This window comes from Ohtaekwangia kribbensis (assembly GCF_042676245.1).
Lineage (GTDB): Bacteria > Bacteroidota > Bacteroidia > Cytophagales > Cyclobacteriaceae > Ohtaekwangia > Ohtaekwangia kribbensis.
In genome coordinates this window covers 634,386-692,056 of sequence record NZ_JBHTKA010000001.1, presented here as the reverse complement: position 1 = coordinate 692,056, position 57,671 = coordinate 634,386, and the positions used below count along the sequence as shown (strand labels likewise).

Genomic DNA, 57,671 nt, shown 5'->3' with positions numbered 1-57,671 from the left:
ACCGATTGCGTTTCGGGTTGTAGGTGTTATGAAGGACTTTAATTTCTTCTCGTTGCATCAGCAGGTAAAGCCGCTCGTGTTTATGAATACACGCAATAATTTATTCCCGGCTTTCCGTTATTTCTCGTTCCGGTTGCAGCCCGGAAATATAGCGCAGTCTGTAGAAGACGTGGAGCAACGCTGGAAGGAAGTCTTTCCCAACGACCCGTTTGAGTATGCCTTCATGGATCAGAACCTGGAGAAGCTATATAAGACCGAAATACAAATGAAGAAAGCAGCAGGCTTCGCCACGGTACTCATGTTGCTTATTGTGTTGCTCGGTGTGCTGGGACTTGCCTCACAAAGTGTAACGAGACGAACCCGGGAGATTGGCATTCGCAAAGTACTCGGGGCTAGTGTCTCCAATGTACTGGTGTTGATAGCACGCGAATTTATATGGCTCATCACGGTCGCCCTGCTGGTAGCCATACCGTTGACATACTATTTTGTAGAGCAGTGGCTTAGCGCTTTTGCGTATCGTATCGATCTTCAATGGTGGATGTTTGTCTTACCCGGTATATTGGTATTCACCATCGTATTGCTGGTAGTGAGTGGACAATCGCTGAAAGCTGCATTGTCCAATCCGGTTGAATCCTTGCGAATAGAGTAAGCCGTTCATTATGCAGAAGCCTGATCCTCGTACATCGTCACCACCGTCCTTCGCCAGGAAATTCCTGGAGTGGTTTTGCCCGCCTTTCTTATACGAAGGTATTGAAGGCGATTTGATGGAAGAGTTTGATACTGACGTTGAGGAGCTCGGAGAGAAGCGTGCGCGCAGAAGGTATATATTCAATGTTGTACGATTCTTCCGGCCGGAGATCATTCTTCGGAATAAATTGTCACTGCAAATAATGAACACCATTATGATTGGAAATTATATTAAAGTTGCTTCACGTAACATCGCCAGGCGTAAACTCTACTCGTTTATCAATGCCTTCGGATTGAGTGTGGCCATTGCATTCTGCACGCTTATATATTTGTTCGTTCAGGATGAACGGAGCTTCGACCAGTTTCATGTCAATAAAGACTATATATACCGTATTCACGACACCGACTTTAATCCTGACAAGTATAAAAAAGGCGAAGCAGATCCGTATGATCGTTTTGCTTATTTACCGGCACCGCTGGGAACAACTGCGCTGGCTGAACTCGCGGAGGTGCAATACATGACACGCTTTAGCCAGGGCGAAGGTGTGATGCGATACCGCGACAAGATATTTAAACAAAGATATGCCAACGCAGATAGTGGCTTCTTCAAGATGTTTTCGTTCCCGGTGTTAGCGGGCGACCATGCGCATCTGTTTCGAAACTTGTCTGACGCGGTGTTGACTCGTGAGACTGCAAAAAAGTATTTTGGTGATGAAGATCCGATCGGTAAGATTTTTACCATTGATGTGAATGGCGAGAAGACCATGCGGGTGGCAGCTGTTATCGAAGCTCCTCCGGCTAATTCAAGTATACAATTTGAAATGATTCTGCCGATTGAAATGAATCCGTGGTTTATAGGTAATCGTGAACGTTGGTCCAATTATTCGTATCCGACTTTTATACAGGTATATCCTGACACCAAAACAGAATCTCTCCAGGATAACCTGAACAGGCTATATCAGAAATATGTGCCGGAAGAAACCCGGGAATGGCGTGAACGAAATTTAGTGCCCGGCTTTAAACCGTATGAGTATGGAGTTACCGCTTTGTCGGATATACATTTACGAAAGGATGTGGACTGGCAGAAAGTAAGTGATCCGCAATATTCGTGGATACTGGGTGGTATAGCCGTGCTCATTTTGGTGATTGCCTGCATTAACTATATATCGCTGGCGCTGACTACATCAGCTTCGCGAAGAATTGAAGTAGGTATACGCAAAGTAGTGGGAGCATACCGAAAGCAGCTGGTGCAACAATTCGGTTTTGAGTCCATTGTGTTGGCGCTGATCTCAATGATGATCGGTCTTGGACTCGTTGCAATTTTTCTTCCCTACTTTAATGATTTTACCGGTAAAGAAATAGTCTTTACTGCCGCGAGTATATTTCAGGTAGCAGGAGTCGCTTTGGCGCTTTCGATAGTGGTAGGTGTGCTGGCAGGTATATATCCTTCGCTGTATCTCTCTGGATTTCTTCCTGCATCCGTTCTCAAAGGTACATTTACATCGCGGTTGCAGGCAGGCTTTACTAAACCATTGGTTGTATTTCAGTTCTTTCTCTCGGCATCCATGATTATTTGTTCAGTTATTATGTACCGGCAGATGAAGTATGTCACCACCAAGGATCTTGGCTTTGATAAAGAGCATGTCGTGGCGGTGGGCACACAAACGGGTTGGAACGTGCAGGCCGATCGCGCAGTAGAACAATTCAGGAATGCTGTTAAAAACGATCCCGTTATACTTCATGTTGCAGGTGCTAACTTTTCTTTTGATGGCGGATGGTCACGCAATGGCTTTAAGATAAACGGCGAAGACAAGAATGCGTATGTATACCGTGTTGATCCGGAATATATACCGTTGCTCGGTATTGAACTGAAAGAAGGACGTAATTTTGATTCGCAGCTGGCATCGGACAGCAATGCGCTTATCGTGAATGAAGCGTTTGTTGCGCACATGAATTGGACCGATCCGTTGCAGGAGCATCTGAACTGGAAGGAGGATTCGACAGGGCAAGGTGCAAAGATCATTGGTGTTGTAAAAGACTATCATTTTCTTTCGCTGGAACGGAAGATCGAGCCGATGTTTATGTCGATCAATCAAAAAGATGTCGGGTATACAACAACGATTCTCATACGACTGGCCGCAGGCGATATATCTGAAAATATAGCACACGTTCAGGACACCTGGACGCGTTTATTCCCCGACAGACCTTTTGATTATTCCTTTGTAGATGAGGAGGTGGCACGACAGTACGAATCGTATACCCGCTGGCTTAACATCATGGCGCTGTCTACTGCGTTTGCTATTGTTATTGCCTGTTTAGGACTCTTTGGTCTGGCTGGTATAAATGCGCTGAACCGTACACGCGAGATCGGCATTCGCAAAGTAATGGGCGCTGAACTAACCAGTATATTTGTACTGCTGAACCGTGAATATATAGCGCTCGCCCTGATAGCTTTTGTGTTTGCAACACCAGTTTCCTGGTATATCATGACGCGCTGGTGGCTGGCCGATTTTCAATTCCAGACAGAAGTAGGATGGGAGTTGTTTGCTATGTGCATGCTGGGAGGTTTAGCGCTGGCACTGCTTACCGTAAGCTACCATGCGATAAAGGCCGCACTGATAAATCCGGCTACTACATTAAAGCACGAGTGACCCGATGATACACGGATTTTCCACTTGGTTGAAAGTGCCTATAGTATTTTTTTCCAAAAACGGTTATTATTTAATGTGAACAGTCGGTTACTGCCTTTTTTATTTTGCGGTACAATGGCTATATTTATAGATGTACCTACAAAAAAAGCAAAGCGTATGAAAAAACTTTTATCATGGGGACTTCTGGTATTGGCGGGTCTTCCTTTTTTATCCTCGTGTGGAGGTGATGATGATGAGACTCCGAAAGCAGGGATTTCGTTCGAAGTTACGGAAGACGAAGTAACAGAGTCAGATGGAACAGAAAGCTCAATTCACCCCGATTTGACCTCGCTGGGAGAGGGGCGGGATATTGAGGTTAAAATAGTTTTTGACAGAGAAACAGCCGATGTTGCTGTAATTAAATATGACGTCAGTGGATCAGCTGTTCTTACCAACCCATCCGGTAGCGCTGTAAACGACTACACATTGGTTGCAGGAGATGGTATATCGGATCTTGATGATGATCAATTTACCGTTGAGAAGGGTGTAACGGAGGCTACAATCATTGTGAGACTCTACGAAGATTTCTCATTTGAGTACGATGATACAGACGGACTGAATGAGACTGTTGAATTGGAACTTCAATCGGTGGTTTCTGGTCCGGTGCAATTGGCTGAGCAAAAAACCAGCTATACATTAACAGTGGTAGAAGATGATCCGGTTATTCTGTTGCAATGGGCAGTAAACGGCAGTATGGAAACAGCTGATGTAAATGCGGTGGACATGGATTTATTTGTTTGGCTGGACGGTGATGAAGTTAATTCATCAACATACGACAATACAGCCGGTACACAAGAATTGCCCTATGAAGGATTATATATACCGGCCGGTTTTCCGGATGGAACGTATGGACTGAGTTACACATACTTTAGTGGGGAATCTGATGATGTAGATTTTGTATCCATCATGTTCGGTACACTGAATGGAGAGACTTACTCCTACGATGAAGAAGATGATTACCTTACATTTCAGGGCACTTATACTACGGCAAACATCAATAAATATACCGAGACTGAAATCGCTCCGAAAATTGTTCAGACCATGGTGAAAGATGGTATTAACTTCAAGGATATATCTTCGATCGAAGAACCGGCAGAGGGAAGCCGCGTAGGCAAACAGGAGAAAGTGAAAATACCGGCTGCTGTTTTCAAATCACTGCGTAGATTCGAATTGCCAGCGAAGACGGGTCAAAGAAGATAACGTTCAATCCCACGCAAAATAAAATGGTCTGCATTCCATGTGAGAATGCAGACCATTTTATTTTATTCGTCTGCTGTAATTCTTTAATTCGCATTCACAAACACAAAGCTCCAGCCGGTACAAGGGTTGTTGAATTCATACCGGTCTGTAAACAACTCAAATACATAGGTGTTATCACCTTCCGTGAGTTTATCGAGGTATATATTTATATTGTCCATCTCAACTTCAGTTACCGGGTTGCCGAGCGTAAAAATGCCCGGCTCAAAATTGAAGACTATATTGTTGTCGTTGAGGACAGGATTGAATTTACGATATACAAATGTTTGCGTGTTGTCGCTGTTGATGATGGTAAAGCCTATACCGTATAGTCGTGTTCCATCGTTCAGTTGTGCGTTATAGAATAAATCCATTTCAACAGCACCCGGCAGGTCTTGTTGAATGGCGCTGGAAGCAGAGGAACCGTTGTCGATAATAAAGCTCAGCGGGCTATAGTAGAAATTGGAATTTGTAGCGAAGAGTTTACCGGTTGCATTCTGAAGCGTTGTTTCCAATACTACCGGCAGGTTTGAGTTGGTAACACCGGTATAGGTATGTGTCTCAATCGGGTTCGTGCAGATGTTTATAGAAGCATCTCCGAAGGAGGTAAGTAAAATACTTTTTAGAGATATACTTACACCCGCGAAAGTTCCGGCTAAACGCGTGTCAAAAACAAGCGAGTCACCTTTAATGGTATAGCCTGTGGTAAAGTCGATCGCCTGTACTGCTGCCGTGTTAGACTTCTTTACGGCTGATCCAATATCAACGGTTCGTTTTGCTTCATCAAGCGCCAGGAATAAAATCAGGTCGCGGGTATCAAATGTAAGTCTAAAGGAAGAGCTGAAGATGTCGAGGTCATCGCTCATGTCGTTCAGGTTACTCGATAACTCAGTGCCCAGTAAATTTACATCCGATGCCTGGGCAGCCTCGAATAAAATAGTAGTTGGCGTAGAGAGATCCGATTTACTGCTGAACACCAGTGCTCCATCGGGAGTCTTGTTTACATAATTGAATTCAAACTCGGCACCAAACGTAGCCTGATCCTGCTCAAACAGAAAACTGAAGAATGAATAATTCTGAATGATCAACTCCAGTCCTAATGAATTATCGATGCGGTAGGTAATGGTTTGATTGTAGAACTCACCGTCATTGGACCCAAGGTCGGTTCTGATATTTACTTTATTGTCATCGGTAAATTTCATGAGTACATAAAATGAACCTGACCCCGCTTCCGGTCTGTATTTTACGCGCCATCCGTTGGCAGGCGCGGTAAGATCAGCTTTCAGTGCAGCGATGGCTTCAGCAGCACGTTCATCGGCAGATTTATCAAATACATTAATATCATCATCCTTACAAGACGACAATACGAGGATCAGCGCAGTTATATAGTATAAAACTTTTTTCATCGTCAGAATTTCGCTTGAATGATATCCCGTACACTTAACAAATTAACACCTGTATACTGTTCGTAGTGAGCGATGATGGCGTTGTATTTTCTGCGGATCAATGCTCTCCCGGCATTACGCGCCAGGCAATCCGATGTAGTGCAGTTCGTTTCATAATTGTAATACCGCTCGTAGAATTCCGGATAGTATAACAAGTGCGCTACTGTTTCGGCAAAGTCTTCATTGAACGAGCTGGTGGCATACGGAGAGACAAAGCCACGTTGCAAAGCTTCTTCGTCTGTTAGATTATACCATGAACCCGCAGATGTATAGCCCTGTGGTGATATTTCCTTGAAGTTCGGAGGCAAGTTGTATCGCTGGTGTACAATGTGGGCAAACTCGTGATATATAGTTCCCAACTGGCGGAATACCCAGTTTATATTATCAATGTCAATGTCATTTACTTCCGTGAGTGTAATGCGTGCACCGGCATCTGCAGTACCCAATGTTACCGTACCATCCGAGTTATAGATGGTAGAGCCGATAAAAATTACTTCAGCCGGCACGTGCTTGGTAAAGAACACTTCACCGTTTTCTACTTGTTTAAACGGTTCAATCCAGTATTCCGTCAGGAAGTCAAGCATTGGTTCAACCAATTCGCGTTTGGGAGGTGTTACGCGTTTATCCGGATCTACATAGCGATCTACATAGGTATACCGAACCGCTACACCGTACTTGTCGGTAAAATTAGCCTGGATATACTCATCCAGTTCGTCATCGGATGGTTCATGTGTTTTAAGGGGTGCATCTACGCTTTCATCTTTGTAACACGAAGTTACCAGCGTACTGACGGTGATGAAGAGAAGTGCTATCAGTTTTGTTTTCATTTCTTCACGATCTATAGTCTCTGTTCAATTCCTGTATTAGCGTGGGTTCGGTTCCAGTCCACCGATATCTATAGCGGCCTGTGGTATTTGTAGTAGCTGGCGATCGTCATCGGCATCCAGTTCAATGGTGCTGCCATCCGCGAGTACGTGCGTTACCGGTATCTGGAAACGCTTGATGTCGAACCAGCGCAATCCTTCGTGCATAAATTCTTTTCTGCGTTCGTCCAGTATAAAGTAAAATGCGTTGAGGCGATCGTTGGTTGTGCCGTAGTAATTCCGGAGTGTGGTGGTATTTATGATACGAGTTCCATCGTAACGCTTGTTCACCATTACCTGCAGGTCTGCAAGAGCCTGGCTTAACTTGTTGTCGAATATATAGGCCTCGGCACGATTCAGTAAAACCTCTTCGCCACGGAAGGCCGGCATAATGGTATAGTATAACCCAACGTTGGAGGTTAAGCTAGAGCGCTCGAACAGGAACTCATATTTAGCAAGAGCAAGTCCATTGTTACCACGAACAAATATAGGGTAACGCACACTGATACGAACATCGTTGGCGTTCCACGGGTTAGGATCGATTATGCCAAACAACAATTGCTGGTCAGGCCAGAAGCCTACATTTACCGGGTAATTGGTTACGTTCCGGATCATGAGTAAATTGCTCTGATCAGTAGGAGAGGCATAGGAACGAATGAAGTCCTCCGAGTCTGCACTCTGCGCCAGCAGTGTCGCTATATCTTTAATGAATACATCCGGATCCGCTCCGAGCATCTCCGAGCTATATTCAATACATTTCTTATAGTCGCCTTTGAAAAGATAGAAGCGCGAAGCAAAAGCAAGGGCACCGTTTCGTGTAAAGTGATATTTACCGGAGTTGGCGTAGAAACTTTCATCCACGAGCTCAAGTCCATCCAGCAAGTCATCTTCAATTTTATCATATACATCTTCCACCGAAGCGCGGGTATATTTCTTGATGAACTCAGTTTCCGGTTCTTCTACATACGGTATACCCAGGTCATCATCGGCAGTGTCCTCATTGAAATGTTTGGCAAATAGGTTTACCAGCATGAAGTGACCGTAAGCGCGGGTAAGCAGCGCTTCACCTTTCACAGCTTTCTTGCGGGCTTCATCACCGGGCAGGTTATCGATCACAGCCAGAACTTCATTGGCATGTGCAATAGCATCGTAGGTAGAGGTCCAGAAGTTGCTCGGTGTATCCTGGTTTATACTGGTAACTTCTTCCCATTCATAGAGCTGAACGTGCTCCGTTAGTTTGGTAGTGCCCGTGGTAAAGGTAACATTATCGCCCATCCACTCGGTAAAGGTATAGGCAGCACTGGAGTATGCATTGGTAAGAAGCTGGGCAGCCTTTTCAGGCGTGTTCAGCTCTACGCGGTTATCCGGATTTTCTTCGAGGTAATTATCGCATCCCGTCAGAATAACAATGCCGGTTATCAGTATACTGATTTTTGTAAAGAAGGATTTGTTCATATACTATATATCCTTGATTAAAATCCTAAAGCAACAGAAGCTGTGATCAGGCGAGGCTGCGGTAACGCAACACCACCGGAAGAAAAGAACTCCGGATCTTGTCCGTTGAGTTTTTTATCAGAGTATAGCAGCGCGAGGTTCTGTCCTTCAATGGAGATCTGCGCAGTGCTGGCTCCGATCTTACGCACGATCGAACCCGGGAAGTTATAGCTGAGGCGTACACTCTTTAAACGTATATAGTCACCGTTCGCTACACGCACGGTACTTTTGTTATAGAGGTCGTAGGCGCTCAGGTAATCGGGATTGGTGCCGTTGATAACCTGGCGATCGAGTATAACCGGAACGTTAGTAGTGTTCTCATCACCGGGAACTGTCCAGCGGTTCACAAAACTTTTGGACAGCGAGTTGAAGTCGGTATATCTCGGACTGAATGCATCATCAAGCCTGATCTTGTAATCAAACTTGAACGAGAAGAATACATTCAGTGAAAAACCTTTGTAGTTGAAGATGTTCGAGAAACCACCGGCACCGCGTGGCTCGGCAGCACCTTCATATTTTAATATACTCGTGAGGTTGTCGCGATCCTGCAGATCAAAATTATACACTACCTCACCGCTGCCATCGAAGAATGTAGGTATACCACGTGAATCAAGACCTGCAAATCTGGTTGAAAATAAACCTCTGCGTGGTCCGCCCAACACCGCTGCGCCACCTTGCACAATAGCATCACCGATGCGTGGGTTGAAATCAAGGCGTGTGATCTTATCGTGCGTGTAGCCTATATTAAAGCTTGTAGCCCAGGTGAAGTCTTGCCAGCGCAGGTTCACGGTGTTGATCGAGAACTCAATACCCTGCGACTCCATATCGGCATAGTTGCCGTTCTTGAATGCATTACCACCTACACCGCTGGTCTGTAACAAACCAATAAGATCGTACGAGTTACGTCTGTAAGCATCGATGGTACCGGTAACATCGTTGTCCAGTATACCAAAGTCGAGACCTACGTTAAACTCTTTCAGTTTCTCCCACGTAAGATCCGAGTTTTCAAGATCCTGTATATAGAGATACGTTTCTACATCCGTAGGGCGAAGTGTTACACCGGAGCGTATGTTCAGCAGTGCACTGGTATTCGGACCGAGGTTGGCCGATAGCCCGTACGTTGCACGCAGCTTGAGGTTGGTGAAGAATGAGAAATCAATAAAGGTTTCTTTGTGAAGGTTCCACGCACCGCTCACGTTCCAGGTAGGGAGGTAACGCGCACTCTTGCTTTTACCCAAACGGTTAGAACCATCGTAGCGAACCGTTCCGTTAAATATATACTTCTCTTTGAAAGAGTATGCGCCATTCAGGAACAAGCCTGCAAAACGTTCGCGGTCGGTCCCCAACGCATATATACTGATACCCTGACTGTTCAGGAAGTCGATCATGTTCGGATCTGTATTTACAATACCACCGTTTTCATACACCACACCAATACCATCGGCTCTGCGGCTCATGCGGTTGGTATATTTGATCTCCTGGCCGGCCAGTACATTGATGGCGTGAATCTGGTTGATAGTATGCGACCAATCTATACTGTTGCGTATATAGAAGTTTTTCAGTTCGTCTTCGTTCACGTTGTTAAATCCGCCTTCCGGTAAAACAACTTTGGGTTGAGCTGCCGGATCGTCCGGATCACGATAGAGCAACGGGTTGGCATCCTGTATATATTGTGTGTCATCGGCCCGGTATGCTTCTGCCTGGTTGGAACGTTCGTGAATGACGTGCTCGCGCTTGGTAGTAGCATAACGACCTTGCAGCGTACTGCGGAAGGTAATGTTTTCGCGAATGTTATAGGTTATATCGGCTTGTGTGGAAAGATCGGCTACATTGATGTTTATATAGTTTAGCTCAAGTTCTTCGAGGATGTTGAACGGAGCATAGTTTCTTCTGAAGTATTCGCGGCTGCCATCGCTGTTATAGGGACGTATAGACCGTGCAGTATTCAATGCATAGCTTAATGGATTGATATCAAAGTCGCGTTTATACCTTCCTGTGATCGGGTCGAAATCCCGGTTTTGTGTGCCTGGTACTTTTTGATCGCGATAGTTTGCTGTAAGTTTCAGATCGAGCGAGAAATTCTTTGAGAACTGAAAGCTGTTCTTGGCAGTACCTACATAACGCTTCACGTTATCAGCAATAGTCTGTCCGTTGTCGTGCAGGTAACTTATCGAATAGTAGCTGTTATGTTTTTCCGTGCCGGATGTGAGACTGATCGAATGCTGTTGCTGAAGTGAATTGCGGAAGAGTACATCAAACCAATCGGTATTTGCTGTCTCATACTGATGGAGGAAGTCTTCATTCAAGGTACCATCAGGTCCCCACGGAATTTCTTTCTCCGATATCTCCGTAAACATTTTACCCATCGCGCCATAGTTCTGGGCACGAACCGAAGTGGTGATATCGATCAGTCCTTTCTCATACATCTCGCGATATACTGACATCTCATCAACCGAGTTCAGTATATCATATTGGCTATAGGTAGGGCGTAAGTGAATAGAGAAGTTACCGGAGTAATTTACTTTGGTTTGTCCGCTCTTGCCGCGCTTGGTAGTAATAACGATTACACCGTTTTTAGCCCGCGTTCCATATAGCGCTGTAGCAGATGCATCTTTTAATATCTGCTGCGACTCTATATCATCCGGGTTGAGACCGGCTATAGAAGATGCTGTTAATGTATTGGCATTACCGGTAATGATATCATCGGCAGTAAGCGCATTGAGGTCTTCGAGAATTACACCGTCTACCACCATCAGCGGTTGCGTATCGCCATTGATCGAAGTGTTTCCGCGAATGCGTATCTTCGGACTCGTACCAAATGTACCCGATACGTTATCAACCGTAACACCGGCCACGCGTCCTTCCAGCATTTGACTTGCATCCGTCATACCCGAGGTTCGTATATCCGACATCTTTACATTGACAGCCGACCCGGTAAATAATTTCTTCTCTACTTCCTGGAAACCGGTAATCACCACTTCTTCGAGCTCGGTGGTTTCTACTTCCAACGCAACGTTAATCACGCTTCGCTGGCCCGCATATACAGTTTGCGGAACAAAGCCTATAAATGAAAATTGTATAGAATCTCCCGGAGATTCTGTGAGGATCTCAAAGCCCCCGTTGACATCCGTGATGGTACCACGGGTAGTATTTTTTATTCGTACACTCACGCCCGGCAGTTCAGTTCCGTCTTTTGCCGAAGTTACTTTTCCGGTAACCCGGATTCCCTGGGCCTGAGCTTGGAGTACAATAAATAAACACGGTAATAGCAGCAGTAAAAATCTTCCCATAAGCGATTTAGATACAGACTTCTAAATTTAACCAATTATAGGTCATCTGCAAGTGAGAGGTTACAGGAAGGGAAGACTTCCGGAAATAAATTTTTCACCGAATCACGAATCGATAAATCGTATCATTTGCTGGCGCTGATTTTCATCCGGTAATTTTCCGAAGCCAGCACCTGCGTTGTCGGCCATGTGATGCGGTTTGGAGGTGCCCGGTATCACGCAAGTAACGGCAGTATGTGACAGGATAAATTTCAGAAAGAATTGCCCCCAGCTGGTGCAGTCAAAGTCAGATGCCCACGCAGGAAGAGATTTACCCTTTACGCGCTGAAACAACGCGCCTTCTTCAAAAGGTTGGTTGATAATTATAGCGACTCCTTTTTCTTGCGCCAGCGGAAACAAACGTTCCTCTGCCGTGCGACTGAGCAACGAGTAATTGATCTGCAGAAAATCTACCGGGTTGTTTTTCAGAATGTCTTCAATTTTTGAATACGCACTTTCGGTATAGTGTGTAATGCCGAGGTAACGAATGCGACCTTGCTCTTTCCAGTCGCGTAACGTTTTGAGATGGAGCTGCCAGTCAACCAGGTTATGAATTTGCATCAGGTCCACTTGCTTTCGTTGCAAAAGATTGAATGAGTTATTCATCTGTGCTATACCTTCATCTTTACCAGTTGTCCAAACCTTTGTCGCTATAAATAGTTTGGTGTTGATGTTAAGTTCAGTGGAAAGATCGCCTACTACTTTTTCAGACGAGCCATACATCGGTGAGCTGTCCACAATGCTTCCGCCTTTATCAAGCAGCGTCTTCAATACTTCTTTGAGTGGAACGCGTTCAGCAGCCGCATTGCCAACATCAAAGGTTTGCCACGTGCCAAGCCCTATAGCGGGCAGTAGTTCGCCAGAGGTTGGTATCTTTCTTTTTAACATGGTTGCAGCAGTTGGCGTGGCACATATAGTTAACGGTACTAAACTTAGTGCGGAGAGATGTTGAAGGCAAGTCCGGCGGTTCATGGGAAAATGTGTTGAGGTGTTGACGTGTTGATGTGTCGGGGTGGGCGAGCGGTATAGGAAGTTAATAGTTTCGGAGAGATTATGCTAATTATGTCAGAACACGCGTATAGTATGTACATGTAGAACGTTGTGTGGATTACCGGATTTTTCCGGTGCAGGTATACTATCTGCTGCTGCCGGACGTAGCGCGCCTATAACAATTTGAAATGGCTGAAGATCAAATAATTATTCGATTGCGTATAGCCTTTACGTGGCATTTTTCCTTTGAAAAGGAATTAAGAGTTTAAACTTTAATTCGTAAAATCCATATTCTTTCAGATGATATTCTTACACAGGTAACGAAGTGCCGTGTAGTCACACATTTTGGGTTATTGAAAGTTACTTTCTTGCTTCGTAATGCTTAATGGTACATGTGTGTGTAAGATGTATAACGCCAGATATAGTGTCGTTATTGCAAACACGTGGAAATCATGAGTAAAAAGAAGTGCTGTGGTTACGCATTTTTAGAATAACCCTACACCCTTTAGCCTTAACCCTGTCAGTTGCATGATATTGTCTATACGAGGATTTTTTCGTACGCTGGTTACAGTATGCCTTCATTGTACGCCTGTACTTTTGGCTTTTCTATTTTCCTTACAATTTAGTCTGGTATATGCGCAGGATGCTGGAACCACAGCAGCGCAAACTACTGCACAGAAACCGGAGGAGTATAGAAAGGCGGTAGAGACATTTTATAAACTCGATCAATCCAACAATTTTACCGAGTCGCTCGCTTACGCGGATATGAATGTGTTGCCCATGGGTATAAAACAAACCCTGAGTAACATTGAAGTTACTATCGCGGTAAGCGACATGCGTTGGGAGACCAACTATAGCGAGCTTACGGTTTTTGCACGCGTCAAAATTCCGCAGGATGACAAGCTGCTGTTTTTCGGAGCACAGGGTATAAAACTGTCGCACAACGGTGATATTATAGGCGATGCATCACTCGTGTTGATGGGCGATATATCTATACCTATAAATGGTAACAGCGCAGCCTTAACGCTGAAAGGAAGTTTTGATAAGAACACCGGTCGTGCGAAAGAGCTCACCTATGTATCCATCGATTGCCAGGGATTCAAGGAGATGGGAATTACAGCCGAGGTTGAATTTCCCGAGAGCCTTTTGCAACCGGTAGACACTTCAGGAACGGCTGCCCCCGGACGCGTAAAAGGTGGTTTCAAAACGATCGTAAAAGACTGGAACGATATCCTCGCCTCGATATCACTTCCTCCATTTCAGATCAAAGGTCTGGAAGGATTTATCTTCGTTTTGAACGAAGCTATATTTGACTTCAGCGACTTGCGTAACGACCCGGCTATTGCTTATCCGGAAGGATACGAAACCAACTATATGATTCCGGGCAACCCGAATTTATGGCGCGGTGTATTTGTGCGCGACCTCAGCGTTACGCTTCCTAAACCCTTCAAGAAGAAAGATAAAACAAGAGTATCATTCGCAGCCCACAACATGCTGCTGGATAACAACGGTATAAGCGGTGTGTTTGAAGCAACCGGCATTTTACCGATAGATAAAGGCTCAGCGTCTGGCTGGCGTTTTTCGGTAGATGCATTTCGCATGGCACTTGAAGCCAATCAACTTACTGAGGCAGGTTTCTCCGGTATGATCGGTTTACCGGTATCTGAAAAATCAAACCTCGGGTATGATGCATTGATCACGATGGACAACGAGTATATGCTTCGTGTAAAGTCGCTCGGTAAAACCAAGTTCGATATATTCAACGCCGAAGCTGAGTTACTTCCTAACTCGTATGTAGAGTTGAAAGTTGTTGACGGTTCATTCAAGCCTGAAGCGTTGCTGCATGGTAGTCTTAATTTAGCGGCACGTCTCGGTTCATCCTCCAATCCTGCGGATACTACCAGCGGTAAAAAGATAGCCGAGTTTAAAGGTATAGAATTCAGAAGTCTTCACCTGAAAACAGAATCACCACGCTTTACGGCCGAATACTTTGGCTATAAAGGCGAGATCAAGATGATGAACTTCCCGATCTCGATCGATCGTATCGGTGTAAGAATATTGGAGAAAGAGATAGCGCTCGGTATGGATATAAAACTCACGCTGAGCGACAACATGTTTACCGGAAGTACACGCCTGGAAGTAGTGGGCGAATTGAAAGAATCCGGTGGCGTAGGAGAAGAACAATCGGAGCAGTGGAAGTATAAAAAACTCAACATCAGTAACATTGCTGTCAATGCCAAGATTGCTGAAACGTTCAGTCTCAAAGCGCAGCTTACAATATTAAACGATGACCCGATCTATGGCGATGGCTATGCCGGCAGCATCGAGATGACGTTCGATAAAGTGTTGAAGGGATTCAACGTGCAGGCTCGCGGTATGTTTGGCCGCAAAGACTTCCGCTACTGGTTTGTAGATGGCCGCGTAAAATTCGGACAAGGTATACCGGTGTTCCCTCCGTTGAACCTGAATGGTTTTGGTGGCGGTGTGTCCTATCGTATGAAACGCGATGGTGCTGATCTGCTCGCATCACCAACCGGGTGTAAATATGTACCGGATGAAAATACAGGTATAGGAGTAAAAGCATCTGTACTCTTTAATGTAGCCAACGATGCTGCTATCAATGGAGAAGCATCTTTTGAAATTGCATTTAGTCGCTCCGGTGGTCTCAACTTTATAGGCTTCTATGGATTTGCCAAGTTCGTGGGTAAAATACCGGGCACTGAGAATATAGAGAAGTTTGTAGGTGACAAGATGAAGAAGGTTGCTGACCTTGAAAAGAAATTCGTGGACAACAATCCGGCTCTGGCCAAAACACTGGAGACATTAAAACAATACGAACCGAACAAAGCAGCTACCGCTGTATTTGAGCCTTCCGAGAAACCAGGTGAAGCAGGATTCTCTGCAGCCGTAGGTATACAATACGATTTTACACAAAGTTCGCTGCACGCAACGTTTGACCTATACGTCAATGCCATTGGTGGTGTTATTCGCGGAACGGCTTCCGGCAATCGTGCCGGCTGGGCCGTGTTGCACATCGATCCGAAAGAATGGTATGTACACATGGGTACGCCAACGGATCGCCTGGGATTGAAGATGGGCGTAGGCGGTATCAGCATTGAGACAGGTTCTTACCTGATGTTGGGCTCGCGTATACCAGGATCGCCACCACCACCCAAAGAAGTGGCCGATATACTCGGTGTTGATATGGCCGAGCTGGATTATATGCGCGACCTCAACGCGCTGGGCGATGGACGTGGCTTTGCATTCGGAGCAAGTCTTAAAGTCGCCACGGGTGATATAACGTTCCTCATTCTCTATGCAAACTTCCAGGCCGGTATAGGCTTCGATATCATGTTGAAGGATTACCAGGACATGCAGTGTAAAGGACGCCCGGGCAAGATTGGTATGGATGGCTGGTATGCCAACGGACAAGCATATGTATACCTGCAGGGTGAGCTCGGTGTGAAAGTAAATCTGTGGTTCCTCAAAACGAAAATACCAATCATTAAAGGAGCAGCGGCTGCGTTGATGCAGGCTAAACTTCCGAACCCTACTTTTGTAAAAGGATACCTCGGTGTCCAGTTTGATTTACTCGGTGGACTTGTGCGCGGTAAGTGTCGCTTCAAGATGACTATAGGAGATGAGTGCGAACTGGTAGTGCCGGGAAGCAGTCCGCTGGAGATGCGTATGATCAGCGACCTGACACCGAAAGCAAATTCAACAGATGTAGATGTATTCGCTGCGCCACAGGCTGCCTTCACCATGCGTGTAGGGGTACCGTTCTCGGTTGAAGATGATCAGGGACCGAAGATGTACCGCATCCACCTCAACGATTTCGTAGTGGAAAATGAAGGTAAAAAACTTGATGGTAAACTGGTATGGTCAAGCAACAGCGATGCTGTATCATTCTACTCACACGAAGTGTTGCCTCCAAATAAACCCTTGAAGGCTGTCGTGAAAGTTGGTTTCGAACAATGGCAAAATGGTAAATGGGTAGTAGTATATACTTCCGGACAAAAAGCGGAAGAGTTTATGGAAGCTACCTTTACTACGGGCACAGCACCGGATGTTATTCCGCTTACCAACGTAGAGTATGCATACCCGGTAGTAGATCAGAAATTCTTCTTACGCGATGAGTCCAGCGCAGGGTATATCCAGCTGAAACGTGGTCAGAGCTATTTGTTCTCTACAGAATATAAACATGAAGTACACATCACATCGGCAACCAACGATCGCAAGGCACTTGCCTTCACATACGATGCAGGACAGAACCGAATCAAATATACTTTACCGGAACTCGACCTGCAGACAGCGTATGGCTTTGACGTAGTAACACTGAGCAACGCAGCCGGTGGAGAAGCGACTGCTGTTGAGAATACTGTGCAGGCTGTAAATGACGAAGAGAACAATATAGAAGTAACCAATCGTCAGGCAGCAACGGTGATTCGTTCCGATGTAGGCAAGAGCCTGCTCAACTATACCTTCGCGACAAGCCGCTTTGAGACATTTGCCGAGAAAGTAAATAGTATTCAGAAAGGAAATGCCGTTGCCGGACGTGTGTCTTCGGATGTAATCACATTGCAATATGAGATTGTGAATGCAGAGCCATTCGAAGTACTTGAAATGACCGGTACATCTTTCAGTGGAAACAGATCACTGGTGGATGTGAAAGCGGTGCTGAGTGATGCTTACTTTAAGGAAGATATCGATCCAATGGTATATCGTAATTACCCGGTGGCTGGTATCAAGCTGGATCGTGATGTAAATATACTCGGATTCCCGCCAGTTAAATCTGTACCGGTATCGGCAGCGTATCTCACGGAAGTGGAGAACGGTAATTTCTACGGACTTGCCCGCCAGCGCTTCCCGTATATCTATAACCTGCCGCAGATATACCGCCAGGACTTCACTGATCTCCAGCAGAAGATCGTGAACCAGTTCCTCGGTACGGCACGCCAGGCCGACTATAACTATATCATTAATGGATACTATCGCTTCATCCGCGAAGGTAATTATACCATCGAGCTACAGTATACATTACCGGATGGGACGAAAGGAACCAGCACACGTTTCGACTACTATAATTTCATAAAATAACATGCGGTACGTTTTTACTATAATTTTTTGCGTCATCGCTTCGTGGGCCGTACAGGCGCAGGATACCCTGCGTATTCGCGTACGCGCCAACATAAAGAAGGATATGATTCAGTTGCGCTGGGCTGTTAATTCTCCTATAGCCTGGAAGCAGAGCAACCGCTATGGATTCAGAGTGGAGCGCTATACCGTGGTGCGTAACAACGTTGTATTGCCGGTGCCGGAAAAAGTAGTGCTTACACCGCAGCCGTTAAAGCCACAGCCGCTGAACAACTGGCAGACACTTGCTACCGCGAATAACTATGCAGCTGTTATAGCACAGGCACTCTATGGCGAAGAGTTTCAACTAAGCGATGCAGATTCCAAAGGGGTATCGCGATTGATTGCACTGGCGCAGGAGTTGGAGCAACGCTATCTCGTATCGATGTATGCGGCCGACCTGTGTTACCCGGCAGCATTACTTGCAGGGTGGGGCCTTGATGATAAATCTGTAAAGCCTGATGAACGCTATTTATACCGTGTGATATCCGCTATACCGGAGAAGACATTGAAAGTAGAAATGGGCTCTGCGTATGTAAGTCTCAATGAATATACCAGGCTTCCGCAGCCGCAGGAACTCACCGCTATATTTGGTGACAAAAGTGTTTTACTTGCCTGGAACTACGGCTTGCTGAGCGATCTGTATAACTCTTACTATATCGAGAAATCGAATGACGGTAAGGTGTTCAAGCGCATTACCGATATACCGCTCACCAACATGAACGCCAAAGACAATGTGAATGTACAGCGTATGTTCTATACGGATTCATTGTCGAACAATACATCCACAGTTTATTACCGTCTTGTCGGGGTTACAGCATTTAGTGAAGAAGGTCCTCCGTCTGAAGTAATAAAAGGACAAGGCAGGAACCGGTTGATGTATGTACCGCATATCAATCGTGCTGTGCCGGATGCCACGGGCAAGCTGGAAGTAGAATGGGAGTTTGACGAACGTGGGAATAGTCTGTTAAAAGGTTTTGAATTACAACGGGCCGATAACGCGAAAGGACCTTTTAAACCGGTAGTGAAAAATATAGCCGCCGATAAGCGCAGGATCACGTACGATTCGCTGCAGGCTTCCAATTACTTTGTGATCACCGCTGTGCCAATTGAAGGTGAACCGGTTGAATCATTTCCGGTGCTTATCCAACCTTCTGATACCGTTCCGCCTGCTATACCTACCGGACTAAAAGGCGTTGTGGATAGTCTGGGCGTTGTAAGACTGTCGTGGACCGCCAACAAGGAGAAGGATATACTCGGCTATCGCATCTATAGAGCCCAGACCGCAGGAGAGGAGTTAATTCCGTTGAATGACGTAGCGGTACGCACCAACAGCTTTACCGATACCGTTGAAGTGCGAAACCTGAACAGCAACATTTACTATGCCGTAACCGCATTGGACGGCCGGTATAACCAGTCCGATAAATCGCAGACCGTTACGCTGGAAAAACCAGAGTTGATTCCGCCCTCAACGCCTGTTATCACCAACTATAAAGCAACAGCAAAGGGTATTGTGTTGACATGGGTTACCGGTGGCGAAGAAAATATAGGCTTGCTGAAACTTTTCAGACAGGAGCGGGGAAGCACAGAGAGTACACTGCTGCACTCATTCAGTGATGTTACTGTAACGCAATATATAGATTCAACCGTACAGTCAAACGCATACTATAAATATACCCTTGCGGTAGTAACGAAGCGAGGTTTGTCATCAGCACCATCACCGGCTGTAACGATACAGGCGGCAGTAACGGCCGTGCGCAAAGGAGAGTTCACCAGTTTTACCGCGCGCTTCAACAGGAAGAACAAGCGCGTTGACCTCTTGTGGAAACACGATATACAAAATTTGAAGCAGCTGGAAATATACCGGAGAGAGTTAGACAAAACTCCATCACTATGGAAAGTAGTAAAAGGTTTTGAGACACAGGTATACGATGACAGCGCACAGCCCGAAGTACAATACGAATACCTGATACGAGCCGTACTTGAGAATGGTAAGAGCGGAGCAACGGCTAAAGCAATACTAAAAAGATAATTACGATGTACAGTTTGGTAAATGGTCATGTTATGAGAAGGATAATTTTACTTTTAGTATGTATAGTTGCCTGCGTTACAGTGTCTGCACAGCAGTATGAATATTATATGCGGGCGAGGATACGTTCAGGACTGAATGATGTGAGTGATTGTGGGAGCCACTTTCGAATAACAATGTTGACGAAGACTGGTAAAGAGTATATCTGGTATCAGAGTTTGAATATGGGGGAGGATAACTGGGGTGATTTTAATAAAACCTTTTCCTCCATGGAAAACGATTCGATTGTAAAGATTAAAGTACACTCCGAGCGTTTTACCGAAAGTTGGACGGATTGTGATCACCGTGGTGGTGGCGATACAGAATATACGATAAGCTATCCGTGTAGCTCCCAAACTTTTGACGGTGCATTTCCGGGATATGATGGTGAAAGTACATTACAGGTTACTGTAAAACCACTCTCGGGTGTATATGCCGTTCAGTCAGAAGGCCGGGCCATTGCTCCATCAAATATGTTTTTCTTTACATCGAGTGTAGAACTCAAATACTCCAACGGGGTAACAGAGACTGTGGCTACGATGACAAACACAGATATTGTTAACGGGCAAAGTATAGATTTTACAGATATAAGACTAAAGTCTGGTAAAAATGTACGCGTAACAGAGGCGCGTGTGCGGTCCTATTATATGAAAGGGTTTCTTCAGATCACAGATAAGACACTGACATTTGCTATCAATGATCCTGATCCTGCGTCCGATCTGGACGTAACATTAAATGAACCATATTTTGGAATGGCACCGGGAGGTACGTTACGGATTCGTTATGGGCGCACGGGTACACCGGTTAATTATAGTCCGGGCAGTTCAAATATACTCCCCTCCACAAATGATATTACGCTCGCGGTTCCCGAAGCATACAGTGGTTATCAATGGTATTATCTGGTAGAAGGAAGTATATGGCGAACTTTACCAGCTTCATTCGGAACGGGTAATAAGATCACGATATCCGGTAAGAAATTATTTGATGCGGTTGGTTTGGATTATCATAACTATCTGTTTAAGCAGATTTCCTTCAAGGCACTATATGCTTGTGCCGCAGGAAGAGAAACGAGAACTATACCACTGCGTCACCTGCCATCGGCACCGGGTATCGTATCCACAGAGCCGATTATGGAGACATGTTATAAGGATAACAATGCCAAGCTCAAAATTACGTTTGATCGTGCGCTGTATTCCGGTGAAACCTATTCGGGTATAACATTCAACGAGTTAATCTATATCTATATCAATGGAGAAACCTTCCAGGCGTTTCCTAATCAGCTTGATGCCAATCACAGTATAGAAATCGGTAACCGATCGCCTGCTCTTTATGAGATAACGTTACAAACAACATTCGGAGTACTGGGGAATGGCTACTCGGATGGTGATAACCATAAAGACGAGGCTGAAGTAAAAGAACGCCCACCGATTGTAAACTTCAATGCAGTAAAGGCGGATGTACATTGCTTTGAAGGTGAAGATGGTAAGATTGCTGTGACCGCCCAGGGAGGAACACAAAACTATACGGCATATCTTCTTCAGAATAATAATTACATAGACACGATCAGTCTCACTGAATCAGCGGGAAACAGTTTCGTCAATCTCAAAGAAGGCGACTATGTTGTTCGATTGAAAGACAGCAATGGATGTGATCCGAAGAACCTGATTACAAGCGCGGTCATCGAAAATCCGGCTGAGGTAAATCAACCGGCACAAAAAGTACTGGTAAGTACTGTGGAAAATATAGAGCCGCTTGGCTTTGGCTTGAAGAATGGTCACGTAACCGTTCGTGCCGAGAGCGGTACATATCCCTATACCTTCGATTGGACAGATGAGATAAATAGTGTAGGCATGACAGGCGATGCACCTGTAACGGAAGGTAGCAGTATGAAGAGTACGCTGTCCAATATAGGTAAAGGTAAATATCGCGTAGTAGCGAAAGATAATCAGTATGCATTGGCCTTTCCTCAGACGGAAGTGAATATCCGTGGTTGCTACGATACATTAACAATCTTTGTGGAAGAGCCACCGCTGTTGGAAGTAGTACTGGCGCAACAGCATTATGTGTCATGTTACGGATATACCGATGGCGAAGTAGTGGCTCACGCTAAAGGTGGAAGACCGTATCTTGCCGGGCATACTTATGAACCTTATCAATACGAATGGTTTGTGGTTGACGCAGCAGGAGGTACTACTGGCTTCGGAGAATCCGATAGCACAGCACTGCAACGTCCGTCAGCACTATACCGCGTGAAGATTACCGATCGAAATGGAATCATTGCATGGTCACCCGACTTCAAACTCGTGCAACCGGATGAGTTGAAGATCAACTTCAAAACGTCACAATTACTTTGTAACGGTGATGCGAATGGAACATCCGAAGCATTACCGCAGGGCGGTACAAAACCATACCGCTATGCGTGGAGCACCGATGAGACAACCAGTCTCATCAGCAACCTGACAGATGGAATGTATTCCGTTGTAGTAGTAGACACCCGCGGTTGTACAACCTTTGGACAAACAGAAGTAGTTGTGCCGAACAGCCTTGCTGCCGAAGCAGTTGTTACACCGCCAACCTGTGAAGGCTATACCGATGGTTCCATCGTGTTGACCGTTACGGGAGGTAAAACAGATTACAACTATAAATGGCAACATGGTCCGGAGACTGCCGATGTTAGTGATATTGGACACGGCACCTATACCGTAGTGGTAACCGATGCCAACGGATGTTTCATTACCCGCGAATATACTCTCGACAATCCCGAGTTGTTTGCACTTGATCTCGGACCGGATCGTGTGCTCTGTCGCGACCAGGTATTAGACTTAAATACAACGATCGAAGATCCTTCATCACAATATATATGGCAGAAGGACGGTCAGTCATTCGCATCCACAGCTTCCGTAACGTTGAGCGATGTTGGAAACTATAGTGTAAGAGTGACAGACAGCAAAGGTTGTTTCAACCAGGATGAGATAACCATTACCCGCGATGATACTGAGATTGCGGCTAGCCTGGCCGTTGCGACCCGTGTACCGCAGGGAGGAAAAGTACGTGTGGCAAATATCAGTCACCCGACACCCGACCGCATTGAGTGGATCATTCCATCGCAGGCAACGGTGTTGGAAGAAACTCCCGAATACCTCGAGCTTATCTTCCGGGACAAAGGCGAGTATCCGATTGGTATAAAAAGCTTCAAAGGTCAGTGTGAAAAAATATCGACCAGTACCGTACGCGTTGTAGACAAGAGCGAACTCACCGACTATAAAACTCCGGATGAACCTTATATAAAACAATTCGCAGTTACACCGAATCCAAACGATGGACACTTCAAGGCTACGATCGAGTTGCGTGAAGCCGGTGCCGTGAAATTGATACTCTACGCCAATCAGTCCAATATCATACGCGAAGACCAGGTTACGGGTAAAGCATTTATCGAGATGGAATACGATGTATCATCCTCTACCGGAAGCGGCTTGTATATGCTGCAGCTGATCACTGCACAGGGACAATCAACCTATAAAGTAATGATCAATAAATAAGACAAGCCGATTCAGTTCAATAGCAAACATGGCACGAATGTTAAAACGTTACTGGTTCTATATAGTGTTGTTCAGTACGCTTGTTCTGCAGGCGAAGGCACAAACAACATACCCGATACAGGTCAACGCAAACCTGTTGCCGCCCTATAGCGCTTACCTGAGCGATTACTATAGCGGCACACGCGAGAAGCTTACCCTTACGCTGATCAATCGCGATCAGTTCAAGCCTACACTTAATGTTCGCTTACGCATGATCATTACGGCTCCGGGTGGACTTCGTTTGCAAACAAACGAACAGGCCTTCATTGAACCATTGATTGTAGAAAACGGATCACCCGTGCGCCTGACACAAGATGATCTCGCGCCTTACTTTCAGCCGCAGAACTTAATTACACAAGGATACATGGCTTCCGGTAAATTTCCGGAGGGCATGGTAGAATTTTGCTTTCAGGCAGTAGAAGCCTATACAGGACAAGCGTTGTCGCTATCAACCTGTACACGGGCGTGGATCACCAGTCAGAAGCCACCGCTCCTAAGTTTACCACGCAACAATGAAAGTATAGTATTCCGCGAACCGCTGAACGTTTTATTTCAGTGGACACCGCTACATCAAGGTCTTGCACAGGTAGAATACGAATTTATACTCAAGGAACTTTGGGACAACGGTATGACGCCACAGGCTGCATTCCCGTATGCACCTGAAATATACCGTGAGACAACACGGAGTACATCATTAGTATATGGCGCCATGCAGCCGCCTCTGCTGGCTGGTAAACGTTATGCATGGTGTATCCGTGCGCAGGCTCGTGACGGTATGGATGCTGTCAATCTTTTCCAAAACGATGGCTATAGCGAGATCCGCTGGTTTACCCTGCAGGACAATTGTTTGCCCCCTGAATTTGTACTTGCAACGGCAGAGAAAAAACGACTCAATGTAGAGTGGACTGCATTGCCGGAGCATATCGGTTTCAGCGTAAGTTATCGCGTGATCAAAGCACGATCTTCCGATGGAAAAGTAGATCCTTCCGAATGGAAGGAGCAGCAATCACAGGAGCCAAAGGTTATACTGTATGGCTTGCAGAGCGGTGGTACATACGAATATCGCGTGGCGAGTTATTGTATGGCCGGACAGCCTGTATATAGTCCTATATTTTCGATTACACTTCCCGAGACCGACAGTGCACGTCTGGCACAATGTGGTATCATGCCGGATGTAAATCTTACGAACAAAGAGCCGATCAAAGAACTGAAGACCGGTGAAATCATTATGGCGAATGATTATCCTGTAACCGTAACGAAGATATCAGGCGCCAATGGTATATATACCGGGGAAGGATGGACGATTGTGCCCTGGTTGAACGATGCCAAGATTGCAGTGCAATTCACCAGCATCACGGTGAATACGGATAAGCAGATGATCAACGGGTATATCGATGCGAAGTACGATAAGAACGAAGGACAAATCGCCAATCTCGATGATGTATTTGAAGGTGGCTTTGATGTAGGTACTGTCAAGACGGGTATAACCAAAGTTGATCATATAGTTGATTTCTCGATACCGGGCGTAGAAGCGTTTAGTCTCAATGAAGAAGGTGAGCTAGTCATCACCGATGCAGAAGGTGAGCCTCATACCATAACACCGGCCAACAACGAAGGACAAGGCAATGAAGGTAACAAGGTTGTTGTTTTTCCGATGACCGTTCAGGATAAAGACGGCAATGTATACCAGGTCGAGAAAGTTGTTGAGAAAGACGCAACCGGTAAAGAAGTTGAGAAAGCCAAGGCAACGTATGTCGGTAAGGTAGGCACTCCGTTGGCCGAGGGAAGCTTCGATCCATCGCAGTTGAACGGTGACAAAGCGATTGTAACATTTGCCAAGGGCGATGGTATATATGGCTTCGATACATGGCTTGACTACTATGATAATGTATCGCTCATAGAAGGTAAATATCAGAAATTATATACCGACTACTATGCGCCATGGAAGCTTGTGCCTGCCGGAAAAACCGATAAAGTACAGGCAACCATTGTAATTACAGATAAAAACATCAAGCCGGAGCAGGTAATCTTTAAAACTCCGAAAGGCACCGAGTATAAAGCTACCTACGAGAATGGTATATATAAACTCCAACTTGCAGCTGGTCCGGCAGGCGATGTGCAGGAATTGTATGCTCTTTATCCAAATGGTAAAGATAAATACTATACCCTCGGCAAGCTCAATATAGTAAGCTATGAGCTGCAAAGACAAAAGGTAGTTCTGGTTCCGGTTAACAACGTGCCGGTAAGTAAAGACGCTATACAAAAAGCGCTACAGGATATTTACGGTCCTGTAGGCGTAACATGGGACGTTGTGCTCGATGATAACTTCAATTATACTGAGAACTACCGTTTGATGGAAAAGTCAACCGGACTGAGCACCTATAACGAAGACATGCGTGCGCTCAACGATGCGTATAAATCTGCACGTGCCGATAAGTTTGATAAAGCTGCTAACTATTTATTCTTCCTCAAAGCAACGGGCTCCGAACAAGTAAACGATCGTGACGCCACCGGCTTTATGCCACGTGGCTCTCAGTTCGGGTATATATTTACCAGCGAGATAAAAGATGCGAATGAAGCTGTTACCGTAGCCCATGAATTAGGACACGGCCGCTGGAAACTCTTCCACACCTTCGATGAACACTACGGAGGCTACAAAAAAGGCGAAACTGACAACGTGATGGACTATAACAATGGTCTTCACGTAGCGAAGTGGCAGTGGGATATTATGAATGATCCTGCGATGTTGGTGAGTATTTTCGAGGGGGATGCAGCAAGCGCTTACCGGGATAAGCTTGCATATAGGTGTCTGCCTGTCAGTTTAACCAAAATCGCTGATTCGGAATATTACTATACGCTTGATAAGAAAGTAATCTTATTAAACAGTAAATATGAACCCTATGCATTTGTAGGGGAGGGCGATACTAACGGAAATTATAAAGGTGCTCTTGCTATAATTCGGAGAAAGTCGGATGGAAAATTATATTATCCGGCGAAGGAAAATGAAAAATACCCACTATACTATGCACGAACATCGTCCGGAGGCTTAGATGTAGACGATAAGTTTACGGACTTTGTGGAGGGCAACAATGTAACTCCCACGGTTGTAAAAGTTGGTAATGATTGTTCTTATACGATCCAACGTAAAGGGAGTGCTGATGTCGTTGGTAAGGCGGATAAGTGTAATTGTTTTAATAGTGGTGGCGATGGAAACGGAGGGCAAGGCGAGTTTAAGATCATTGACAAAACAGGAGAGAATATAGATCTCGCATCGATCAGCGATTTACTCTCCGGTAAACTATCGTATACCGATGTTCGCTTGGGAGAACTTCAGACGAAAGTTGCGCACCTATATCTTACCAGCTATAAAAATCCTTCAGCGATTCAGGAAGTTATGGATGCCAAAGTGCCCGAAGGTATCTTAAAACTCTGGATACATAAGACAAATGATAATAAATGGATCGTTAAAGGTGGGGTAGATCAAACGCGGCTCGATGATATATATAAGAATAAATTCAGGGCATCGTATTCTTTTGATATCAACAAAGCATTAGAGAGTGCGTCATCCGACTTAAAGGCTGTTGCGACAGCAACGTATAAGATAGCGGATTGGCTGAGCTCGAAAATCTCGACACTATACGTTCCTGAATCTTGGTGGAATTGTAACAACACCGAGGAGTTTGGCATTACTCCAGATGACCCGCGCTATTTTAATCCTCCGTGGTTTGTGAATGTTGTGAAGATTATTCTTTCTCCAACAGATATAGTCGTAGACTCCTATATCAAGAATATGATTCCGGAAGACAATACTTCGTTGGCGAAGCTTAAAGAAATGTCTATCGCTGATATGAAGTTTGCACTGGCGGTAGGAGTTTGGGATGGGTTGGTCGGACTGATTTCTGCCTTACCGGATGCATTAAAATTGGCGACCATGAATTTTGCCGATGACCCGGGTGCGCAAAAAAGTGCAGCAGCTATAGGTAAGCTTATTGACGAGAAAGGAGGAGGCGTAATTGGTACCGGAAGGATGATCCTTGGTTCTATAGCTGATCAGTTCGATGCGAATAAACCATGTGTCTTGGCGCACTCCATTGGACAAGTTGGTTTTGATATAGTGGTTGCCATTTTTACCGCAGGAAGTGGAACAGCAGCATCTCGCTTTGGAAGTACAATAAGAACCATAGTAACAACACTTGATAAGTTAGATGTACTGGGTAATGTTGTTGGTGGAATTGCCGGAGCGGGTCTTAAAGTAGCATTCAAGGGAACTTCAAAAGTAATGACGTTTACGGTAAGAGGCGGAGTTAAGTTAATCGAGGCGACTATTGATAATGGTAAATATGTTATCAAGGTATTTAAAGCTGCTGGTACTGCCGCAAGTGAAATAGACTGGAGTTTAGTGCGTGTCGCGCAAATGATTGGTCCAAATGGGGAGCGAATCAATGTGCCGATGCTGATGAACCCGGCAGATCAAATGGAGAATGCTATTTATAGAATTAAGGAAATTCTGAAGGATGAAAACGGTGTCGAAATAAAGAACGATAAGGGCGAATCGCTTGCTCAGGTTGAGAATACAACTACAAAGGAAAGCGATATAGCGGTGGTTAAAGGCGTAACCAAAACGTTAGCTGAAAGATTAAGTGAGTTTAAAGGAATCGCTAAGAAAATAGATGCGTTTAATGATGCTGCCAAGAGACAAAAGTTTCTGGATGACTTCAATAATGCTACAGATGATATTCTTCATAAATTGGATGCGAACGATGGAGCTTTGGTCGATACATGGGATATAATAAACAACAAGCCAAGTCTCCGATTAAAGATAGAAGTACTTGAGGCGTTGTTGAAGCTGAAGAAGAATCCACACTTGGCTAAATCCGGTGTCGGTATCAATGATAAACTTTTATCAGAGATTAATGGCTGGCAATGGGGTGACGGCCTAAGCAACACGGCAAAGGCAAGCTATGAGGAAGTTATCAATAATATAGATCGCTTCGTAACAACACTTGGGAACAACGGCATAGAATGCAGTAATTGTAACAGACTTTGGGAAATATTCAAGACGGGTTCTAATACGGATAAGCAGGCTGCATTCTGGATTATGGAAGACGTTGCCAGTGATGCAAAGACATTTGCCAAGAAAAAGCTAACATTGGAGCATGATGTAACAAAATCCAATGGCAAGGGAGGAAGAATAGATTTAATAACAGACGATACGCCTCCGCTTTTTGTAGAGTATAAATGGTATGGAGGAAGTGATGGTGTTGCGAAGGACCTGTTTGTGGATGAATTTATACGAAGAGATTTGAACAGTATAACAGATCTGAGCCAGTTGCAATGGCGCATAAAGGGTAACAAGCTTACAAAAGACAAGGTGGTTGAATATATAACAGGTGCTCAATCTGAAATAACGGCTGCAATGAGACAGATTTTTGAAAGCTATAGGGTTAAGAAGAAGTATTCCAAAGCGATAACAACGAATGCTCGCTTGATAGAATTTTTGAAAAGTAATGACGAGTGGTTTTCTGAAATATTTAAATAATGATTGCCAAGGAAGAACAACGATATCAAAATATACTCTCCATGGCTAATATGGGGGCGGAATTAATTCTTCATACGAAGAACGGTGAGCTGTTAAAAAACAAAGATAGAATTAGCGATAATGTCTCAGAATATAAAGTGTGGGGCAATGCGTTACTATATACGCTGGAGGCAGGAGAATTGATAATTTATAGTGAAGGCAAGTCTCAACGCTTTCAAGGGAATTTCTTTTTGTCCCACTTCTGGGGAGAAGAGGAGAGGTTCATCGTTCTTAAAGAGGAAGATGATGGAGATGTATATTATGAATGCAATCGTAATTTTGAGATGAGCAGGATGTCTGTTAACGATGCATTCGTTAAGCAGTTTTACAAAAATTATTATATAACCCAGGAGGGAGATATTTTGAGTTGCTATACCTTGGCGGGAGTATCGTTGTGGAGGCATAGTATAAATAGCTTGCTGGGAGGAGAAAAGAGCATTATAATGAGCGATCTTATTCCATTTAAAGACAGGCTATTCTTTTATCTCAATGATTACACACGAAATGAGTCTAAAACATTCTGTTTGAAAATAGACACCGGAGAGATATTGCAAGCCTCAGACCATATGAAAGGCTGGCTGACATTGAATGGAGAAAGGTTGTTTGCAACAGACAAAAAGCGAGTATTGATTTTAGACGCAAATACGCTTGCAGTACAATCTGTAGATATAGCAGAGCAGTTATCTGATCTTCCGGATCATCTGGGTATGTCTTATAATAAATTTTCCATTGCGAACGATCTTCTCTTCTATACAGGTGAGCGAACTTCCAATGTCGGAGTTATAGATATTCTGAATAAAAGAGCCATTTGGAAAAAGCAAATAAATGTAGACGGAAGCGTAATCAGGCAGCTTCTGGCCTACGATAATAAGTTTTGCGTACTCGATGCACGTGACAATTTCTATTCTTTCGAATATGATCTGACCAAGTAAGAGGTATTGGATAGATCGCCTGGAAAACGATAAATGACGATTTTTTAACCTAAAATAAATAAACATGAAAAGAAGATTTACGAATGCTTTATTGTTGGCTGTGGCTGTTGTAATGGCATCTTGTGGGGATGATGATGAGGGGCCGTCCAGTTATTATACGCTGGATGGATCGAAGAAGACGCTGGCGTCCGGTATATTTTTCTATGATGATAGTCCGGGAGAAAGTAAATCCGGGAAAACTATATATTATCACCAGGTTACATTAGTATCTGCAGGTATAAATGTAAACGGTACAAGCTCATCAGGAACCGGTGATCTGGTTACGTTGATGTTGGCTTCTGAAACCACACAGTTGGAAATTGGTTCGCATAGTTTCGTAGGCGATGATACAGAAGCAGAGCCACAGGATTTCGTATACGGAGATATAGCGGTTGGCTTCAATGCATCAACAGGTAACGCTACTTCTGAGTATGATTTTGAGTCGGGTACTGTAACCGTTGCAAAGTCAGGTGATATCTATACCATTGACTTCGAAGGAGAAGTTGTCGTGGAGAATCAAACACAGAAACATACGGTAAGTGGCCATTACAGTGGTACGCTGACCAGTATATTGAATGACTAAGCTATAACGAGACAAGCTGTGATCGTTTAAGTGATTGCAGCTTGTCTTTAGCCTAACGATAGTTGCCTGTATGAAATTTAACGCTACCCTTCTCGCAAGTCTTATTATAAGTATCGTAACGCTCTCCTGCTATAAAGAGGAGGAAGTGCCTGTTATTATAGACTTTGAGTATATCCAGCCGGAGAGCTATACCGTGCCGGTAGACCTCACGTTGGTGAACCGCACATCGGGTGCTGACTTTTATCGCTGGACATTTGAAGGCGCATCACCGACAACATCGGATGATAAGAATCCCGGAACGATCTCGTATGATAAAGCAGGTACCTATACTATAAAACTCGAAGCGTGGAATGACACGCAACGGAACACCAAAGAAATTACATTTACACTCGACTCAGCCGTTAATGTTGCTTTTGACGTGGCTGTACAGGTAAATGACTTTGTACCGGCTACTGTTAAAATTACGAATCGAACGCGCGGTGCTTCATCATACGAATGGACCTTTGAGGGCGGAACCCCGGCAACCTCTACAGAGATGAACCCTCCGGATGTACGGTTTGATTCTCCCGGAGAGCATACCATACAACTTCGTGTGAGCAATGGAAGAGAATTCTTCTCTTCGTCAAAGACAATTGTCTTAAAGCCGGCCATGGCTATCGATTTTTCAATTATACCTTCATTTGAAGATGAAGATTACGAGGCACCGCTAACGGCTAATCTTCAGAACAGCACGATCAGTGCTTTGCGTTATGCATGGTCTGCAACGGGAGGTGTTATTGATAATACAACAGCCGAAAATACAACTATATATTTTGAGAATCCCGGTACGTATACTGTAACGCTCCAGACAGAAAATGACAAGGACGTTCAAACAATCCAGCGTACCATTACCGTAAAACCGAATACGAATCTCTATATCATGGAAGATGTGAAGCTCGCCATTAGCGCTGGGCACACCGCTTCCGGTAGTTTTTATTCTACGAAACTTCGCCAGGTACTAAAGAAGGGAGATGTAACGGCAGAAAATGGAAGTCTGGTAGATATAGTCTTCTTTGGTATAAACTCAAGCTTTAGCTATAGTCGGTTCATATCACCTGATTCCGCGTCCAAGTATTCATTCCCCGCAATTCCGGGGGCAACGCATACCGCTTTTATCAATACACTTGAATCCAGCGCTATATCATTCTCTGAAACTCAGTTTGATGCCATGATGAATGATACACCGTTACAACCGATCGATATAAAGAGCAACGACAGTAAGATCTCTTTCTTCAATAGCACTGTTGTGCCGCGTGTGGTTTTGTTTGAGACAGGTGATGGAAGAAAAGGTGCTATCAAGGTAAAGAGTTTTGTGGCAGATGGATCGCAGTCCTATATACTTCTCGATATTAAGGTGCAAAAATTAAAACGATGAATACCCGCTCAGTTATCGGCTATATTGGCTCCTGTAAAGAGATATACAGGGTGCTCGCTATTCTTGTGGTGATGTCGGCAGGCGTTGAACTGCACGCACAGCAGGTTGATTTGGGTAATCTGAAAAATACATTTTCGCAGAAGCCGGTCCGGATTGGTGGCGGTATATCTGCCAACACGGTATTTTATGATGGCAATGACGGACAAGGCCGTCAGCCGTTCACCTATTTCCTGAGTGGTAGTGTTAATTTTAATATATACAACCAGATCAACCTTCCGTTTTCATTCAATATTACCAACCTGGGTTCCAGCTACGGCTATCCCACATTACCCAACAGGTTTAGTGTACACCCGATGTATAAATGGATCACTGGACATATAGGGGATGTCGCCATGAGCTTCTCTCCGTATACACTCAACGGGCACATGTTTACCGGTGTGGGCGTTGATCTTACTCCCAAGGGGCCATTCAAATATAGTGCGATGTACGGAAGACTTCAGCGCAGCGTGGAGTATGATACTGCCAACCGGATTGTTCCTGCAGCGTATCAACGTATGGGCTACGGGGCAAAGGTCCGTTACGACCAGGAAGATCATTACCTGGGCATGACCATGTTTGCAGCGAAAGACGATCCTAACTCACTACGCTGGCAACCGGATAGTCTGAATATATTTCCTCAGCAGAATGTAGCTTTCAGCTGGGAGGGAGGAATCAAGCTGATGGATAATTTGAGTCTGTCGGGTGAATACGGTGTCAGTCTCTTAACACGCGATGTACGGGCATCACGCGAAGGTTCATCCATCATTCACAAAACACTGGCTAACCGAAGTTCTACCGAAGCTTATAAAGCGTTTAAGGTGGAAGCAAATTATCAACTTTACAAGAACACGATTGGAGTAGGATATGAACGCATTGATCCGGAGTATAGAACGTTGGGAGCATACTACTTCAATAACGACTATGAGAATATCACCTTGCGTTATGCACGTCCGTTCTTAAAAGACAAAGCAAATATAGCCTTGAGCTGGGGCGTGCAGCGCGATAACCTTGATAATGATAAAGAGCAATCGTCCAAACGTTTTGTGAGTTCGGCAAACCTGAATTATACTCCGAATGAGAAATTCAATGCATCGGTGTCCTATTCAAGCTTCCAAACCTATATGAACATCCAGTCACAATTCGATTATATAAATGGACAGTCGCCTTACGATAACCTCGATACGCTTGACTACACGCAGTTGTCTCAAAACCTCGCCATCAACACGATCTATAATTTCGGCAAGAATGAAAACCGGAGACAAAACCTGAATGTAAATCTCAGTTACCAGGAAGCTGCCGATAAACAAGGTGATGTAATACGTCCGGGGGCACTGTCTCAATTCTATAATCTAAGCACGGTATATGGATTGTTACTGGTTCCGCAGGCGATCAACTTCAATGCTGCGTTCAATACCACGTACAATCACGTGGGAGGAGATGAGTTCCTTACACTAGGCCCTACGTTGGGGGTCAAGGCGAAGGTGTTTAAGAAAGCTATCACCACCGGACTGTCGTCATCGTATAACGTAAGTTTCAATGATGGTGACGTGCAGAACAAGGTATTGAACCTGCGCTGGAATGCCGGCTATACTTTACTGAAACGCCATAACCTGAGCGCCAACACTATCTGGCAACAGCGCGACATCGAAGCACGCGGCACTACGCGATCGCTCACGGCTACGCTGGCATACGCCTATAGCTTTTAGCGGCACGGGTCGCGAGGGCTGAATTCTCTGTTATAACTCTATTTCATTTACCATTCCCACGAACGGTTAACATTCTCTACCTTTGAAGCTGAATTGCTTTTGAAATGAATCTGGCTTCTTCCCTGGAGGATAAAATATTTGGAATTATCGGTGCTGCGGGCGACCGGCTCGGTGTGGATACCTATGTGGTGGGTGGATATGTGCGTGATCTGATCCTGAATCGCCCGTCCAAAGACATTGATTTTGTTTGTGTGGGAAGCGGCATTCAACTCGCACAGGCGGTGGCCGAATTGTTAGGTCCTGCAGTTCATGTAAATGTTTTCAAAAGTTTTGGTACCGCGCAGATTCGCTACGAAGATCTTGATCTTGAGTTTGTTGGTGCGCGTAAAGAATCCTATCGCAGTGATTCACGCAAGCCTATCGTTGAGGATGGGACACTGGACGATGACCAGAAGCGCAGAGACTTTACAATGAATGCGCTGGCTATCAGTCTGAACAAGAATACATTTGGTGAGCTGATCGATCCCTTCAACGGCATCGAAGACATGAAGAAGAAAATGATCCGCACTCCGCTGGATCCTTCCATAACTTTTTCTGATGATCCGTTGCGTATGATGCGTGCTGTTCGCTTTGCATCGCAGTTGAGTTTTGATATTGATCCCGATACATTCGAAGCGATTATGAACCAGGCTGAGCGCCTGAGTATTGTTTCGCAGGAGCGCATTACCGATGAACTCAACAAGATCATTCTGAGTCCTGTGCCTTCTTACGGATTCAAATTACTTTTTCACAGCGGCATGCTGAAATATTTCTTCCCGGAGATGATCGCGCTGCACGGTGTTGAATATGTAGGAAGCAAAACACACAAGGACAATTTCTTTCACACGCTGCAGGTATTGGACAATGTATCGGTTATGTCGTACGACCTGTGGTTGCGTTGGGCTGCTATACTACATGATATAGCCAAACCTGCAACCAAGCGTTTTGATAAAGTGCATGGCTGGACTTTTCACGGTCATGAAGATAGAGGCGCACGCATGGTGCCCGGTATATTTCGCAGGATGAAATTGCCGATGAATGAGAAGATGTTGTTTGTGCAGAAACTCGTGAAGCTACACTTGCGCCCGATCTCGCTGGTGAAAGAAGTGACAGACTCTGCTATACGCAGATTGCTCTTTGAAGCAGGCGAAGACACCGATGCGCTGATGAAGTTGTGCCGTGCCGACATCACCTCCAAAAACAACGATAAGGTTACACGCTTTCTTAAGAACTTCGACCTCGTAGAACAGAAGATGCGCGAAGTAGAGGAGAAGGATAACCTCCGTAACTTCCAGCCTCCGGTAACAGGCGATGAAATCATGCAAATGTTCAACGTACCTCCCGGACGGATCATCGGAGAGATCAAGGAACAAATCAAAGAAGCCATCCTCGAGGGCCATATCAAAAACGATCGGGCAGAAGCGCTCGAACTGGTCATGAAGATTGCCCGCGAGAAAGGTCTTATACCCGAACGTGCCGGGTAAGAGACTATGCAGCTTTGCTCAGCAGTTCAATAAATTTTTCGCGTGTTACGGGTTTGATGATATACTCCCGCACATTCTCATTGCTCTGGGCGCGGGTAATATCGCGCGGATCAATGGAAGAACTTACCATATAGATGAGAATCGGTTTTGATAAGTTGGTTTTGAATTGAGAGTAATCATCCAGGAACATCCAGCCGTCAATATAAGGCATGTTGATGTCGAGGAATATATAGTCGGGGAGGGTTTCAGAATCGCGTGCATGGTCTTTCAGAAAGTGAAGTGCATCTTCAGCATTCTCAAATTGTAAAATCTTATCAGTAAGCTGCGCGGCCTTGATGGTTCGCGAAGCCGTGATCTGGAATACCTTGTCATCGTCAACAAGGGCAATGATGGGAGTCTTATTTTCCATCGCTCTGGTACTTGTTAAAATTTATCGTGAAGGTAGCGCCTTCGTTCTCCTGACTCGAAATACTGATCTCGCCACCCATGGCTTCAATTTGATTCTTTATCATGAATAATCCAATACCCCGGCTCTCCGGGTGGCGGTGAAATGTTTTTCGCAGTTTGAAAATCTGGTGACCATAGCGGTCCAGATTTATACCTAAACCATTGTCGGTTATCTGCAAAAAAATATTATCCTTCTCATTAAACGTTTTAACCCGTATCACGGGTGTCCTTCCCGGATAAATATATTTCAGTGCGTTGCTCAGCAAATTCAACAATACACTTTCGAGGTAAATGCGCGGGTATTCGATCATCGGAACAGCCGAAAAATCCGCTACGATATCAGCTCCGGTCTCCGTGATACGCGCACTCAACATGGCTTTTACATGATTGAATACTGCTTCAAAGACGAGGTGCTGCTTTTCGATGTTTTTGTTCTGCTTGATCTTTAACACCTCATTCAGTTCGTGCAGGGTATTGAGTGTAGTTGCTCCCGACTCTTTCAGCAGTTTCAGGTATTCAGCTTTTTCTTCTTCAGACTCAGCTCCTTCCAGGAAATTTAAAAGCGTAAGTATATTTCCGACCGGAGAGCGCAGGTTGTGAGACACGATCTGTGTAAACTCTTCGAGCTGTTCGTTCTTGCGCTTCAGGTCTTCGGTGATCGCATGCAGCCTGATGTTCTGTTCGATGATCTTTTCTTCGGCCAGCTTACGATCCGTGATGTCGCGGAATTCCGTTACGCGTATAGTCCTACCGTGGTACGGTATATTTTTAGCATGTACTTCCAGGAAGTAACGCGTTCCGTCTTTGCGTACACCTTCAACGTCATACGGTTTTTCATAACCAGAGCGGATGTTTGCTATTACCAGCGGCTGCCATTCCGGAGCTACCAGCTCAACACCATTTTTGCCGATAAGGTCCTCATACGTATAGCCGGTGAGGTCGCACAAGCCCTGGTTACAGTCGATGATTACACCCTGATCGTGCAATCCCAACCCACCAAAAGAAGCTTCCTGTAAAATGCGGAAGCGTTGCTCACTTTCACGTAATTCCTGCTGAATGTTTTTGATAACGGTGATGTCAGTAAACGAACAGATCACTTCTACGAGTTTATGCTGTTCATTAAATATAGGCTCAGCATTCACGAGCAGCCACACCAGCTCATTATCGTTATTGCGGAAGAGTCCCATCACGATACCCCGTGCCGGTTTATGCGTGCGAATAACTTTCGGTACAGGATGTGATACGCCCGGAAAATCAGAACCATCTTCGTGAATCGCACGCCACTCGGGACTGAACGGAGAATTACCGATCAATACTTTCTCCGATACTCCGAGAAGTTCTTCTGCTGTTTTATTACAGAGTGTGATGGTGCCCTGGGCATCGTGCAGGAGTACACCAATATTAAGATTGCGTACGAGACTGCGGAAGCGGTATTCACTTTCGCGAAGTATATCTTCGGTGTGTTTGCGTTCCGTGATGTCCCATGCTATCGCGACCAGAACCTCCTGCCCAAAGTAAGTGCCTTTCGAAATCCGTACTTCCCGCAGAAATATACTGCCGTCTTTTTTCTTTCCCCACCAGTCGATCGATTGAGGTATACCTTGACCCGCGAGTGTAAATGCTCTTGCCAAAGCTGTGAGATCATTCTTGCCATCCGCGGCCAGAAACTCCGGTGTGCGCCCGATGAATTCACTTTTTGGGTATCCATACATTTCGGATGCACCGGTGTTTACATCAACAAAAGTACCTTCGGGCGTGAGTAAATATATTTCCTGCGCAACGGTATTGAAAAGCTCGCGATAGCTTTGTTCACTCTTGTGAAGCTGATCGATAGCTTTCCGTTCTTCGGTAATGTCGCGTGCAGTGGCTATAATTATTTCCTTCCCGAGATACGACCCCTTGGTAAGCTGTACATGTTTCAGAAATATAGTGCCGTCTTTACGTTTCCCCCACCACTCAAAAGCCTGCGGTTGTCCTTGCAGTGCCAGTGTGGTTTGATGCGCCAGTGCTTCAAAGTTATTCCTGCCGGGTGCCGAAAGAAAAGCCGGGTTGTTGCCGATAAAATCTTTTTTGTCGTAGCCATACATCTTGCAGGCTGTTTCGTTTACATCAACGAATGTGCCGTCAGGATTCTGGATATATATAGCTTCGTTTACCGTATCAAACAGTTCGCGATAGCTTTTGTCGCGTTCCTGTACTTGTTCCTGTGCCGTTTTGCGTTCGGTGATGTCTAATGCTATACCAATGGTTTGCGTAACATTTCCATGGTCGTCTTTTTGAAATACAGTATTCCGGTTATGAATCCATCGCCATTCTCCGTTTTTATTCCGGATGCGGAACTGCGACTCCTTTACAGTATCAAAAGGTTCATCTTTCCATTTGGTAAATGTATGAAGGTCATCCGGGTGAATGATCGATTGAGGAAACTCACTTCCCATGCGCATGATGTCTTCCGGAGTATAGCCGCTAACGGATTTACCGGTAGTGTAAAGACTGCAATTGTTTACAACATCGTGTACATATAGTTCACCCGGCATCGTCTTCTCAATACTTTCGCGCAGGCGTATATTATGCTGGTTGACGGCTTCAATGCGTACCTGCTCCGATATATCCTGCATGGTGCCGAGCATACGTTCGGCATTACCATCAGCACCTGCCAGAAAGAAACCGCGGTCGTGCATAAAAGCATATACACCATCTTTCTTGCGAAAGCGATACGTTACATCGTATTTATAGAGTGATTTTTCAGCACGGGCAAGTTCTTCGAATGCGCGTGCGCGATCTTCCGCATGAATAAAGTCTCCCCACGTGGCGATGTCGCCCATCTCGTGAGCACTATATCCCAGTACTTCGTCTATATTTCCACTCCAGGCAATTTTACCTGAGGCAATGTGATAGTCATACACCACCTGTCCGGAAGAAGCCGTGATGAGTTCATAACGCATTTTCCAGTTTTCCTTCTCGGCATTCTTGAGCTTGAACTCCGTGATATCCTGTGCCGTGCCCGTCATTTTTACCGGATTGTTTTTCTTGTCGCAGATAACTTTGCCGACACCTTCTATCCAGTGAATGCTGCCGTCATGCCAGCGTATACGGTGCTGTACGAAGTAACTTTTCCGTTCGGCAAGCGCATCGCGTATAGCGGCCGTAACGATGTCTATATCTTCCGGCAAGATGAGTTTTTGGTATGATTCAAATGTACCGTTGAATAATTTTTTAGGTTGACCAAAGATGATATGTACGTTGTCAGACCACTTTACTTCATTGCTGCGAATGTCCCATTCCCAAATACCCATCTGGGCAGCATTAAGAGCCAGGGCCAGGTTGTTGCGGCTATCGCGCAAGGCTTTTGCAGCGCTGATCGTCTTTTGATTGTCAAGTGTCCTCTGTCTTTTGCTGCTAGCAACAGTTTTATTTTTAGGAGCGGAGGCAACGCGCTTTCGGCCAGGCATAGGAAATCTCTTTTGTGTTTAAGGTACAATTTTTTATCGTTCCTACAGGTAATAACCGGAACTATCGTTTTGTTGTTTAGTGTCTATATCGTAATTTTCAATACATCCAACCCTTCAATCCATGTTAAAAGAATTTAAAGAATTTGCACTGCGCGGAAATGTTATGGACCTGGCAGTAGGTGTTATCATTGGCGGTGCCTTCGGTACCATTGTAAATTCAATTGTAAATGACCTGATCATGCCCCTCGTGGGAATCGCCTTTCAGGCAGATTTCTCCAACCTATATGTTCCGCTGTCCAGCAAAGTAGCTTCCGGATTACCATTGGCAGAAGCCAAAAAGCTCGGCCCTGTATTTGCCTGGGGCAACTTTGTTACCGTAGTGTTAAACTTTGTTATTCTGGCCTTCATTATATTTCTCATGGTAAAAGGCATGAACTCACTCAAGAAGAAAGAAGAAAAATCACCAACCCCGGTAGAACCACCAGCTGATGTTAAACTGCTGACAGAGATTCGGGACTTGTTGAAGAGTAAGTAAGGAAAGGAAGCGAATCGGGTTTTCGGAGTGAGTAGAAGGAAGTCCGAAAGACGTAGAGGGAGATGGTCGAGAATTTATACGGTGCGGGAGTGAAGCCTGAAAGTTAACAGCTTCGAAAAAAACTGAACTCACTATATATAATTTTGAAGAGGTGCTGTGGGGGAAAATTACTTAGACGCGATACGTACACACTTTTTTAGGTCGTGTCGCAGTGCCTTTTCTTTTTAACCACTTTATCTATACTTTCAATTTTTCGGTCCATATACTTCAACCTTTGAGGCTAACATTGTACTAGGCGCTCACCATACATGCTATAATTCGAACGTTTTATTTTCCCAACTTCCGTCTTCATGACTTTCGGACTCCCCGACTTCCGGACGTTTTAACATTCCCAACATTCTTCCTTTCACGTAAACACGTACTCACCTACACAAGTGCCCACGTAACCCTAAACACGTTGCTCCCCCGTCTCCTGAAACACCACCTCGGGACGCTTGTTGATGAGCGCCAGTTTATCCATCCAGGTAACTTCGATGGTGCTCACGCCAAAATCATCGACCACCTTTCCCTTGATAGCATAGAACCCGCGACCGCGCAACGGGTACTTGGCAGCGATGTCGGGAAAGTGAACCGTGTCAAAGACTTCTCCGAGATGATCGTAGAACGTACCGAAGTGCATTTGTTGTCCACTCTTTGTATAGGCATTCTTGGATGTTACCAGATAGCCAACTATATATACCGACTTTCCATTTTTACCCGGCAGTTCGCGCGCCAGTGTGTCGCCACGATCGGTTGTTTTGAGCAGGCGAAACGGATCTCCCAACGGGAAGCCTAACAGTTCTATTTCGTCAAATATATCTTCGAGTGGATTGTGCGTGAGCACGGGTAACGGGTAATCTTTCGGCTCGGTATCGAATAGATCTTCTACCGTTTTGTTTTTTGTCTTGGAATTGCTGAAATATAGCATGGCTTCCCAGAGCAGACGTTGTTTACTGCGTCCTGTAAAACGGAACGAACCCAGACGAATCAGAATACGAACCTGCTCAAGTCCCAGCGGTACTCTGCGCAGAAAATTATCCAGACTCTTATAGGCACCGTTGCGTTCACGTTCGGTAGGTATATATTGAGCAACTTTTGTTTCGAGACTTTTCAAATGGACGAAACCTACATAAATGCGATTGCCATGAATCGTGGTGAGGTAATCGCTGTGGTTAATGCAGGGAGCCTGTATATCCGCGCCACTCATGCGAGCTTCGTGAAAGTAAAATTCCGTTCGGTAAAATCCTCCGAAGTTGTTGATAACGCCTACCATAAATTCCAGCGGGTAATGTGCTTTCAAATATAGACTTTGATAACTCTCCACGGCATAACTTGCTGAGTGACCTTTGGCAAAGGAATACCCCGAGAAACTTTCGATCTCGAACCATACGCGATCGATGATGTGTTGCTCGTGGCCTCGTTCCTGGCACGATGTGACAAACCGTTCGCGTACACGCTGAAATTCTTCTCGAGACCTATATTTACCCGACATACCCCTGCGCAGTACATCGGCTTCGGTTAACGATAGCCCGGCAAACTCGTGTGCTACTTTGATCACATCTTCCTGGTATACCATCACCCCGAAAGTTTCCGCCATCAACTCATCCATCTTCGGGTGAATGGCTTCATATGTCCCACCGTTCTTTACAGTATGGTATCGCTCGATATAGGCACGCATCATTCCCGAACTTGCAACACCGGGGCGAATAATGGAACTCGCAGCCACCAGCGTGAGATAATCATCACACTGAAGTTTACCAAGCAACATACGCATGGCGGGCGACTCCACATAAAAACATCCCATCGCGCGACTGTTACGCAACAAATCTTTTATCTTATCGTCCTTCTTGAAATCATCAAAGCGATTAATATCAACCGCTATATTCTGGTTTCGCTTAACGTGCCGGATGGTTTCTTTAATGTGCCCAAGTCCACGCTGACTGAGTATATCAAATTTATATATACCAAAGTCTTCCGCGTTATGCATTTCAAAGTGTGAAACCGGATAGCCTTTCGGTGGAAGATCGGTGGCGGTATAGGCGTAAATGGGTTTCTCGGTAATAAGAACACCACCGGCATGAATAGACATGTTGGCAGGCAGTTCCTTGTCAACGATATAGGATGCGTAATTATATACCAGGTCGCGGATGTGATCGCGCCCGTTGTTATCAGCCGGGTTCTCTACTATATCGTTGATCTCTTCTTTCGGCAAGCCGAATACTTTACCAAGCTCGCGCAGGATCGAGCGCCCCTGGTAGGTTACGTGTGTACCGAGGAGGCAAACGTGATTCTGTCCATACTTCTCAAAGATATAGTTGTAGATGGCATCGCGATTGTCCCACGAAAAGTCGATGTCGAAATCAGGAGGTGATGCGCGTTCTTCGTTGAGGAACCGCTCAAAGTATAGATTCAGCTCAATGGGATTCACGTTCGTGATGCCTAGACAATACGCTACCGTGCTGTTCGCCCCACTGCCGCGTCCTACAAAATCATAGCCATTACGTTTGGCAAAGTTGATGAGGTCGTACGTGATGAGGTAATAAGCAGTGAATTCTTTCTTGTCGATGATGGACAATTCTTTTTCGATGCGCGTGCTCCAGATCGTTTCATCATCACCATACATTCGCTTATAGCCTTTTCGTGTTTCTTCGCGCAGGTATAGCAGGTCTTCTTCCTTACTGGTATGAAAGAACTTTTTGTTTTTGTCTTCTCCAAGTTTGCACTCTATACTACATTTTGAGAGTAACGATTGTGTGTTCTCAATCAACTCCGGATGCTGCGCGAATTTTTTAAGAAGCTCCTGCTGCGGTATCATATACTCATCAGATCGTGCCTGCTGATACTCCGTTAATTTACTCAGCAACGTGTTGTTGGCAATGGAACGCAGCAGGCGATGCGCATTGAAATCCTTGTGCACAAGCTTGCCGCTTTTGTTGCGGGCAGGAGGGAGGAATGTCACCGGGTGCAGAATCACAAACTTCTGCGGGTAGTCGGTGCGTGGCGTGTAGAACGAGAACTGATTAAGCTGAAAGGGTTGAACTCCTATATATTCATTTACACGCAGCAGTTCCGGACTTGTTTTGTCGAAGGGGTATATAACAAACACGTTGGTAAACTCCGGAGCCCGTGACGGAAACTCTTTTGCCTCTCGATTATACCTGGAAAGAAAACGGTTTATTTCTTCAAACCCGGCATTGTTTTGTGCAATGGCTATATAGAGCAGCTCATTCCCGTTTCTGAATTCAACACCTACGGCTATATCAAGTTCGTACGGTGTGTCGTTGAATTTCGTTACCCCGTTTTTATCAGCACGGTGATTGCTGCATAATCGCAGCATCTCCATATACGATGCCGTGTTGTTGATCTCCGTCAGCACCAGCTTATGCACACCACAACGCTTCGCTTCTTCAAACAGCGCCTTCACCGGAAGCATTCCGTATTTAAAGCTGAACCCGGTGTGACAGTTGAGAAACATCTTTTTTGAGCTTTGAGGTTTTAGCTGTGAGCTGCGAGTTTTGATTGATATGCCAGTAAGTATACGTTTACTATATATCGATTAAGTTAGGTGATCAGTGATTATACTTCCATTCTGTTCATGGAGGCAAGTACGAGTTTTATTTCTCCGTAACTATAGTCTTCGCCTAGTGCTTCTTTTATAGGGGAGAGTGCCATGCCGCCTACGCGTTCTATCGTTTGTCGGATGGTTTGAAGTTTTTCCGGATCGATTACTTTATCGATGGGCAGTTGTCCGCGTTGAACGTAGAAAGCCAGGTGTGTCTCAATGGTTCCGGGACTAAGTCCGCGGAGTACAGCAATTTTTTCGACCGGGTTTCCTTGCTGAAATAACGTGAGACTTTGTTGCTTGGTATCGTTGTCGCGCTCTGGTTTATCTTTACGTATCCGCTTGGGTGCTTTCCGATGCATGCGTGAGGCAAGACCATTCGCCTGGCAATGATTGATTACCGCTTGCATAAACGTGTGTCCGTACTTTTCCACTTTCATTTGTCCGAAGCCGTTGATGTTTCGTACGTCATCTATACTATGCGGCATATAGGCAGCGAGTTCCTGAAGTGTAGCATCCGAGAGAACAATGTAGGCTGGTACATTTTCGTCTTCAGCCAGTTGCCTCCGCAGGGCACGCAGCTTGTCAAAGAGTTCAGTATCGTACTCTATGGTCTCAGAGGCTTCCTGCTTTTCTACGATGGCGCGCGATTGCGTAATCATTACACGCTCCATGCCTTTGAGTACGGCTATACTTTTCGTGGTAAGCTTTAACACCGGGTACGTACCTTCGGATTTGGCGAGATAACCCTGCGCTGTAATATCACGGATGATGCGGTTCCATTCTTCTTTACTCACATCACTTCCTATACCGAACGTTTTTAACTGTCGGTGATCATCGGGTATCTTGCTGCTGTTGGAGCCGCGGAGGAAATCAATAATATACCCTGCACCAAAGCGTTCCTGTAAACGCGATACAGCCGACAATACTTTCTGTGCTGCAATCGTACCATCGACACGCTCAACCTGTGCGAGACAAGAGTCGCAGTTGCCGCAGTAATCGTCAGCCGGTTCATCGAAGTAATTCAGCAAATATTTTCTTCGACACGATGACAAGTCACCATACATCGCCATCTGGTCGAGCTTGCGAAAGGCAATATTCGTCTGCTCCTGGTTTCCTTCTACCTCAGCAAAGTATTTCAGTTTCGTTACGTCACCATACGAATAAAACATCAGCGCTTCGCTATCCAGACCATCTCTTCCGGCACGACCAGTTTCTTGGTAATAGCTTTCTATATTTTTAGGCAGGTCCATATGCACCACATAGCGCACGTTCGATTTATCGATACCCATACCAAAGGCAATCGTGGCAACCATGATCTTTACTTCATCACGCAAAAACATTTCCTGGTGTCGTGCACGTTGTTCGCGTTCCAGGCCGGCATGATAGGGGAGAGCATCAAATCCATTTGCCTTTAAATTACTGGCGAGTGTTTCCGTTGACGCCCGCGAAAGACAGTATATAATACCCGATTCATTCTTACGCTTCGTCAAGAAATCATATAGTTTATCCGTAGCACCTGCCTTCGGTTCAACGGTATAGCGAATGTTCGCGCGATTGAAGCTGGATATAAATATAGCCGGCTCTTTCAGCGCCAGTTTGTCGACTATATCTCTTCGCGTAAGATTGTCCGCAGTAGCGGTGAGTGCAATTACCGGTACCGCGGGGAGCGCGCGCTTCAGGTGGGCAAGCATCAGGTACTCCGGACGAAAGTCATGTCCCCAATGCGAGATACAATGCGCTTCGTCAATGGCAATGAGACAAACATGAAGCGAAAGTATAGTATTGAAAAACGGAGTAGGCGTAAATTTCGCAGACTGATTTTTCGGCAAAGCCGCAGTCTCTTCCTGTCGCAGTAATTTTTCAGGAGCCAGGTATAGCAATTTCAGTTCTTTCGAACGCGCCTTATCAAGAATCGCTTCCTGTTCAAATGACGATTGTGTTGAATTCAGGTAGGCGGCTTGTATACCGTTGAGACGCAAGGCATCGACCTGGTCTTTCATAAGTGCGATCAGTGGTGAGATAACAATCGTGAGACCATCCAGCATGAGCGCGGGCACCTGGTAACACAGCGATTTACCTCCGCCCGTGGGCATGAGCACGAACGTATCCTTCTTTTGCAATACACTTTGAATAATATTTTCCTGCTCAAGCCGGAAGGAAGAGTATCCAAAATGCGTTTGGAGAACTTGCAAGGGTGACATATCTAAATAAAATCTAATAACGGTTAAAAATAGGAGGGTCATCATACAACGGGGATTGCAAGTTAATATTCTCCAAACATAATATCCTTATAATGTACCCAGCGGTTTTCAGCGCGCGCCAGTACAGTAATGCGGTCGCAGAGAAAATGCTGACTGTACGAAAAATCTTTCAGGTACGGCCAGGCTTTCAGAAAATCCTCCGGTGTTAATTTCTTGGCAATGGTAATGTGTGGCGTATACCCGGATTCTTCCTTGATCAGCTTCTCGAAAATATCACGCACCGGGTACTTGTTCACAATATCCATATATATAGTACGGTTTGAGCCGTTATAAAATACATTCAGGTTCTTAATGAAGACGTTGAACGGTTTGAACTGCGCAGCTTTGGCCTCTACATGACGCACAATATCATCCACATGCGTGTCGCTATATTTGAAGAGTGAAATGTGTGCTTTGGAATACCGGTCACCAAATTCGTGGCCGATCAGATAGTGTACATCGTCTTTCAATACCGATACATCACTCATGATGTGACGCGGAGGCGCAATGATAAAGAATAATTCTTTTACCGGGCTGCTGATCTTTAGTGCTGATGTTCTTCTCATAACCTTAAAATTTTTTTATTCCGTAACTGCTATATATTTTTTTATCTACATTCTTCCTTTCAGCCGGTTGTTGTTTCTCCCGCACGGCTTCTTACTTGTTGTTTTTTACTTCTTACTTCCGGCTTCTTACTTTTAAAACCTACTTCCCCTTAAACATATTCATCTCCATCCGCACGCGCCTGCTCACATCGAGCGTTGTGGCGCGAACCACTTTCTCAACACCGTGTCTATGCTTGATATAGTCAATCGCTTCATAGAGGTTGATGCTTTCTGCGGTATCATCAAACAAACTGATCTGGTGATTGCCATGTACAAGACCGCTCAGCCGAACGCCCACCAACCGGATCAGCATTCTTCTATTATAGAGTTTATCAAACAACTGCGTTACCGTGCGTAGCAATACATGGTCAGACGATGTATAGGGTATATGTACCTGCTTTGTTTCGGTATCGAAGTTGGAGTAGCGTATCTTTACCGTTACGCATGAAGTAAGTTTCATCTGACTACGCAACTGGAAGGACACCTTTTCCACCATCGCGATGAGAATGGATTTCAGTCGCTTTACATCAATGGTATCTTCATCAAAAGTACTTTCTGTTGAAATAGACTTCTGCTCACTATAGGGAACCACCGGAGAGTCATCTATACCCTGTGCTTTGTTCCACAGCGATATTCCATTTTTACCAAACGCGCTCACCAGGAACTTCACCGGCATTTCGCGAAGCGTGGCAATGGTGCGCACGCCCATATCATAGAGAAAGGTAGTGGTCTGTTTTCCTACCATTGGAATTTTATCCACCGTGAGCGGATCGAGAAATTGTCGTTCCGTGCCCGGCTCTATATATTTATTAGCGTTGGGTTTATATTCACCCGTGGCGACTTTTGATATAAGTTTATTAACCGAAAGTCCCATCGATATGGTAAGGCCACTCTCTTTAATAATTTTGTGGCGCAGTTCGGTGGCCCATTTATAAGCACCGAAATATTTATCCATGCCACTCGCATCAATATAGAATTCATCGATCGATGCTTTCTCAAAAGCAGGCGCAGCCTCTTCAATCATCTCGGTTATTTCATGCGAGGCTTTACTATAAGACTCCATATCGCCCGAGATAACTTTAGCATCGGGACACAATTGCAACGCGAGGTACATCGGCATGGCCGAGTGCACACCAAACTGGCGCGCTTCATAACTGCAGGCAGCCACCACACCTCTGCGACTGCTTCCGCCTACTATTAAAGGCAAACCCTGCAGGCGCGGATTGTTCTTGCGCTCAACCGCCACAAAGAAAGCGTCCAGATCAAGATGTATGATGTTCCGTTCCATGACGCTAAATAACTAAAAATATTAGTTAGATGTTTTTCTTTTCGACTAATTATTTTAGATTTGTGTCATCATTGAGAACAAAAAGGGAGTTAAACTGATTTTGCCATTCAGACTTATAAAACTCAATGAAACGTTGTGTGTAGTTTGCCTGAACCTCTCTCGCAGGGTTATGCGAGAGAGGCCTTCAGGGTTGTTTGTAAAACGAAGTCGATCGTATTAGCAGCGTGTTGTTTTTTCAGATAAACTATATCTGGGGAAACTCGATTTTTGTTTATTCAAATCGTACTTTGTAAATCGTAAACTTGTACCTTATATATAATGGCAACTGTTAATAAAAATCTGAAGTTCCTTCGTACACAGAAAGGACTTACACAAAAACAACTTGCAGAAAAGCTCGGCTTGAAGCAAGCCGCCATTGGCGCCTATGAAGAAGAGCGTGCAACCCCTCCGTTGTCTTCGCTGCTCGATATAACCAAGATATTCAATGTTAACCTGGATGCACTGGTTAGTCAGGACCTAAGCAAGGTATCAGAGAAGGATCGTAAAGCTGCTCCGTCAAAAGGTAAAGAAGTACTCGCGATAACCGTTGACTCCAATAATAAAGAGAACGTAGAGCTCGTATCGCAGAAAGCTTCTGCCGGATATTTGGGCGGTTACCAGGATCCTGAATTTGTAAAAGATCTTCCCAAGATAAGTTTACCCGTACTACCGCGAAATAAAACCTATCGTGCTTTCGAGATACAGGGCGACTCGATGTTACCTGTACAACCCGGAAGTATAATTTTTGGAGAGTATGTTGAAGATGTAGGCGATATCAAAAACGGTAAGCTATATATACTGGTAACCAAACAGGATGGTATAGTCTTTAAACGCGTTTTTAATTTTGCCGATGACGAAGGGAAGTTGCTTGCAGTATCCGACAACCGCCAGTACCAGCCTTTCTCCGTCACTGCCGATGATGTATTGGAAATATGGGCAGCGAAAGCATTTTTCTCTAACCAGTTTCCGGAAGGTAACGGAGGTAATCAGTCGGTATCCGATCAGCTGGCATTGCAGATTGTGAAGCTTCAGCAGGAATTGCAGGGAAAGAAAAAGTGAATGCTTAACCGTTATCCGTTAATGGTTGTCCGTTAATCGTAGAGTGAGACGGATGCTGTGTTAATGGATTTGAAAAAGATATATACTCTTTTTAGAACTATAGATATAGACACGCAAGCTCTTGTCGGAGTGCGGAATGTTATGCTGTGAGTTTTTTTACTTTAAACTCAGTGAACCTCTGTGTCTCCTCCGTGTCCTTTGTGCCATTGGATTTATATACACGTTATTAAAAATGCCCCAGTCGTCCAGTTGCTTCTCGAGACAAAACTTCGAGAAAGTTCATGCCTATATAACAAGTCATACCGATTCCGCAGGACATAGTTCCGTTACCATAGAAGGCTATGCCATAACTATTATCGATGCCGATCGTCTGGCCTTCAAAAAAGACAACTATACCTTCGGACAAGTCCACAAACAGAAAGGAATTATAGCCCTGACGAAACGCCAGCAGGATCGGGAGCGGCATGTGCGTGCGATCGAGCAGGCTTTCTGTGCTTTGGTGGAGGCCGTTAGTGGTTAGGGTATAGGAGGCGTTTTTGCTTTTAAGAGGGTAGGGGTTCCTTTCAGAGAGATATAATCCAGGGCCACAAAGTTCTCGAAGAAGACACAGAGTTCTCAGAGAAATTTGTATTAACCTTTGTGAAACTTCGTGTCTTTCTTTGTGTTCTTCGTGCAATGGGATTTTCAATGCACCCTCTTCATTACCCACCGCTTACTATTGAGTTGATCCGGTTGGTTGTAGAGTTTTCTTTTCACCACAACGAATTCATATATAGCGCCCTTCTTGAGTGAACTGCTATAAACAGAGTCCGCTTGAAGCCTGATAACGTTGTTCTCTTTTTGCCACGTTCCATATACCCAACTCGGCAGACTCGATGACGCCATATAGTGAACAAACCTGCCGTTATCAGTTAATGCCAAGGTCTCCATCCAGGCCGTTGTAGGTACATTTCGCAAATGCCAATACCATCGTGTAAACCTGGAGCCGATCTGATCATGCCGCATATAGTACTCCACCAACTTTGGTTTTTCCTGCGCGAAAGACAAGTTTGTGATAGACGCCAGTATTCCGATGATGATTAATCTTTTCATCTGCGTTTGTGTTCAAAACGACTGAAACCTGATACCCCTAATTTAAGAACATTATACCTATAACGATTTATGAACGCATATATTTCAAGCGGATTTGTTCAATTTTAAGGCACATCTCTTAATTAATAATTTTCATCAGTCGTATCAGCATATACACTAATGTCTCAAAGCAAAGTATACCAATTGTAATTGAATTTGGTTTATCGATATATATTTTGTGTCTCAGGTGCTTGCGTATATCAAAAAGTTTGTTACCTTCATACTCAAGAAGCCCATCTGGTTTCGCTTGTGAAAATAAGCGAAATAAGATGGGCTTTTTATGTCTTATATAAATCCGACCTATGGAGATATAATTTATTATCGTCCAAACAGGGTCAGGGATCAATATCTTCATTCAATAATTAGTTGGCCTCCTTGTAAAAAAGGAGGATGTCCTGCTTTTGCTGGAAAAAAAATAATTCGGTACCGAGCACGGATAATTTTTAGGAGTTTAGTTGTTAACCTAATCAAACTTTTTCTATGAAAACAAAGATTCAGCTAGCACTTATTTTGTTTTTACAATTGGTTCAAATAGATCTGCTCGGCCAGAATTTTTATGAAGTAATATGGAAGGATGTGAACCAGGATATTCTTTACACCGGATTACTTATTTACTATAGTGATGATGACGCACTAATGCGTGTTAAGTACAATAACCAACAAGGAATTTACATTGTTGCAGAATTTGAATGTAAAGGGAAGTACATTACTATGAACAATGGTGATCAGAAGTATATACTTGATGGTATAGATGCAAAAGTAGTTTATAGCTCTGATGGCAATATGGCTGACAAGGCATATAATGCAGATAATTTTTATTTTACAAAAGTAACTGACCAGGGATTTGATAAGTTGTATACAATTGATGATCAATATTTACAAAGGAGTAATCGTTCTTCTTTTTTAAGAGAAGTTAGAAGCTGGAAAGAGCTTGATCCCAAGCAATTTACAAGTGAGTATGTTTACAATTTTTTTAACAACGATGAATACTATTACACGGCACTTTTAAAATATAATACACCCGTGGAGGTTCCAACTGGAGAGAGTACTCTTCACCTAATTTTGGTTTCTAATACACAAGTTCCAGATATCCGGTTGAGCTGCGCTGTAGATGAGAACACTGTTATAAATGAATTGGAAAACATTTCGCAAGAGCTGAAAATAGGATTTAGCAGAAAAGTGATTTCTGGAATAGCTTTTAGTAAGGATGCAGTTGAAACAGCCTTAGAGGAACTTCAGCCACTTTCGAATGATATAGTAATTTTTGTGTACTCCGGACACGGATTTAGGTGGAGAAATCAAAATAGCGCATATCCAACAATGGCTCTTAAGTACTTACGAACAGAGACGTTATCACAAAATAATACTATGAGCCTTGAATCTGTATATCATAATATTGTAGCTAAAGGGGCTCGATTGAACATAATAATTGGTGATTGTTGTAATAGTGAACTTGGAGCTACCAATCGTAACGGATTGATCTCACTTGCATCTAGGAATATGAGTCAGGGAAGTATTCAAAGATTGAAGTCTCTGTTTCTTGATACCAGATCAAATGTTATAGCTGCTGCTGCCAGAAGTGGGGAAACATCCTGTGGCAGTTCAGTTGACGGTGGGTACTTTATAAGTAGTTTTTTCCAGTCAATAGATAAGGAGGTCAGTTATTTGGGTGGTCAGACTCCCACATGGAGGAATATAGTTACAAGAGCGATTAACTCTGCAAATTATAAAACGCAAAATTTGAGTGGTTGTGAGCCTCAGAATGGAATTTACGCTGTTAATTAATCAATATGAAAAAAGAGAATGGTATAGCTTTCCTATTGTTGATTTTATCCTTTTGTGTGACTCCATCAAAAAATGACAAATCCAATGAAAGAACAATAGCATTGTACGCGGTTGCACCAGAAGCGGTAGCTATGGATACAGAAGACAAAAATTATAAATATATACAAGGCTATAAAATTGATGTTGAATACGTGCTGACTTTGGAAAATAAGAAATTGCTTATAGACACTATTGAATCAGATAGTATTTATTCAAAAGATTCTAATAGCAAAAGATGTCCGCACTATGCGCAGTATGCAATTAATTACGGAGGTGATTCCTTTGTGATAAGTGTCGCCCCGTGCTCAAAAATATTGGTTTTCAAAAAGGACAGTGTCAGTGAACCCCAATTGATCGACTTGATAAATAATAATAAACTGGAACGTGTTATTGCTAATATCTCTTCAAGTGCAACTAAATGAACTATAAATACAATGGATCAATGTAATACTGTAAAATTATGGTTATAAAATCTATTTCTACGATTCGGCTATTTTTATTGCTGCATTTCTTGTTGACTTCTCTACATGGACATAGTCAGATTTTGAAGTCAATAGGTAAGACATTTGGAAGTATAGTCGATACCGGTGTTAAGATTACCACAGCACCCTATCAAAGTATTGTCAATACATCTCAAGTTGTGACAGGTCAGGCAAATGCCAACACTATATTTGAGCCCTATAAACAGCTGGGACAGTCAGCAGGAACGGCTGTTATTGATGCAGCGGAATTGGCTAATAGACCTCAAAACTTTATTTACCAACAAGCTCTATCTTTTTCAAGTACTTTTGGCGAGCCTGGTAAGTTTGTTTTTGATGTGGGTACTTTTACTACTCAATTGTATTCGCAATTAGGAACATCTAGTGCTTATACGGTTGGAAATATTTTGAAAAACCAGAATCCATTTCAAATCCTTGCAGCTCCTTTGGCAGGTGCTATTAGGGCTGCTAGAGAAAGACATATTGGAAGCGCTCGACCATTGCCTCAAAATATAAAACAACTACTTGCTCCGCACTTTTCTTCTGAAGTATTAGACAGAGTGCGATACACTGTGGGGAGTGTTGAAATCACTTTGCCTCAGTTTATTGGTCGAGGACAGAAGTATATGGGAAATGAATATGCGGTAGTTGTGGATGATATTATAGTTTTTAATAATGAACCCCCAGTAAATTTAACTTTTTGGTGGGCTCATGAAATTACACATGTAGAGCAATATAAAAATTGGGGTGTTGAAGTCTTTGCCTATAAGTATATGAAAGATCTTGGGAGTTCAATTGAAGCCGAAGCAGACAATAAAGCTTATAAAATAACGAGCGATGGAAACAGCATGGGATTTTCCGCATTGAAATCCGTTCTGAATTCGACAACTATCATTACAGGAAATAATATTGTAAGTGAAATATATGTTGCTCAGTGCTTTTTTCCGAATGATGCAAGTCCAGTCTATTACCTTGTAACTAATTACGGCAAAATTGTCGCTATTGATCCATTAAATGGTGCATGGATTCAAGTGGGAGCATGTACTCCTCCAAAAGATAATATAGCGATGTGGACCTATTGGACTCCCAATATTGAGTATGCAGTTACTCCTCAGGGAGGGATATTTACCTTTGATCCTATATTTTTCAATAACGGAAATTTCTCCCATTATCAACCGAGACAAATCGGTCACGTGGTTAATTTACAGGTCATTAAGCATTGAGAGATGATTTCATGATTAGGCAAAGGCATATCTATGGTTAGCGACTTCGCACTTCCTAGACTTGATTGCTGAGGTATAGTCGCATATTGCATGGTAACAAAAGTTATTGTCTTACTCACCAAATAATTCTTTTAAGTTTTTCAGTCATACTATAAGAGGTGCCATCGCGGAGGATTGTAAATTTATTTTCTCGGTGCGATCGGGGTATATAATTAGTATCTGAGCTCTCGTGTCGGTATCGGTTTTTTTACGATTAAACTTGGGTAGATTATTTAGTTCGTTTAGAAAACTGTTAACTTCCTTGCGTCCGTTTAAGGTTCTTACTTTTTTCCTGCCATCAAACCGCTGCTCAAATTCTGAGCATGGAACAGTTGTCCTTGTCGCGGTGGTCATGTTAACGGATGTTATTTCGATTATAGGTGTCGATGTTCTTGGTTGAAAGCCTAGCAAAAGAAACACAATGGTTATAAAGCTCGTCATATAGTTGTACAATATAATTTATTCAGATTTCTCAGATAATCTCAAAAACATCGGTCATGGGTTTAATCACTAGCTCTAATGCAAACACTGAAACTCATCTTAACACAGACGGGTTGTCCATTTAGTTTGCCGGGCTTCCACTGTGGAAACGTTTTAAGCTGGTCAATGATCTTTTGCTTGCATTCTCCTTCCAACGGACGGACGTCAATGTTTGCCATGTTTCCTGTGCGGTCGATTGTCCAGGTTATTATCCGTATCTGATCGCATTTTTTGCCAACCGTTAAGTGCTTCACTAAATATGACAGCGGATCTATAGTTGATGTTGCAAATTCGGGCATCTCGTCTACAATCGTATATACAGAATCACACGGTGTTGTTTGCCCGTAAGTTATTGCATGCGTCCAAGGGCATATCAAGAGGAGCAAGAGGAATGCGCGGGCTATCATGGAGGAAATATAGCTGGATATTCGAATCCTTGAGCGGGCGTAGAAAGAAATATTGATGTAGAATCCATTACTTTGAACGACTATTCAATCAGGGGATTCCGCACAGCATGTACTATATTTCATAGTACAAGCGTGTCAGCGAAATGACGATCTATTGTTCTGGTGTGCCATAGCACAATTTGTCTGAACTGATGAAAAAGAACATCAAGCGCACGTCATGCCGCCACTGCTAACTTAATCGGGAGATGAATGGACCTATGCGGCATCCCCGCGCGGGCAATCTTAATCAGTGTGCGTTGCAGTTGTTAGGGGGTATGAAGATATTCGGGCGGCTGAGATTACTTTTTACTATCCGGTTTTAATGCACATTCTGAAACTCATCTTTACGCAGACTGGTTTTCCGTTTAGTCTGCCGGGTTTCCACCGGGGAAACGCCTTAAGCTGTTCAATGATCTTTTGCCTGCATTGTCCTTCCAGAGAGGGAGCGTCAATATTAATCATGTTTCCGGTACGATCGATAGTCCAGGTTAATATCTTCATCTCATCGAGACCGCAGCTGCCGAACTGTAAATGCTTTGCAAAATATAACATCAAGTCGAAATCTTCCTTTCCAAACTTAGGCATTTCATCTACTACACTATATGCAGAATCGCAAGGTGTTGTTTGGCCGTAAGATGTTACTTGCATCAAAGGGCATATTAAGAGGAGTAGGAGCAATGTGCGAGCCATGATTGTTGAAATATAGTTGGATATTTATAGCGGAAGAATGTTGTAACAAAAATTAATTTATATATATTATCAGAGTAGAGCCCATCTATCGCTTCGGAAGAAGTGGTGGATGGGCTTTTGTTTATTTGTATTGTGTTCATCAAGCAGGTACTATTTGAATCCTTTTAGAATTATTTCGGAAACAATATTGATGCGTTCGGAAGAAATATAGTATCGTTCGGAAAAATTTGATAAGCGGTTTTAGTAGGATAGTTCATCTTTATAAAAACAACGAAGAACTAAATTAACCATACTGACATGTATACATTTAATAAATCTGATTTATATTATAGTGATTATGCATGGCGTACAACTGAAGGTGACAGTGCTAAAGTAACCGGATTTCCGGATAGTGTTTTATTGAATCGACATGAAGGGTATGAAGTTGTATACTTCATTAACAGATTTGTGAATGGTCAAGCTTCATGGAAGGATGAATCAAATCAGAGAAAGAAGGAGCTAGGCTCCAAGATTGAAAAAATGATTCATGATTATTTGCCCGGTGATATCCGATCGCATCAGAAGGTCCATGAATGGGTTGTTGAGAACTGGACGAAATATTGATTACAAGATAACTACTTTGTGGCAGGCAGGTTCTGTTCGAAAAAATGTGTTTTTTATATTGTTGTTGTATAAAAAAGTATGAACAAATATAAGGTTGGTGATATTGTGTATCGACACTGCCTAAAAAAGTGTGTAAGCGTCTAAGCAACTGCGTAAAGGGATTATATTTTGCACCGCTCTCCGAAGATGTTGATAAATTGATTCACCACCAAACTCCAGTTGCGTACGGGCAGCGTCCATCTTCTGGTTATTTCTCGTAGGGCCAGGTAAACTGATTTCAGTACCGAAGCATCATCGGGGAAGGACATCTTTGTTTTAGTATACTTCCTGATTTTGCCATTGAGGTTTTCAATGATGTTGGTGGTATAGATCATCGTTCTGATCTCCAATGGAAAATCGAAGAAGTGCGATAGCTCCTGCCAGTTGGCTTTCCAGGATCGAATGGCATGCGGATATTTCTTGCCCCAGGTATCTTCCAATTTCTCTAAAGCAGTCCACGCAAGATCTTTGTTGGCAGCAGTATATATAGGCTTCAGGTCAGCAGCAAATTGTTTTTTGTCTTTCCATACTACATAACGCGATGCGTTTCGGATTTGATGGACTACGCATATCTGTGTTATGGATTGAGGAAAGATACTGACGATAGCTTCTGTGAAGCCCTTTAAATTGTCGGTGCTGGTGATAAGTATATCTTCGACTCCCCGAGACTTTAAATCAGTCAACACACTCATCCAGAAGGATGCACTCTCACTTTCTCCCAACCACATACCGAGTACATCTTTATGACCTTCAGCGTTGAGGCCAACAGCCAGGTAAATGGTTTTATTAATCACCTTTCCGTTCTGCCTTACTTTGAAAACCATACCATCCATCCAAACCACAAAATATACCGAGGCTAACGGACGACTCTGCCATTCGGTAATGTGAGATTGTACTTTAGCGGTTATGTTAGATATCGTAGCATCTGAAATGGTATAGCCATAGAGGTCACGAATCTGAAGCTCTATATCTCGTACACTCATACCCCGTGCGTAGAGGGAGATAACAATTTCTTCAATACCTTCTACCGTACGGCTTCGCTTGGGAACAAGAACAGGCTCAAAAGTGCTATTACGATCGCGGGGGATCTCCAACTCGACTTCACCAAGTGTGGTTTTGACTTTCTTGTTGCTCTTGCCATTACGGGAGTTGCCAGTGTTGATACCTTCTGGAGAATGTTTGGTATAGCCTAGATGACTATCCAGTTCTCCTTCTATCATTTGTTCCATAGCACGAGCATATAGATTTTCCATGAAGGAATTAAGCTCTCCAGAGTCTTTGAACTGTTTGAGAAATTCAGGGGTAAGAACCTGATTGACGATGGGATTTTCTTCTCTTTTCTTTTTCATTGTAACTGTGTATTTAAAGGTAATGTTTTAAAACCATCGATTGACCTGGCTCTATAGCTTTTCAACTATAGACCACCTGTGGTCAATCGTACCTTTACACAGTTACTTAGACGCTACCTGTGTATCTCATTCATGATAGTGTTAAATATTTATTCATTATTTAGACGAAGACGTTGAATTCTTTCGAGCGAGTTAGTTATCTCTGTTTCGAGAGCTTCAGGAATGCCTAAATATCTACATATAAAATTCGTTGCTATTTCGGATGCGGTTCTCTTATTATTAGTCCTAAGTTGTTCTTTAATGAGTTCATATACTTCATTAATTGCTTCGTCTTCGCGCCTAATAATTAATGACTCTTTCAATGACTTAGGTTCAATCTTAAGCATTCCTCTACCGTAAGTTTTAGAATAGACTTCCAGAGAAAGTTGACCAATAATTGATAGTAAGCTTACTTCGATCCATTTTCGCTCCGTTTCTGAAATGTTCTTAAAGTATATTCGATGAACAGAATTTGTGCATTGAATTTTTAGATCATTTGTAAGTAAAAAAGGTGTGATGCCTATTCTATAAGGAAAAAAGGCATCGGGAATTTTTCCCACTTTAACAGCATACCAAGGATCTCTTCGAAGGGAATGTGCTCGCAAATGAAGTAACCCATTGCGCCCTTTTTGTATTAAACCTCTATAATTATTATAGTCTTTTTTATTTAAAACAATTAATCGCTTTAGATTTTGATCGCCATTGTTTAAAACCTCTGTAAATTCTTTTGTGGTAC

At 44.0% G+C, this 57,671-nt stretch carries 34 protein-coding genes (2 of these 34 cut by a window edge); 19 read left to right on the top strand and 15 right to left on the bottom strand.

What is annotated here, in order from left to right; genetic code table 11:
* The 3 genes from ACFQ21_RS02825 to ACFQ21_RS02815 form a co-directional block, all read left to right on the top strand.
* Positions 1–649 carry the end of an ABC transporter permease gene (locus ACFQ21_RS02825; RefSeq protein WP_377574540.1) on the top strand. 1,997 nt of this gene lie to the left of the window's left edge, so the window shows 649 of its 2,646 coding nt (coding positions 1,998–2,646); the start codon falls outside the window, past its left edge; it ends in the stop codon at positions 647–649.
* Positions 650–659: 10 nt separating this feature from the next.
* Positions 660–3,338, top strand: a complete 2,679-nt coding sequence (locus ACFQ21_RS02820; RefSeq protein ID WP_377574538.1) for an ABC transporter permease — start codon at positions 660–662, stop codon at positions 3,336–3,338.
* Between the two features lie 156 nt (positions 3,339–3,494).
* On the top strand, positions 3,495–4,577 hold the full coding sequence (locus ACFQ21_RS02815) for a hypothetical protein (RefSeq protein ID WP_377574535.1): 1,083 nt from the start codon (positions 3,495–3,497) through the stop codon (positions 4,575–4,577).
* An 83-nt stretch (positions 4,578–4,660) separates the two neighbouring features.
* Here the strand turns inward: ACFQ21_RS02815 and ACFQ21_RS02810 are convergent, their stop codons facing one another.
* The 5 genes from ACFQ21_RS02810 to ACFQ21_RS02790 all read right to left on the bottom strand — a co-directional run bounded on the left by ACFQ21_RS02810 (position 4,661) and on the right by ACFQ21_RS02790 (position 12,629).
* The gene (locus ACFQ21_RS02810; protein WP_377574532.1) at positions 4,661–6,019 is read right to left on the bottom strand and encodes a DUF4302 domain-containing protein; all 1,359 of its coding nucleotides are present in this window, start codon (positions 6,017–6,019) and stop codon (positions 4,661–4,663) included.
* A gap of 2 nt (positions 6,020–6,021) precedes the next feature.
* The gene (locus tag ACFQ21_RS02805; RefSeq protein ID WP_377574529.1) at positions 6,022–6,885 is read right to left on the bottom strand and encodes a putative zinc-binding metallopeptidase; all 864 of its coding nucleotides are present in this window, start codon (positions 6,883–6,885) and stop codon (positions 6,022–6,024) included.
* A 36-nt stretch (positions 6,886–6,921) separates the two neighbouring features.
* The gene (locus ACFQ21_RS02800; protein ID WP_377574527.1) at positions 6,922–8,376 is read right to left on the bottom strand and encodes a RagB/SusD family nutrient uptake outer membrane protein; all 1,455 of its coding nucleotides are present in this window, start codon (positions 8,374–8,376) and stop codon (positions 6,922–6,924) included.
* A 17-nt stretch (positions 8,377–8,393) separates the two neighbouring features.
* Positions 8,394–11,705: a SusC/RagA family TonB-linked outer membrane protein gene (locus ACFQ21_RS02795; protein WP_377574524.1), complete on the bottom strand. Its 3,312-nt coding sequence runs from the start codon at positions 11,703–11,705 to the stop codon at positions 8,394–8,396.
* 102 nt (positions 11,706–11,807) lie between these two features.
* Positions 11,808–12,629 carry an aldo/keto reductase gene (locus tag ACFQ21_RS02790; protein ID WP_377574521.1) on the bottom strand — a complete coding sequence of 274 codons (822 nt, stop codon included), beginning with the start codon at positions 12,627–12,629 and terminating at the stop codon, positions 11,808–11,810.
* Between the two features lie 699 nt (positions 12,630–13,328).
* On the opposite strand from ACFQ21_RS02790, the gene ACFQ21_RS02785 reads away from it, so the two are divergent.
* The 9 genes from ACFQ21_RS02785 (at position 13,329) to ACFQ21_RS02745 (ending at position 35,324) form a co-directional block, all read left to right on the top strand.
* Positions 13,329–17,828, top strand: coding sequence for a hypothetical protein (locus ACFQ21_RS02785; protein WP_377574518.1), 4,500 nt, complete (start codon positions 13,329–13,331; stop codon positions 17,826–17,828).
* A gap of 1 nt (position 17,829) precedes the next feature.
* Positions 17,830–19,896: a fibronectin type III domain-containing protein gene (locus ACFQ21_RS02780; protein ID WP_377574516.1), complete on the top strand. Its 2,067-nt coding sequence runs from the start codon at positions 17,830–17,832 to the stop codon at positions 19,894–19,896.
* A 266-nt stretch (positions 19,897–20,162) separates the two neighbouring features.
* Positions 20,163–23,471, top strand: coding sequence for a SprB repeat-containing protein (locus tag ACFQ21_RS02775; RefSeq protein ID WP_377574514.1), 3,309 nt, complete (start codon positions 20,163–20,165; stop codon positions 23,469–23,471).
* A gap of 28 nt (positions 23,472–23,499) precedes the next feature.
* A complete protein-coding gene (locus tag ACFQ21_RS02770) occupies positions 23,500–29,049 on the top strand; it encodes a fibronectin type III domain-containing protein (protein WP_377574511.1) in 5,550 nt (1,849 codons plus the stop codon).
* A complete protein-coding gene (locus tag ACFQ21_RS02765; RefSeq protein ID WP_377574508.1) occupies positions 29,049–30,020 on the top strand; it encodes a hypothetical protein in 972 nt (323 codons plus the stop codon). The genes ACFQ21_RS02770 and ACFQ21_RS02765 overlap by 1 nt, the downstream gene beginning before the upstream one ends.
* A gap of 64 nt (positions 30,021–30,084) precedes the next feature.
* The gene (locus ACFQ21_RS02760) at positions 30,085–30,642 is read left to right on the top strand and encodes a hypothetical protein (RefSeq protein WP_377574505.1); all 558 of its coding nucleotides are present in this window, start codon (positions 30,085–30,087) and stop codon (positions 30,640–30,642) included.
* Between the two features lie 70 nt (positions 30,643–30,712).
* Positions 30,713–32,056 carry a PKD domain-containing protein gene (locus ACFQ21_RS02755; protein WP_377574502.1) on the top strand — a complete coding sequence of 448 codons (1,344 nt, stop codon included), beginning with the start codon at positions 30,713–30,715 and terminating at the stop codon, positions 32,054–32,056.
* On the top strand, positions 32,053–33,801 hold the full coding sequence (locus tag ACFQ21_RS02750; protein WP_377574500.1) for a hypothetical protein: 1,749 nt from the start codon (positions 32,053–32,055) through the stop codon (positions 33,799–33,801). Before ACFQ21_RS02755 ends, ACFQ21_RS02750 begins: the two co-directional genes overlap by 4 nt.
* A 104-nt stretch (positions 33,802–33,905) precedes the next feature.
* Positions 33,906–35,324, top strand: coding sequence for a CCA tRNA nucleotidyltransferase (locus ACFQ21_RS02745; protein ID WP_377574498.1), 1,419 nt, complete (start codon positions 33,906–33,908; stop codon positions 35,322–35,324).
* 4 nt (positions 35,325–35,328) lie between these two features.
* Here the strand turns inward: ACFQ21_RS02745 and ACFQ21_RS02740 are convergent, their stop codons facing one another.
* Positions 35,329–35,733: a response regulator gene (locus ACFQ21_RS02740; protein ID WP_377574495.1), complete on the bottom strand. Its 405-nt coding sequence runs from the start codon at positions 35,731–35,733 to the stop codon at positions 35,329–35,331.
* On the bottom strand, positions 35,723–39,223 hold the full coding sequence (locus tag ACFQ21_RS02735) for a PAS domain S-box protein (protein WP_377574493.1): 3,501 nt from the start codon (positions 39,221–39,223) through the stop codon (positions 35,723–35,725). Before ACFQ21_RS02735 ends, ACFQ21_RS02740 begins: the two co-directional genes overlap by 11 nt.
* 121 nt (positions 39,224–39,344) lie before the next feature.
* On the opposite strand from ACFQ21_RS02735, the gene mscL reads away from it, so the two are divergent.
* A complete protein-coding gene (gene mscL / locus ACFQ21_RS02730; RefSeq protein ID WP_377574490.1) occupies positions 39,345–39,758 on the top strand; it encodes a large conductance mechanosensitive channel protein MscL in 414 nt (137 codons plus the stop codon).
* A 448-nt stretch (positions 39,759–40,206) separates the two neighbouring features.
* On the opposite strand, the gene ACFQ21_RS02725 is transcribed toward mscL, so the two are convergent.
* From ACFQ21_RS02725 to dinB, 4 genes are all read right to left on the bottom strand, one after another.
* On the bottom strand, positions 40,207–43,272 hold the full coding sequence (locus ACFQ21_RS02725; protein ID WP_377574488.1) for a DNA polymerase III subunit alpha: 3,066 nt from the start codon (positions 43,270–43,272) through the stop codon (positions 40,207–40,209).
* Between the two features lie 101 nt (positions 43,273–43,373).
* On the bottom strand, positions 43,374–45,563 hold the full coding sequence (gene recQ / locus ACFQ21_RS02720; protein ID WP_377574485.1) for a DNA helicase RecQ: 2,190 nt from the start codon (positions 45,561–45,563) through the stop codon (positions 43,374–43,376).
* A 62-nt stretch (positions 45,564–45,625) separates the two neighbouring features.
* Positions 45,626–46,168: a 2'-5' RNA ligase family protein gene (locus ACFQ21_RS02715; protein ID WP_377574482.1), complete on the bottom strand. Its 543-nt coding sequence runs from the start codon at positions 46,166–46,168 to the stop codon at positions 45,626–45,628.
* A gap of 139 nt (positions 46,169–46,307) precedes the next feature.
* Complete coding sequence (gene dinB / locus ACFQ21_RS02710; RefSeq protein ID WP_377574479.1) at positions 46,308–47,495, bottom strand: DNA polymerase IV; 1,188 nt, start codon at positions 47,493–47,495, stop codon at positions 46,308–46,310.
* A gap of 318 nt (positions 47,496–47,813) precedes the next feature.
* Between dinB and ACFQ21_RS02705 the strand changes: the two genes are divergently transcribed.
* Together ACFQ21_RS02705 and ACFQ21_RS02700 are read left to right on the top strand one after the other, a co-directional pair.
* Positions 47,814–48,593, top strand: coding sequence for an XRE family transcriptional regulator (locus tag ACFQ21_RS02705; RefSeq protein WP_377574476.1), 780 nt, complete (start codon positions 47,814–47,816; stop codon positions 48,591–48,593).
* Positions 48,594–48,825: 232 nt separating this feature from the next.
* Positions 48,826–49,113, top strand: coding sequence for a hypothetical protein (locus ACFQ21_RS02700; RefSeq protein ID WP_377574474.1), 288 nt, complete (start codon positions 48,826–48,828; stop codon positions 49,111–49,113).
* Positions 49,114–49,277: 164 nt separating this feature from the next.
* Here ACFQ21_RS02700 and ACFQ21_RS02695 read toward each other — a convergent pair whose 3' ends face one another.
* A complete protein-coding gene (locus tag ACFQ21_RS02695) occupies positions 49,278–49,685 on the bottom strand; it encodes a hypothetical protein (protein WP_377574471.1) in 408 nt (135 codons plus the stop codon).
* A gap of 519 nt (positions 49,686–50,204) precedes the next feature.
* On the opposite strand from ACFQ21_RS02695, the gene ACFQ21_RS02690 reads away from it, so the two are divergent.
* From ACFQ21_RS02690 to ACFQ21_RS02680, 3 genes are read left to right on the top strand one after another with little or no spacing between them, the layout of a single operon-like run.
* Positions 50,205–51,509 (top strand): caspase family protein, encoded by a 1,305-nt coding sequence (locus tag ACFQ21_RS02690; protein WP_377574468.1) that lies wholly within the window; start codon positions 50,205–50,207, stop codon positions 51,507–51,509.
* 5 nt (positions 51,510–51,514) lie between these two features.
* Positions 51,515–51,970 (top strand): hypothetical protein, encoded by a 456-nt coding sequence (locus tag ACFQ21_RS02685; protein ID WP_377574465.1) that lies wholly within the window; start codon positions 51,515–51,517, stop codon positions 51,968–51,970.
* A gap of 38 nt (positions 51,971–52,008) precedes the next feature.
* A complete protein-coding gene (locus ACFQ21_RS02680; RefSeq protein ID WP_377574463.1) occupies positions 52,009–53,250 on the top strand; it encodes a hypothetical protein in 1,242 nt (413 codons plus the stop codon).
* A 1,274-nt stretch (positions 53,251–54,524) separates the two neighbouring features.
* On the opposite strand, the gene ACFQ21_RS02675 is transcribed toward ACFQ21_RS02680, so the two are convergent.
* Positions 54,525–54,863, bottom strand: a complete 339-nt coding sequence (locus tag ACFQ21_RS02675; RefSeq protein WP_377574460.1) for a hypothetical protein — start codon at positions 54,861–54,863, stop codon at positions 54,525–54,527.
* Positions 54,864–55,202: 339 nt separating this feature from the next.
* Here ACFQ21_RS02675 and ACFQ21_RS02670 point away from each other — a divergent pair, with 339 nt between their 5' ends.
* Positions 55,203–55,508 carry a hypothetical protein gene (locus ACFQ21_RS02670; RefSeq protein ID WP_377574458.1) on the top strand — a complete coding sequence of 102 codons (306 nt, stop codon included), beginning with the start codon at positions 55,203–55,205 and terminating at the stop codon, positions 55,506–55,508.
* A 161-nt stretch (positions 55,509–55,669) separates the two neighbouring features.
* Here the strand turns inward: ACFQ21_RS02670 and ACFQ21_RS02665 are convergent, their stop codons facing one another.
* Entirely contained in the window at positions 55,670–56,896 is a 1,227-nt protein-coding gene (locus tag ACFQ21_RS02665) for an IS256 family transposase (RefSeq protein ID WP_377574455.1), read from the bottom strand.
* A 149-nt stretch (positions 56,897–57,045) separates the two neighbouring features.
* Positions 57,046–57,671: the end of an HsdM family class I SAM-dependent methyltransferase gene (locus ACFQ21_RS02660; protein WP_377574452.1), read on the bottom strand. 919 nt of this gene lie beyond the right edge of the window; the window shows 626 of its 1,545 coding nt (coding positions 920–1,545); its start codon lies beyond the right edge, outside the window; it ends in the stop codon at positions 57,046–57,048.

Coding starts and splice junctions, on each gene's coding strand:
- ACFQ21_RS02680 (WP_377574463.1), top strand. CDS start 52,009: ATGGTTATAAAATCTATTTCTACGATTCGGCTATTTTTATTGCTGCAT.
- ACFQ21_RS02745 (WP_377574498.1), top strand. CDS start 33,906: ATGAATCTGGCTTCTTCCCTGGAGGATAAAATATTTGGAATTATCGGT.
- ACFQ21_RS02750 (WP_377574500.1), top strand. CDS start 32,053: ATGAATACCCGCTCAGTTATCGGCTATATTGGCTCCTGTAAAGAGATA.
- recQ (WP_377574485.1), bottom strand. CDS start 45,563: ATGTCACCCTTGCAAGTTCTCCAAACGCATTTTGGATACTCTTCCTTC.
- ACFQ21_RS02740 (WP_377574495.1), bottom strand. CDS start 35,733: ATGGAAAATAAGACTCCCATCATTGCCCTTGTTGACGATGACAAGGTA.
- ACFQ21_RS02770 (WP_377574511.1), top strand. CDS start 23,500: ATGGCACGAATGTTAAAACGTTACTGGTTCTATATAGTGTTGTTCAGT.
- dinB (WP_377574479.1), bottom strand. CDS start 47,495: ATGGAACGGAACATCATACATCTTGATCTGGACGCTTTCTTTGTGGCG.
- ACFQ21_RS02780 (WP_377574516.1), top strand. CDS start 17,830: ATGCGGTACGTTTTTACTATAATTTTTTGCGTCATCGCTTCGTGGGCC.
- ACFQ21_RS02815 (WP_377574535.1), top strand. CDS start 3,495: ATGAAAAAACTTTTATCATGGGGACTTCTGGTATTGGCGGGTCTTCCT.
- ACFQ21_RS02795 (WP_377574524.1), bottom strand. CDS start 11,705: ATGGGAAGATTTTTACTGCTGCTATTACCGTGTTTATTTATTGTACTC.
- ACFQ21_RS02670 (WP_377574458.1), top strand. CDS start 55,203: ATGTATACATTTAATAAATCTGATTTATATTATAGTGATTATGCATGG.
- ACFQ21_RS02695 (WP_377574471.1), bottom strand. CDS start 49,685: ATGAAAAGATTAATCATCATCGGAATACTGGCGTCTATCACAAACTTG.
- ACFQ21_RS02800 (WP_377574527.1), bottom strand. CDS start 8,376: ATGAACAAATCCTTCTTTACAAAAATCAGTATACTGATAACCGGCATT.
- ACFQ21_RS02810 (WP_377574532.1), bottom strand. CDS start 6,019: ATGAAAAAAGTTTTATACTATATAACTGCGCTGATCCTCGTATTGTCG.
- ACFQ21_RS02685 (WP_377574465.1), top strand. CDS start 51,515: ATGAAAAAAGAGAATGGTATAGCTTTCCTATTGTTGATTTTATCCTTT.
- ACFQ21_RS02705 (WP_377574476.1), top strand. CDS start 47,814: ATGGCAACTGTTAATAAAAATCTGAAGTTCCTTCGTACACAGAAAGGA.
- ACFQ21_RS02700 (WP_377574474.1), top strand. CDS start 48,826: ATGCCCCAGTCGTCCAGTTGCTTCTCGAGACAAAACTTCGAGAAAGTT.
- ACFQ21_RS02805 (WP_377574529.1), bottom strand. CDS start 6,885: ATGAAAACAAAACTGATAGCACTTCTCTTCATCACCGTCAGTACGCTG.
- ACFQ21_RS02790 (WP_377574521.1), bottom strand. CDS start 12,629: ATGTTAAAAAGAAAGATACCAACCTCTGGCGAACTACTGCCCGCTATA.
- ACFQ21_RS02715 (WP_377574482.1), bottom strand. CDS start 46,168: ATGAGAAGAACATCAGCACTAAAGATCAGCAGCCCGGTAAAAGAATTA.
- ACFQ21_RS02665 (WP_377574455.1), bottom strand. CDS start 56,896: ATGAAAAAGAAAAGAGAAGAAAATCCCATCGTCAATCAGGTTCTTACC.
- ACFQ21_RS02765 (WP_377574508.1), top strand. CDS start 29,049: ATGATTGCCAAGGAAGAACAACGATATCAAAATATACTCTCCATGGCT.
- ACFQ21_RS02755 (WP_377574502.1), top strand. CDS start 30,713: ATGAAATTTAACGCTACCCTTCTCGCAAGTCTTATTATAAGTATCGTA.
- ACFQ21_RS02675 (WP_377574460.1), bottom strand. CDS start 54,863: ATGCAAGTAACATCTTACGGCCAAACAACACCTTGCGATTCTGCATAT.
- ACFQ21_RS02820 (WP_377574538.1), top strand. CDS start 660: ATGCAGAAGCCTGATCCTCGTACATCGTCACCACCGTCCTTCGCCAGG.
- ACFQ21_RS02760 (WP_377574505.1), top strand. CDS start 30,085: ATGAAAAGAAGATTTACGAATGCTTTATTGTTGGCTGTGGCTGTTGTA.
- ACFQ21_RS02725 (WP_377574488.1), bottom strand. CDS start 43,272: ATGTTTCTCAACTGTCACACCGGGTTCAGCTTTAAATACGGAATGCTT.
- ACFQ21_RS02690 (WP_377574468.1), top strand. CDS start 50,205: ATGAAAACAAAGATTCAGCTAGCACTTATTTTGTTTTTACAATTGGTT.
- mscL (WP_377574490.1), top strand. CDS start 39,345: ATGTTAAAAGAATTTAAAGAATTTGCACTGCGCGGAAATGTTATGGAC.
- ACFQ21_RS02735 (WP_377574493.1), bottom strand. CDS start 39,223: ATGCCTGGCCGAAAGCGCGTTGCCTCCGCTCCTAAAAATAAAACTGTT.
- ACFQ21_RS02775 (WP_377574514.1), top strand. CDS start 20,163: ATGGAAAACGATTCGATTGTAAAGATTAAAGTACACTCCGAGCGTTTT.